Genomic DNA, 50,974 nt, shown 5'->3' with positions numbered 1-50,974 from the left:
TTTTTTTTTACTTTTGTTTTTATGATAAACTCAAACCCAATAGGACTTTTTGACTCCGGAATAGGCGGAACATCCATCTGGAAGGAAATCCACCAATTAATGCCCAACGAAAACACTATCTATCTTGCCGATAGTAAAAATGCGCCTTATGGCCAAAAAACAAAAGATGAGATTATTGCTTTGAGCATTAAAAATACCGAATACCTTTTAAACCAGAATGCCAAGATTATTGTAGTAGCATGCAATACGGCCACTACAAATGCAATTAAGGAATTAAGGGCCAAATACGACGTTCCATTTATTGGAATAGAACCGGCCATAAAACCGGCTGCCAATAATTCCCGAACACAAACCATAGGAATTCTAGCTACCAAAGGAACGCTTAACAGCGAGCTTTTCAATAAAACCGCCGAACAGTTCCAGGACACCAATATCATCGAACAGGTAGGCTATAATTTAGTCAAACTAATTGAAGATGGCGAGATGCATTCTGACGAAATGACTTCGCTATTAAAAACCTATCTAACGCCAATGATTGAAGCCAACATCGATTACCTGGTTTTAGGTTGCAGCCACTATCCTTACCTTATTCCTCAAATCAAGGAAATCCTGCCACACCATATCAAAATTATTGATTCGGGTGAAGCGGTAGCCCGCCAAACCTATAAAGTGCTTGAGGAAAAAATCGGGCTTAATACGGCTGCCGGAGAACACAGCACATTGTTTTACACCAACTCCGATCCAAAAGTTTTGAAAAGTATTTTGGAAAACAAATATCCTGTTATTCAGAAAGACTTTTAAACCTGAAAAGACTACTCGTCCTTCAGCCAACCTGAATACATCACGTAATTATTGGAAATACGCTCAATTTCACCAGCGAAGTCAGACTTATTAATGTCTTTTACTTTCTTAGCAGGCACTCCTGCATAGATGGTTCCGGATTCAACCACTGTATTTTGTGTTACTACTGCTCCGGCTGCAATAATAGAATTGCTTTCAATAATGCAATTATCCATTACAATGGCGCCCATTCCAATCAAAACGTTGTCATGCACTTTGCATCCATGCACGATGGCGTTATGTCCAATTGACACATTATTTCCTATTTCCGTCGGATGCTTTTGATAGGTACAGTGTATGACTGCCCCGTCCTGGATATTTACTTTATTTCCAATTTTAATATAATGCACATCGCCTCTCACCACGGCATTAAACCAAACACTGCAGGAAGCTCCAAAAGTAACATCTCCAATAATTGTTGCATTTTCAGCCACATAACAGTCCTCAGGAATGGAAGGGCTTTTACCATTTACAGTTTTTATCAGCATAGCATATAAAAAAGAGTCCCGATAAAGCATCGCAATTATCGGGACAGAATTAATATCAACTTTAAAATAATTAATTAACAGCAGGACAGTTACAATCCCATTTCTCTCTCTTACAGAATAAATTCAGACCTAAAGTGATTTGGTGAAAACCTCCGTTATCAAACTTCACATCTCCTGTCAAATGAGAATAGGTATAAGCAACCATAAAGTTTTTATAATTTAAGCCCACGATTGGGGTAATGTATTGTAGTTTTTGATCTGAAACACTGTTACCATCAAGATATTGTGCTCCGTCAAAGCTTCTTCTATAGGATAAACCTCCCCAAAGCTTTCCAAAATCTAAATCTTTGTATACTTTTAAGTTTACGTCGATTGATTTCTCTTTCGTTTCATCAACATATTGGAACAGGAAAGATGGTTCCCATTGAAGTCTGTCCGGATCTCCAAAAACATATCCGGCACTGAATAAATATTTCCTTAAGTTATCCGATTCGTAATCTGTATAGATTTCTCTTCTGATATTTGCAACCGCATTTTTAACGGTGAAGTGCGCATAAAAATCCAAATAGTTATAGGAAGCTCCGAAATCAACATTGAAATAAGAATCTTTTTGGTAAACCCCTCCCACAACAATAGGATCGAATCCTTCAAATTCTGATTCATCCAATTTACTCTGCACTAATCCGGCACTCATACCAAAAGATAACTGGTTCAAATCATAATCACCTCTTGAAAACATGATATGGTGAGCATAAGTAATCTTTCCTCCTACCTGTGAGTGGTAACCGTTTCTGTCATTAAAAAGTATGATACCCACACCTGATTGTTCTCCTATTCTTCCGTTAAAGCTCAAAGTCTGCAAAGCCGGAGCATCATCCTGTCCAAACCATTGCTGGCGAGCTGTTAAACGTAATTTAGCACAATTTGCAGCACCCGCCATAGAAGGGTGAATCAAGTAATAGTTATCGGATAAATAATCTGAATAAACGGCAATTCCTTCTTGTGAAAACGATATTTGTGACAATAACAATAATAATGCTAAATACCTCTTTTTAAAATTCATGGGGTCTATCTTTATTAATGAAAAACGCTCTTAATTATTATTCAAAAAAAACTGCTAATCCTAGATTACCTTATTAAACAGGCGTGCTGATTTGATTGAGTAATTTTTCGTAGCGGTCAAATATATAAATTTTTGTGTTAGGTTCGTATACTAATTCGTTAATATTATAATCACTTTTTATAAAAACTTTAAGAAAAAAATCAAGAAGCTCTTAAAAAATCTATTGGCCTCAATAATGTCTGGGTGTTAAACAAAAACGAAAGAACTGTTAATTTATTCTATAAAAAATCAAATATAACATTTCGCCGAAAATTTCTTTGTTAAATTTGCCCAAAATAAGATTCCAATGATAAATGTTACTATAAAAGAGACCCAAAATCCGACAATTCTAAAGTTTGAATTGCCTGATTTTATTACACAAAATGAAAATTTTGAATTCAAAAATATAGATGAGGCAAAAGACTCTCCCCTTGCCCAACAATTATTTTACCTTCCTTTTGTAAAGGCTGTATATATTTCCGGAAATTTCATCGCCATTCAACGCTATAATATTGTAGAATGGGATGATGTAAAAGAAGCCGTAGCCGAGCAAATCGAAAATTTTGTCAACAAAGGCGGACAAATCTTAAACATTGTTGAGAAAAAAGTAACCAAACAGCCCCTGACTGTTTATGCGGAAAGCACACCTAACCCTGCAGTGCAAAAATTTGTTGGCAGCCGAATGATGACCAAAACCGCAATGGAATTCAAAAACATTGACGAGGCTGCTGCTTCTCCTTTAGCGTTAGAACTGTTCAAGTTCCCTTATGTTAAAGAAGTTTTTATAGACGAAAATTATATTTCGGTAACGAAATATGCCGTAAAAGAGTGGCAGGATATTACTTATGAACTAAGAAGCTTCATCAAAGAATTTATTGAAAACGGAGGTATTGTCATTGATGAAAGCATTGCCGCTCTAAATCCAAAAGTTGAAAAACAGAAGATTGAAAATTTCGATAATCTGGATACTACTTCACAGCAAATCATAAATATTCTTGAAGAATATGTAAAACCGGCTGTAGCTGCTGATGGAGGTAATATTCTTTTCGATTCTTACGATGAAAATGACAAACGTGTAAAAGTGGTATTGCAAGGTGCCTGCAGCGGATGTCCGTCCTCAACCTTCACGCTTAAAAGCGGCATTGAAAACATGCTGAAGGACATGTTAAACGATCAGGATATAAAAGTAGAGGCGTTAAACGGCTAGAAAACGACAATTTTTTGCTATCTTTATTGGATAAACAACTTAAAACTAGCAAATTATGTCAGTATTAAAAGTAATTGAGATTCTTTCAAGCTCAGATACGAGCTGGGAAGACGCCACCAGGAAGGCCGTTTCAAAAGCATCAAAAACTTTAAAAAACATAAAATCGGTTTATGTCCAGGACCAAAGTGCTACCGTGGAAAACGGATCGGTTAAAGAATTTAGGGTAACTTTAAAACTTACCTTCGAGTTAGAATAAACACTCAAATCATTTTACATTTAAGCGTTTCGAAATCGGAACGCTTTTTTTATAATTTAGAATCTTACCCATGAATGAACTGCAATTTGAAACCAGCCCTTACCTGCTGCAACATGCCAACAATCCCGTACATTGGAAAGCCTGGAACCCAAAATCTTTAGAACTGGCTAAAGAAACCAACAAACTAATAATTGTTAGCGTGGGCTATTCCGCCTGCCATTGGTGCCATGTCATGGAACACGAAACTTTTGAAGATACGGCGGCAGCGGCGGTAATGAACAGAAGCTTCATCAATATCAAAGTCGACAGAGAAGAAAGACCGGATATTGATGCGGTTTATATGAAAGCCGTCCAGATTATGACCGGTCGCGGAGGCTGGCCTATGAACGTAGTGTGTCTGCCTGATGGCAGACCTGTATGGGGAGGAACCTATTTCAGAAAAGAAGAATGGATGGACACACTCGAACAACTGCAGCAGCTTTATTTGTCTGCCCCTGAAAAAATGCTGGACTATGCAGAAAAATTACATCAGGGAATCAATCCCATCAGCCTGGTGCAGCAACCCGACAATAATGCCAACTTTGACGCTGATAATCTTAAAGCACTTGTTGAAAAATGGAAAAAAAGCTTTGATTTGGAATTTGGCGGATACAGCAGAGCTCCAAAATTCATGATGCCTAGCAATTATTCTTTCCTGTTGCGTTATGCCTATCAAAATAAGGACTCCGAATTATCTGAATTTGTGAACCTGACACTTACAAGAATGGCTTACGGAGGATTATTCGACACAGTGGGCGGTGGTTTTTCACGCTATTCTGTCGATATGAAATGGCATGTACCGCACTTTGAAAAAATGCTTTATGATAACGGACAGCTGGTTTCTTTATATTCAGAAGCTTACAGACTTACCCACAATCCTTTATATAAGAAAACCATCGAAAAAACATTATCCTTTATTTCAAAAGAGCTTACTGCTCCAAACGGAGGCTTTTATTCGGCATTGGATGCAGATAGTCTTACCGCACAAGGACACTTGGAAGAAGGTGCTTACTATGTCTGGAATAAAGAAGAACTGAGAACTATAGTAGGAGAAGATTTTGAACTGTTTGCTATTGTTTTCAATATAAATGATTTTGGCTATTGGGAAAACGGCAACTATGTTTTGATTCAATCCGAGTCATTGGAAACAATTGCTCAACGCTTCAATTTAGAGGTTATTGAATTACAAAACAAAAAAGAAAACTGGGAAAAATTGCTCTACGCTTCAAGGGAAAAAAGGAAAAAACCCCGATTGGACGACAAATGCCTTACTTCATGGAACGCATTAATGCTAAAAGGATTCGTTGATGCCTATAAAGCGATAGGAAACAAAAGCTATTTAGACATTGCCCTGAAAAATGCTGATTTTATCATTGAGAATCTTTGGACGTCCGAAGGAAATCTGCTTCACAACCATAAAAATGGCAAAAACACGATTAATGGCTATCTTGAAGATTATTGCTTCGTAATTGAAGCATTTATCAGCCTTTATGAAACTACTCTTGATGGAAAATGGCTCCAAAATTCCAGGCAGCTGACAGATTATTGCTTTGACCATTTTTATGAACCGGCCAGTGGCTTTTTCACCTTTACTTCTGATATAGATACTGCACTGATTACAAAACATTTCGAACTGGAAGACAATGTGATTGTAGCTTCCAATTCTGCCATGGCCAATAATCTTTATAAACTGGGCATTTACTTTGAAAATTCATACTATGAAGCAGTAGCTCAAAAAATGCTGAACCATATTCTTCCAAACATAGACTATCCATCTGCTTTCTCAAATTGGCTGCATGCTTTCTTAAACTTTTCAGACAGCAATAAGGAACTAGCTGTCTGTGGAGAAAACGCCTTGGAAAATATTCTTTTACTACAAAAAGAATACCTCCCCAATGTTGTGTTAGCAGGAACTCACAAACCGTCAGAACTTCCTTTCTTAAAAGCTCGATTTGAAAAAGGAAAAGATTTATTCTACTTATGTCAAAATAAAACCTGTGAACAGCCGTTAGAAGACATAATTTCCATACTAAATGCCATAAAAAGTTAATACGTATCATAAAATTGTATAGCAAAAACTATTAATTGTTTAAAATTTAACAAAAATTTATTTTTTAAATTATTAGATTTGACTCTTTAAAAAAAATTGTGTCTGAGGATGTTGATTGACGCCCAAAAAATAGAAACTTTTACAGATCGCATTATTACAATTTTGGTGGATTATTCCCCTAAACTGGTATCCGCTTTCTTACTACTTTTTGCAGGTTTGTGGGGAATACGGCTTTTAAACCGTCTAGCCACAAAAATAATGATCAGTCGAAATCTTGAACCGACGCTCACTACGTTCTTAGCAAATATCTTGATTTGGGTATTGAGAGTATTGCTATTTGTGGCATTTATCTCACAGCTTGGAGTCGAAACATCGTCATTTGTTGCTATTCTGGGAGCCGCCGGTCTTGCCATTGGATTATCCCTACAAGGATCGCTTTCTAATTTCGCAGGAGGCGTGCTTATCATATTATTCAAGCCTTTTAGGGTTGGGGATACGATTGAGGCGCAGGGAGAAACAGCGAAAGTTTTGGAAATTCAGATTTTTACGACCAAGCTGTTGACGGCATCCAATCAGATAGTCTATATACCAAACGGGATACTTTCAAATAATAAAATCAAGAATTTTTCCCAAAACAATAACAGAAGGGCTGATTTAATTGTCAAGATAAACTATGAAGCCGATATAAAACAGGTAAAAGACACGATAATGGATATTATGAAAAAACATCCGCAAGTGTTAAAGAATCCGGCTCCTGCTATAATTGTCAGTGATTTAACAGACAATGGCATAAATTTGGTAGTAAGACCATGGGCCAAGAATGAAAATTTTGGGAATATGAGTTCTGATGTATTGGAGCAAATATTGACCGAGTTAGAAAAGACAGAAAAAAATCCGCTTATTAAAGCAACTACATAATAAAAACTAAAAACTATAATTAATAATTTAAAAACATGAAAAAAATACTTTTTTTAAGCATTTCTCTCACAGCATTATTTTCAAATTTTGCTGAAGCGCAAATTAATGCGCAACAAACAGTTAATGACATTGTTACTAACGAAAGAAGATTCGCAGATAAAAATGCAGCTGACAAAACTGCCGGATCAAAGTACTTCAACGAAAGTTTCTTACCTGCTAAAATCGCTGGTTCAAATGAAATCATTCTGGTTAGGCATAATGCTTATACAGATGACATAGAAGTAAGCATAAATAACGAAGTTAAAATTTTGCCTTCTGAGTTAAACATGACAATCAACATGACAAACAGTGCTACTTCTTATGAATATGTAGAATACACAAACGAAAAAGGAGAAAAAAAACAAGGCTATTTGAAATTGATAAGCAATAATCCGAAAGTAAAGATTTACAAATCTGAAGTAGTATACCTTAAGCCTGAAGTGCATCCTGCTTCCGGATACGACACATATCAGCCAGCTACTTACAAAAAAGCAAAAGATGAGTATTTCTTCAAAATAGGTGACTCAGAAATAAAAACTTTGCCTTTAAAGAAGAAAGCAATCGTTTCTATAGTACCGGAAAAAGAAAAAGAAATTGCATCTTTCATCAAGGAAAATAAAATTTCATTTTCTGAAGATGCTGACCTTAATCAGTTAGGAAAATTCATTAACTCACTTATGTAATATAAAATCTTTCAGATAGAAAGGTTCAAAGTAAGCGACATCTACGATGTCGCTTTTTTTATGCTTATCAAAAGAAAGGCCGCTCATTTCTTTGGCAGAAGGATAGATAATCTCCGGATGATACAAAAATCTGCTGTTGTTTAATATTTCTGCACATTTCATTGCGCCATCACCCAAAAGATGAATGGTTCCTTCAAAATCTGCAAAAACATCTTCAGTAATGATTTCTGCTTTGGTTTCGCGTATTTTAGTATGTTGGCTGTCAAAAATGGCATCATAAACCTCCATTCTTCTGGCATCAATCATAGGGATAATCAATCCGTCAGAAACCGTAAGCTGTCTGGCTACTATTTCTAAAGTATCAATTGCTATTAGTGGGATATTCAGGGCGTAACACAGCCCTTTTGCCGCAGAAACACCTATTCTTAGCCCTGTATAGGAACCCGGTCCCTGACTTACAGCTATGGCAGCCAAATCTGAAAAATCAATCATTAATGCCTCAAGAGATTCCGCAATAAAAACATGAAGTTTCTCTGCATGTGAAAAACCCTGTTCTGACATTTCTTTGCAAAAAAGCGTTTTCCCTTCTTTGGCAATACTTACCGAACAGTTTTTTGTAGCTGTTTCAATATTGAGTATATAGGACATTATTTTTTAGGCTTATCTTTTTTAGCTTTATCATCTTTCTTCACATATACCAAATCTCCGGAATTCAAATCTTTGGTTACTGTAGCATAAGGACCTACAATAACAATATCCCCTTTTTTCAAACCTAATGAAATCTCAATATTAGTATCATCCTGAATTCCCGTTTTTATAACCCTAAGCTTGGCCTTATCGCCTTCTTTTACAAAAACGCATTCAAACTTCTTGTCTGATTTTGGAGCCTTTTGGTTATTGTTCTGGTCATCTTTTGATTTTACGACTACCGGCTTTGCAGTAGCGGAAGTATCTGATTTTACTACGACAGAACTAATAGGAACCGATAAGACATTCTCTTTTCTTTTTGTGATAATATCTACCGTTGCTGTCATTCCTGGTCTGAAAGGAGAAAAATTAGCCGGTTTGCCTTCCAGCAAATCTGCATATGATTCTTTCAAGATTCTTACTTTTACTTTAAAATTGGTTACCTGATCAGCAGTCAGAGCCGTACTGGCAGAATTTGAAATACTGGTCACAATTCCCCTGAATTCTTTTTTAAGATAGGCATCAACTTCTACTTTCGCAGAATCACCAACATTAATCTTAACAATATCATTTTCGTTTACATCTACTTCCACTTCCATATTGTTAAGGTTTGCCACCCTTAAAAGTTCTGTACCGGTCATTTGTTGTGTTCCCAATACTCTTTCTCCCAATTCTACACCTAATGAAGAAATTGTACCGTCGGCTGGCGAATAAATTGTTGTTCTTCCTAAATTATCTCTGGCTTCATTTACCGTTGCCGAAGCACTCTGAACATTGTAATAGGCCGATTGTTTTGTAGCCTGGGCCACTTCATAAGAAGAAACGGCCTTGTCCCAATCCGATTTTGAGATTATTCCTTTTTCAAAAAGCGTCTTATTTCTTTCGTAATTTGCCTTTGCTTCTTTGAACTGCGCATCGGCCTGGCTTAATCCGGCTTTAGTTCCGGAAAGGCTCGCTACAGAACGGTTAAGTCCCGAAGTGTACAAATCCGGATTGATTCGAACCAACAAGTCGCCTTTTTTCACCACCTGACCTTCTTTTACAGGCAGGTCAATAATTTCTCCTGATACTTCAGAAGATATCTTTACTTCAATTTCGGGCTGGATTTTTCCTGTTGCAGAAACTGTTTCAATAATCGTCATGGCATCTACCTGGGCAACCTCTATCTCTTTCCCTTTTTCTTTATTTCCCAGAATGCCTGCTTTTGAAAGCATTAACAAAACAATTATCAGAAGAATAGCTCCTCCTAACATATAATAAACAGTCTTCTTTTTCATAATAACTTATTGTTTTTGGATAGGTATGCCGAAATAAAATTCTAAAACTTTCACTCTGAAGATATAATCGAATTTTGTCCTCAGGACTTCCGATTGCGCATTCACATACAGTGTCTGGGCCTGGTTCAACTCAAAAGCATTCATTAATCCGACTTCAAACTTTTCTTTTGCGTAATTAAACGCTTCTGTTCTTGCTTCTAATGCCACCAATGCCGATTCATATGATTTCAAGGCACCTTTGGCATCTGTAAAAGCAGTATAAACATTTCGTTCCAAATCCAGTTCCTGCTGGCTGTATAATGTTCTTGAGCGTTCCAAAGCCACCTTTGAACGTTCTACATTGTTTCTTGCAGATAATCCGTTTAATATTGGGATATTCAATTGGAAACCGAAAGAATGTCCTTTATTATCGCTAAACTGGTCAAAAATAGGCGCCGGTTTTCCTAAAATGGGAGAAAGATTTTGTGTAACCACATTCTGGTTCGTACCTTCAACAACTCCTATCACCCTTGTAGGGTTTTGTGCATTAAGATTATAATCAACAATCCTGTCTGAATAGGAAGCCCTGGTACTAAAGCTATAAAAACCTTGCAGACTTGGCTGATAGGCACCTCTTGCAATCTGTACGTCTTTTTCTGCTATATCCAGATTTGCTTTGGCGATTTTAAGTTCGGCTCTTTCTTCCTTTGCCTTTTCAAAGATGGCAGAAGGCGATTGCAGCATTACTTCACTTTCTCTTACTTCATAGTCGTTGTCCTGAATATCAAAATTCTGGAAATCTTCAATCTGCAGCAACTGCGCCAGACTCAATTTAGAGATAAGCAGTGTGTTTTCTGCCACGATTACCGCCTGTTGACTGCTGGCTACTGTAGCGTCTATATCCAGCAAATCACCTCTCGGAACAGAACCCGCATCAACTAATGCTTTGGTTCTTTCCTTTTGCTTTTCGTTGTTTTGTAGTTGTTCTTTCTGAACTTTCAGGTTTTCCTTATTGAAAAGAATCTGTAAAAAGGCATTGGCTACATTCAGGGAAACATCGTCTTTCATCTTAGACAGCTTGTATTGCGCCGCAATGATAGAAAGCCTCGCTTTCTTCATCCTGTTTATGTTTTGCAGGCCTCTGTAAATATCAATGTTAGCATTTAGTCCGGCAGAGGTAAACTGCACCGTCTGGTTTTCTAGCAAACCGGTTGTAATGTTCTGGTTCAGACCAATGTTCCAGGAATGGACAGCACTACCGTTAATGCTTGGCAAAAAATTCCCAAAGGCATCTTTTTTGTCAATTTCAGCAACCTGACTGTCTAAATCGGCTTGTTTGATAGAAATATTGTTATCTAATGCATATTGCACGCACTCCTGCAAAGTCCATTTTTTTGCCTGAGCATTTGATGCGAGCCCTGAGAACAAGGCAAAAATCAAAATAATTTTACTGACGAATGTTTTTTTCATAAATAATTACGTACAATATGGGCAAGTTATTGCAATACAAATTTAGCCTTTTTACTCACTTAATAAAATTATTAGACTTTTAAATGGGGAAACTGTTACAGATTTTTTTAGAAAAGATATTAAAAAATAAATTTACATTTACTTCGAAATTAAATCGTTAAAGACATGGGTAAATATTTTAGCCTATCAATCTCATTACTAACCTTACTACTGGTGAGCAGCTGTGCCACCACAAAGAAAATAGAGGCTTTAAAACCGGAGCCTGACAATGCTTTGCCTCTGGTTTATGAAAACTCGACATCATTTATCAACCTTCCGGTAAAAATAAAGCTGAAGGACATCGAAAGTCAAACGAATAAGTTGCTGAATGATGTTATCTATGAAGATAAAAACATTGAAGATGACGACATACAGATGAAAGTCTGGAAACTGGGCGACATAAAAATTTCCGAAGAGAAAGGAAAAATCAAGACCGTACTTCCTTTAAAAATCAACATCCATTACCGATACGGTATTGACAGGTTAGGAATAAAACTATACGATACGCGCGAAATCAACATGAATGGTGTTATTACACTGATAAGCGACGTTGGGCTTACCAACTGGAAGATGAACACCGATACTTCTATAAAGTCATTGGAATGGAACGAAAGCCCGACTATTGTAATTGCAGGTAAAAACGTAGCCATTACCTACCTGATAAATCCTGCCATTCGCCTTTTCAAATCCAAAATAGAGAATAATCTGGATGAAGCGATTAAAAAGTCAATGGATTTTAAGCCTAACGTGTTAGACGCTTTGGAAAAAATATGTACGCCGTTTCAAATGAGCGAAACCTATGATTCCTGGCTGCGCATTGTGCCGATAGAACTATATGCGACCAATTCCAAGCTCCAGAAAGACATGGTTTCTTTTGAGATGGGATTGAAGTGCAACATGGAAACCATCGTAGGACAACAACCAAAAAACAAACTCGACAGGGATAAAATCGTATTAAAACCGGTAACCAAAATGCCGGATTATATTTCCGCTAATATTGCTGCTATCTCAACCTATCAGGATGCTTCAAAATTGATGACAAAAAATTTCCAGGGACAGGAGTTTGGTTCCGGAAAAAGAAAAGTGACCGTAAAAAAGGTAGACATCTGGCAAAAAAACAACAAAATGATTATTGCCCTGGATTTATTAGGTTCGGTTACGGGAACCATTTATCTTTCCGGCTATCCGCAATATAATGATGCGACCAAAGAAATCTATTTTGACCAGCTGGATTATGTACTGGACACTAAAGACAAGCTTATCAGAACAGCGAACTGGCTGGCTTCCGGAATGGTATTGAGAAAGATGCAGGAAAGCTGCCGCTACTCTATCAAGCCTAATCTTGAGGAAGGCAAAAAGAATATGATGAATTATCTAAAGAATTATTCTCCTATGCCGGGTGTTTTTGTGAACGGGAATATTGAAGGAATCGAATTCAAAAAGATTCAGCTCACGAACAAGGCCATCATTGCATTTATTACCGTGAATGGAAAAGTGGATGTTAGTATAGACGGATTGAAATAAAAAAAGCCTGATTATTCAGGCTTTTTTTTTGTTTTCATTCTATAAATGGCAAATCCCAAAATACCAACCAGGATATAAGGAATCACCATCAAATATACTATTCCGTCATTGACCGCTTCGGCCTTGATTCCCCCTTCTTCCGTTTCCAAAACGGCACGACACATGGCACATTGCGCATTAGCATCTAAAGAAAGCAGAAACAGTGCTAAAAACGGAAACACCCATTTCATCGAAAGAGTTTTATTCAGGCAGTTTTTAATGCGCATAATAAGGAGAAATCATTAGATAGACTATAACACCTGTAACAGCCACATAGAGCCACATAGGATAGGTTATTCTTGCCAGTTTTCTGTGTTTATCGAATCGTTCTGCCAAAGCTCTTACATAGGTTATAAGAACAAAAGGAATAATGATTATCGACAAAAGAATATGTGTGAGCAATATAAAAAAGTAAATGTATCTGGATATTCCTTCGCCACCATAAGGAGTACTTTCAGCAGTCATATGGTAGGCTACATACATCCCTAAAAACGCTACCGAGCACGCGATAGCCGTTTTCATTAAATTTTCATGCAATTTTCTTTTTCCGTTCTTAACTGCCATAACAGCCGCAACCAAAAGCACAGCGGTAACTCCGTTGATAGCAGCATAAATTGGCGGCAGGAATGATAACGGTTTGACGTCATATCCGAAATCCTTTAGCTTTACACCAAAAAGGATAGCTACAACAAGAGGGATGGCTATTGACAAAACAATAATCCACTTTCTATATTTCAGTTCAACAGCATTCAGATTGTTATCCATAATTATTCTTCTAATAAAATTGCAATATCTTCTTTGATGGCATGAATGCCCGGTTTGTATTTCCCTTGCAGGTCATCCTGAAAACCTTCCTTGTCTTTATAGTTGAGTCCCGTATAGAATATGATAGGATTTCCTGATTTATCTTTTCTGCTTCGGATGTTTCCTTTTTTATCAACCAAGGCAAAGTAACCCGAATGTTCAAATCCGGCATCGCCCTCTTTTTTACTTTCGCCGGCATAAATATTGAATCCTTTATTGGCAATTTTATAAATATACTCCTGGTCGCCGGTCAGGAAATGCCAGTTAGGAGAAGTTACTCCCAATTGTTTTGCATGCTCCTTTAAAACTTCCGGCGTATCGTTTACAGGGTTTATAGTAAAGGAAGCAATTCCGAAATTTTTATTCTTTCCAAACTCATCTTCAATCATGCGCATGTTCTGGTTCATCACCGGACAGATAGTCGGACAGGTAGAGAAGAAAAATTCTACTACATAAACCTTTCCTTCATAATCTTTGTTGGATATGGTTTTCCCGTTTTGGTCTGTTAGGCTAAATTGCGGAGCGTTTCCAATCTTAACCAGATTTTTAGCTTCTTCCGATTTTTTTTCCTTTGCCGGAACGTTTAATCTGTCCTGTACAGAAACATCATTATTTTTTACCCTGTCAATAATTTTTGGAATGGCATAGATTCCAAAAACCAGAATAATAAACGAAATTCCGATGTATGATTTATTTTTCATCGTATTAAATTTTTCTTTTCATTTCCGTTTTAGGGTTGTTCTTTTTCAAGGCAGCCCTGTATTCGTACAGGATGATTTTCACATCATCACTCATTTCGTTATGTAAATCGGCCGCAGAAATAGTATTGTACCCTTCTTTATATTCTTCTTTACCTTCCAGGTTCTTTCCTTTTCTGCCTCTCAGGTTCCTTGCCTTATCAACGATATAGACATTTGCTGTTCCGGCATTTTCATCAAGCTGTCCTACCAGATTCAATTTCGAATAATATTCCCTGATTTCCTGCGGAGCAGCAAATACAAAAATCCATTTTGAAATATCTTTATCTTCAGCAATCGGTTTGAGTTTCCCCATCAGTTCCTTCACTTCGCCTTCGCTCCCTTTTGGGGCGATCATGACAAACTGAAAATCCTTGAAGTTTTTATTCTTATTGTAAATTTTTTGGTTCAGGTTAAAAAAATTCCCTTCGTTGTAAAGCACCTTACTTCCTGTAAAACCCAAAATAGTAATTTTATTATCAAGAGTGATGCTTTGACCGTCGGCAGTTTTCCATTTCAGGTCGGGAATTTTTTCAGTTATAGTCGGAAGTTTTGCGAAACTGTTAATACCGGAAGCAAAGAAAAGATAAGCTACGATTGGAAGTATAAACAGCACGAAAAGGACTATATTTTTTTTCATTGTAATGTAGAAGTTATTGCAGTGCAAAAATAAAAAAAGACGGTGTAATACCGTCTTTTTTTGTGATTTAATATGCTGTTAAAAATTCCATTTTATCTGAGAACTCTTGAACACATCAAAAACATAATTACCTTCAACTAGTAAGATGAACACTAAATAGATAATTAAGAATACTAAAGGTGCCACAATACTCCACCTAAGATTACTTTTCTCGCCTTCAAGGTGCATGAATGCCCAAACGATATAATATGCCTTATATATTGTCAATCCAATGAACATCCAGTTAAGCAGATTCATCTGAAGAAACAAAGTATCGTGCAAAATAGCCGGTTTGTATATACCAAATGCAACTTCTATAATAGTTACAACAGATAGTATTCCAAAAACCATCCAAATTCTTTTCGTATTAGAAACGTGCTCGTGTGCGTGTGCCATAATAATAATCTCTAAAAATTAAACTAAGTAGAAGAATGTAAATACAAATACCCAAACTAAATCGACAAAGTGCCAGTAAAGTCCAACCTTCTCAACCATTTCGTAGCTTCTTCTTTTTTCATAAGTTCCCAAAACCACATTAAGGAAAATCAACACGTTGATTAAAACCCCTGTAAATACGTGGAAACCGTGGAAACCAGTGATAAAGAAAAAGAAGTTAGCAAATAATTTTTGACCGTATTCGTTTCTAACCAGGTTAGCTCCTTCAACAACATAGTGAACATCAGCTAATCTTTTCAGAGACTCTTCTCTTGTTAAGATTGTTTTGTGTTTGTGAGTTGATTTGTTCAATTCAGGGTGAACTCCAACATTTTTCGCCATAGACGGGTGGTAAATCGCTTCAGTTCTAACCAATATGTTAGGGTTAGCCTTGAATCCTTCTACTACTTCGTTTACAGAATAAGTTGGCAATGTGCTTTCTTTTGAAAACCAGAATCCTTTATTTCTTGTCAACTGCTCTCTTTCTTCATGAAGCGGAATTGCCACATCAGAAAGCTTTACTCTTTTTCCTGTAGTTGCATCTACAAATTGCAGAATGCTTCCTCCTTTAGTTTCAACAGCTCCATATTCTCCTTTGATGAAGTTTTTCCATTCCCAAGCCTGAGAACCCAAGAAGATTCCACCACCAATAATGGTAAGGAACATATAGATTGCAACTTTTTGTTTTTTCATCTGGTGGCCGGCATCAACTGCCAATACCATCGTTACAGATGAGAAAATAAGAATAAAGGTCATTAATGCCACATAGTACATCGGAGCATCCACACCGTGCATAAATGGAAAGTGATTGAAAACTTCATCCGCCAAAGGCCAAGTTTCAATGAATTTATATCTTGAAAAACCGTATGCAGCAAGAAATCCAGAGAATGTTAAGGCATCAGACACGATGAAAAACCACATCATCATTTTGCCATAATTAATTCCCATAGGCTCGTTGCCGCCTCCCCAAATTTTACCTTCACTATTTGCAGTAGTAACAGTAGATCCCATAAAGTTATTTAGTTAAAAAGTTCCCAAATTTACGTTTTTTTCTTATTTAAAGAAATATAAAAATAAAAACAAATACAACCACAGAAAGTCCAGAAAGTGCCAAAACATCGCACCTAGCTCTATTCCAAGGGTTTGACCTGAATTGTATTTTTGTTTAAAATGATTATAAATTATGATTAAAAGCGATATCAGACCCCCAAAAAGGTGGGCAAAGTGAACCAATACGACTACATAGATAAAAGAAGTAGTTACTGTACTTGTTGGTCCTGTAGGATTAAGCCCCATAGCAATCATTTGGTTAAACCCTTCAAACTGCAGAAAAACGAAAAGCAATCCTAACGCTAAAGTCACAAGCAAAAGCGAAGTCGTCAGGCTTCTGTTATCTTTTTGAATTGCTTTTTTTGCAAAATGAAATGTCAGACTGCTGATTACGATTACAGCAGTACTGGCATAAAATGCGCTTGGCAGGTCAAAATCTTTTAACCAGTCCGGTCTTGAAGCACTCACAACATAAGCACTGGTTAATCCGGCAAACATCATTGTCATGCTAATCATTGCAAACCACAAAATCAGTTTGTATGATCTTGCTTTTCTTTCTTTATGCTCGTTAGCTGTCATTCCTTTTATCGTCATTTCCATTATCGTAAAAATTTATCTGCTATATATACAATCTGCAGCAGGGTAATGTAAGACACGCTCACCAACATTAGTGTTCGTGCCGCTTTTGCTTCACGGGATTTATACAATTTCACTGCATAAACCAACATCCAAATCCCTAACAGCAATACAACAACCGCTGCAATTGGACTTAGCTGCAATTTACTTCCAACAAGACCTATCAACGGGAAGAATGCCGGAAGCAATGAGGCCACAATCACCCAGACTGTATACAATATAATTTGGGTTGCTGTGGTTTTATCTTTTTTTCCTGTTGGGAGCATAAAGAATCCTGCTTTTTTGTAGTCATCAAACAAAAACCATCCAATAGCCCAAAAATGAGGGAATTGCCAGAAAAACTGAATAAGGAAAAGTGTTCCTGCTTCGATTCCGAAATCATCTGTGGCTGCAACCCATCCTAACATAAAAGGGATGGCTCCGGGAAAAGCTCCCACAAAAACAGATAATGGGGTTTTGGTTTTTAACGGCGTGTAGACGCTCGTATAAAGAAAAATAGAAATTGCGCCAAACATGGCGGTTTTAGGATTGATATTGTAAAGGATTACCAAACCGATTATTGTCAGGACACAAGCAATAATAAAAGCCGTGTTTACTGTCATTCTTCCGGACGGCACAGGACGATTTTTGGTCCTATCCATCAAAACATCCAGATCTTTTTCTATAATTTGATTGAAAGCATTTGACGCCCCCACCATGCAGTAGCCTCCAACGGCAAGCATAAACAAAGTGAGCCATTTGAATGGATGCGCATCATCAAAGCCCAGCAGGTAGCCGGCTATAGAAGAAAAAACTACGCTAACCGCCAATCTTGCCTTGGTGATTTCTCTGAAATCAATATACAGGGATTTTAAAGAGAAGTTATTTGCTGTAGTGCTCAATGCTGCTTTCATTTGGATTTTGAAATCTTGCGCAAAGATACTGGTTCGGAAAGAAAATCACAAAAAACAAATCACAAAAAACGCAGGTTTTGCGAAAACCGAATTAATAATCAAAATACCAGTTAAAAAGATCGGCTCTTAAACCTATTGAAAACCATGTCGTATCTTCTTTAAAAGCTGTTGGGGTATCTACATTCGGATTAAAGTTTCTGTAAATCAGTCCCGCAAAAAATTTCAGGTTTGTGGCCGGATTAACCAGGTAGCCTGCCTGTAAATCGGCAATAAGAATTGTGGTTTCATTTCCCTGACCCGTTTTAACACCGGTATCAAAAGGTCTTCCTTCCCCATAATTTTTATAGATATTGCCACCGTAATTAAAGCTATTTTCTTCCGTATCGAAATCAAGCCCTCTTTTTCCGTAGGTAAGTTTTGCATCTGCAAACCATCTTCCTTTAAAATATCTGGCTACGGCTATAAATTCTTTAAAGTTACCACCCCATTGGTGCCCCATACTCTGGTTGCTATGCGCATAATTGGTTAAAGGATTGCTATGAGCATAAACGTATGGACGCACATGATTGTACTCCAATTGCAACAACAGGTTATCAATATTAAAAGCATCAAAATATTTTGCCCCAAGCTGGTATCCGAATTTATTTTTCCAGCTTTGATCCCCGGCTTTCATATCGGCAATGGAAAATTCATCCAATAAGAATTGCCCATACAACTGGATCTGGTTGCTGAATTTATACTTTGAGGTAAGACCCAAAAGAGCATTACCACTTTTTGAAGATGATGAAAATTCTACGGCTCTGTAAAATATAATCGGATTAATGAAACTGGCATCAAAACCGCGATTGTTCTGGTTGGCCCATACTACTGATTCGAAAAAACCGAGATTCCATCTTTTTGTGACATTCCAGCTCAGGTAATGGTTTGCCATGAATTTTGTAGCATAGGTATTGTCTTCTGTAGCTTCCGACCTTACGTCTTTCAGCCACATATAGGTATTTGTGTATTTGATTTTCCAGAAATTAGTGTTGATTTTAAAAAAAGGATACGGACTTGTTCCATCGCCTTGCAATAAAGAGCGGTATCCATCACCTAAAAAATTCCTTCCATAGCCTAATTGCAGGTTAATGAATTTACTTGGCGTGTAAGATATATTAGCCTCTGCCATTGGAAAATCATAAGCATCTTCCTTAAATCGCTTCGCAATTCCTATCCCGGGAATAACTCCCGGATTACCGCCTGACGGCTTGATGGATTCGGCATATCTGTTGTAGTAATCTGCAAAACGCCCCTGACTTTCATATATGGATGCAGTAAAGCTTAGCTCTTTACCAATTTCTCCCTGAACCTGAACACCCCGGGTATTCTGATAAGTATAATCTGCCTTGCCCGGATCACTTTTCCCCATTCGCAAATCCAAAATCGGGTTCATCGTGAACCAATAGCCATCTCCCTGAATCGCCACAAGATTTTCGTTCCAGAGTTTTCGTCCCCACCACCCCTGTTTGTTTTTCTGAATCATTTTGTTGGCTTGTTCCAAATCATAATATCTGGACACTTCCGCATAAGTATAAGGTTTGGAGGCTGTATGATTATTGCTCCCCACCTGATTCAAAGCTCTGTCAAACTGAGCATAAAGGCTGTGCGAAAATGGAATATTCAGATGGCTTTTAAGCTGGGGATTATCAAACTTTTTGTAAACAATGCTATCAAATTCCGTCAGTTCCCTGCTTCTGTCTTTTATAACAGCATTTGTTTTTTCCCTTTTAGCTTCTGCCACAACAGCCGCCTGTTTTTCCAAAGGAATGTTAATGCTGATTGTGTATTTCGAATAGGTTGGATTACCATTATAAGTGGCTGGTTTTATCTTTGGCAAGAGACCAAAAACCCGTTTACTTTCTTCAGCCAGTGAAGCATCAACAGCATCCACATACTGTACTTTAAAAACTCCGGCCGTATCGACTTCAAAAAGTACGATTACCCTGCCTTTGTAATTTTTATCTGTTGTTTCCTGCGGCACTTTGAAATTGGCAAACACGAAATCCTGAAGCTCGTTATAAAAACAGGCTTCCAGATTTTCAGACTGTTGCCCTTCGCATTTAGGAAAAACAGGAAATTGCTCTCTTTCCCGGTTACTCTGCGCCCATGAATGTACAGACAAAAGCAAGATGGCAATTTTTAGGAGTTTTTTCATGTATTGACCTGCTGATTTTAGTAATCGTTATTTGCCGCTTCTCCGTTTGCAATCGCTTTAGCGGAAGAAGTTCCGATTCTTCTGACTCCTAAGCGAATCATTTCCTTTGCTTCCTCAAAAGTCCTGACACCGCCTGCCGCCTTTACCGGAAGTGGTGATGCATTTTCCAACATCATGATTATTGATGGAACTGTAGCGCCGTTTGGAAGCCCATCCTCCGTTTTATAGAATCCGGTAGACGATTTAACAAAAACCGATGCGTAATTGTCTTCAGCAAAATTAGAGATGACCACATTTTTCACAAGACAGGACAGGTGCATAATCTGCTGGCTATTCAGGGCCGCGACCTCTATGATCCATTTTACCACTTTATGATTGGACAATCCCAATTGGGTTCCTTTCAGTATTTCTTTTTTTACCAAATCCAGATCGCCTCTTTTAAACGCTTCATAATCGCAAACAAAATCCAGTTCATCAGCACCGTCTTTGATTGCTTTCTCAGCTTCTTCTAATTTATGCTCCAAAGAATAATTCCCTTCCGGAAATCCGATAACGGTTCCTACCAAAACTTTTGAGCCTGCTTTCAGAATCATTTGTTTTGCCATATGCACCATATCCGGACGAATCATAATCAGTTTAAAACCTTCGTCAATGGCTTCCTGAACAAAGCTTCTGACGATTTTTTCGTTTTCTGCCTCACTGATTCCTGCCTGTTGCGGCGTCTTTAAATAGGTCGAATCTAAATATTGCTTGATATCCATATGATAAAAATAAAAAAATCCCACCGAAGCGGGATATTTTCAGATTAATTTTTAAATCTTTTATTGTAAACTGCCATTAGTGCCAATCCCAGGAGTGCGCCAATCGTATTAGCAATAACATCTTTCAAGTCTGCCTGCCGGCTTTCCGTAAAAAGCGACTGGCATATTTCAATCAGGATTCCAAACAGAACCGAAAGAAAAAACACAAACAGAAAGAGTTTTTTTGTATTTCTGATTTTCGTCCTTAGGTACAAAAACCAAAGAATTGAAAAAACAGCATAAAAACACAAATGCACAATCTTATCGGCCTGGTCTACATTAACGACAGGAACTTCTGACATGCTTACCAAACAGGCAATCGTAATGGAAATCGTCCAAAAAACCGCCAGGGCAAGAAACAGTATTCTTTTTTTGTTAGGCTCCAATTAGGTTTTTATAAGCTTCGCTATCCAATAATCCTTCTACTTCAGAAGCATCAGCTATTTTTACTTTCACCATCCATCCTTCACCATACGGATCTGTATTTACTTTTTCCGGAGATGATTCGAGAGTATCATTGAATTCAATAATTTCACCTGAAAGCGGCAAGAATAAATCTGATACTGTTTTTACGGCTTCTACTGTACCAAACACTTCATCTTTATCAAGAGTCTGGTCTAAAGTTTCAACTTCTACATAAACGATATCTCCTAATTCTTTTTGTGCAAAATCTGTAATTCCTACAGTTGCAACATCGCCATCTATGCTAACCCATTCGTGGTCTTTCGTATACTTTAAATTTGCTGGTATATTCATTGTTTGTTGTTTTGGGCAAATGTATTATTAACTTATATATTTTTAAAATGTTTTCCGAATTAATTTCCAAAGTTATAGCGCAGCGTGAAACCGGTACGGATATTCGTCAATGGGAATGATGTGGAGATCACTGCTTTAGAGAAAGAATGATCGTAATAGAATATTGCTGTCAGGTTTTTGCTGAATGCATAATCTGCCGTCAACTTTACAGACCAGATGTTCTGACCACCTGCCAACTGATTGTTATCATAATCCAGATATCTCACAATTGTGTTTGCCTTTCTCAAAGAAAAATCTGCTTTAAGGTTGATATCGCTTCGGATAGTGTTTGTTGGGTTGTCTGCCAATCTGGATGTGATTACAACATCTTTGAATCGGTAGCCCAAACCTACGATATACTCCATTCCTCTTACTTCTGTAAGAAGGTTGTTGTCAAAACTCATCGATAGCGTTCTGTCTTTCTTAACCTCAGCCAATACCTTGAATGAATTTTTCATCTCAAAGTCTACTCTAACCAAAGGATTGAATTGCTCTACAAGGTTAACGTTTGAGATAATTGTCTTACTTAACAGGTTACCGCTTGCATCAACCGCATCACGGTTTTGGTCGTATTCAAAATTAGAACGGAATGAGTTGATCGTATAGGACGCTCTATATCCGTGCTGTAATGAGAAACGTTTGAATCGGTCTTTAAAGAACTTATAGCGCATCAAACCGTTATATTTTACATTCCAGTTTGGAATTGGCACATCTCTAAAAGGCCCTAATTTAACTCCTCCTGCATCTGCTCCCGTATAGGCGGCAAGGAACGATGGCAATAATACCGACTGGCTGTTTTTTCCGAATCCAACAGGGAAACCGTCAGAAGTTCTAGGGAATTCTGTAGTTCCGTAGTAGCTGGTCGCCAAACGATCTGCTACGGTCAATCTGTTACTTCTGAAATCATCAAAAGCTGCAGATGAATTTTCATCACTTTTGCCAAATGCCGTTTTAATCATTACCGTCGAAATCGAGAAGTTACCATAGTTGTATGGCGAACGCGAATGGTAAATTCCATCAGCCGCATCAAATTGTTCTGAGAAGTTTTCGGTATAAGAACGGTCTGCCGTCAAATCAATCTTAAAGTCAGGGAACAAATCCACATTAGCAGTCATATTCAAGACTTTTGAAGAAGTCTGTGTAAAGTTCTGGTTGAAATCCTGATAGTTTGTCAACCAACCTCTTTTTGCCGCTTCATAACGTATGTCTGCCTGGCTTCCCAAAACGAATCCTAAAGACGGTTTTGTAGTTCCAAGGAAACCTACACCCGGTATGAATCCCGGCAAGACCGTACCTTCATTTTGGGTATAATTAATCTGAACGTTTTTAACACTGGTCAGAACTCCTACCAACCCATCCAGGAATACATTACTTCCTGAAGTTTGCGGTTTGTTGGCATTCGTAATTTTTTCTCCCGGCTTTGGTGGCGCCTGAGTCGTTGGTCTTGTCGCTACTTTTGGTTTTTTGCCCAATCCTATATACTTATAAAGAACATCCATGTTCAATGATGTATTTAATCGGTGCGAACCATTGTTTTGAATTGTATTTCCAAGACTGAATGTACCATCTTCTGTAGTTACAGATGCCAATGCATCTGTTGCACGTTGCCAGCTGTAGTCTCCCGTATAGGAATAGGTTGACTTAATAAATCCTAATGCCGGAATCTTGTTCAATGGCAGGTCGTAGTTAACCACAAGCTGCTGCATGTGCTGGTTTGCTTCTCCAATGTTCCAGAAATCATCCCAAATCGTAAAGTCTTCCATTGGAACACCAAATTCATCCAGATAGTTTCTTACAATGTTATTGGTAGATGCCGTATAATTTATTTTTAATGCTCTTGTCAGATTATAGTTGAAACCGTACTGGTAGTTGAACATATAATTTCTTCTGTATAATGGTGACAATCCAATTCCCTGAATATCCACGTCACGATATTCCTGTCTGTTGTATTGCCTCATAATATTGGAACTGAAAGAAATCGAAGATGGCAGGTAGTTGAAGTTGAAATCACTCAACAGTTTCCAATACTGGCTTTTCTTCATAAACTTCGTGTTTTTGAATGGTTCTACCGCTTTAGGCTGGAACGCAAAAGTATAATCCACGGAAGCTTTTACCTGCTGGTCAAGCAAGCTTTCAATTTCATAATTATGGTGTTCTGTTTCATTAAACGAATAGGACAAAGTAAGGTTTTCCGGGTCATAGAAATGCGGTTTCTGTTCTGCACCTCTTTCTTTTTTGACTCCTATAAAGTTGATACTTTTTCTCTTCGTATAGTCTACTGCCCTGCTTTCAATATTATTTCTTGCAGCAGCATCGGCCGTATTGTCTAACAATTGGTCCAAACGGATATCCTGGTTGAACGGATCGTATTCAGGAGTAATTTTTTCTTCGCCAATAGCATAATTGAACGGAAGGTTAACTCCCCATTTTTTAGGCAATAATTTTCCTAAGTTGACATTGGTTACGATGTCATATTGCTTGATATCTTCACGGCTTCTTTCATTTGGCCCCTGCTCTAAAGAACCAAAGCCCTGCGTACTCATTCTTCCGGTTGCGGAAACCGTTGCAAAATCGGCCAGGTTACTATCCAAGCTGGCAATGGCTGCCATTCCGCCTTTATTATCCATATCGGCAAGACGAAGTTCGTTGAACCAAACCTCACCACGAATATCATCTGTATGGCGGTTTTTCAAACCTACCATCAGGGTTCTTACCAAACCAAAGTTCGGATTACCTTTGATACCCAATCTTAACGGATTGATTCTTCCTGCCAATGACGGATCTAAAACGAAATCATCTACATATTTTACACCCAAAGCATCTTCCACCAGCAATGCATTGTTAGGATCCATAGCTAAAATCTTCAGCTTGGTCAGCAATGACAGTGCAAGGTCTATCTGGTTTGCTTCCGGCCACACCTGCTCTGCTGTCACGGCTGCTGTTTGTTGAGTTACTTTTAATGGAATCTCAACCTGATAGAAGTTTTGCGTAAAGTCATTACCAAATCGGATGAATGCAACCATTTGGTCGTCTGCCAAAGGCTGTATGTCTGTAGGTACCGGCAATGCTTCTGCGTGCAGGAACATTTTCAGTTTCTTGAACTGACGCATATCCACGCTTACGTTCTTAAATACTGCTCTTGAATCACCAGGCTCCAGACCTCCAAGTCCCGGAAGTGACGGATTCGCTTTTGTAACTCTCAAAGAAAGTGACTGCTCGTTTTGGTTTATAATCGTATTACTGTTGTACAATTGCTCTCTAACAACTCCCGGAGGTGTTACATACTTAATTGGTGAACGGTCTCCGTTTTCCTGAACGTTAACTGCCAATACATCCAAAGCCGTATCATCTGCATTGTTAATATCGTCATCCTGTTCGTTCGGATCAAGACTTTTCACATATCTTCTCCATTCGCCACGCACTAATTCCAATGCTCCGAAACGAAGTGTAATCTGATCGTTGAAACCCGTTACGAACATTCTCATAAAACGAATCGATCTGAAATCGGAAATACTTCCAACTGTATTCTGCGGTTGTGAAACCGGAATCTTGAATTGAATCCAACGAGCTCCGGTAGTCTCCTGTCCGGGTATGCTTGCTATTGTTTCTCTGATATCCGTAATATACGGGTTTGACCCAACTACCATGTTTGGTCTTATGTCAATGCCATATTCATAATAAGCATTGATTTCGTTCATTGTATTATCTCTGTTGATATCTTCTGTATCCGGCAAAGTTGTTGCTCCTCTGTTAGAATCACCTACATCAACTGGAGAGTTTCCTTGCAAACCGTTATAATTTTTATAACGTTGGATAACATCTCCGGATGCGCTAAGGAAATACTGGTAGTTATCTGCAGCAGGGTCAGGTTGTGAAGCAAAGCCAGGGAACTGTGCGGCTTCTTCTGCATCATTCAGACCATCAAGACCCACATCCTGAAACTGCCTGTTACCTCCATTGGTATCAAATGCATAAATCAAAGATTGCGAGATTGGAATTTTACCCCAGATAGTTGTAAATGTAGGCTGTGTTGAACCTGCGCCCGGAAGTCCGTTTTCGTATTGTTTTCTTCCGTCTTTCAGGACATCTTCCGAAATTTCCCCAAGGTTGAAATATAGTTTTCCTGTATTTGCTGCATTGGCAGAACCTCTCTGGTCATTATAATACGGGTCCAACATCCAGAACTGAATATATTCTACGTTTGACTGTTCAAAGTTGGTGGAGTTGATAGCTCTCATGATACCACCAAAGTTGTCAACCGCCTGTTCCGGCGTAAAGCTGTTTGTAGCCTGTGCCAACGGGTTAAAGTTATACGGACCTCTTTCACGAGGGAAATAGGTCAAATCTAAAGTATTGATAACTGTTTGCTGTCCTACGGCAATATCTGTAACAGGGAATAATTCTCTGCTATAGATTCTTCTTGTACTGTAAAGCTTCAGGTCGTCTTCAGAAACACCGCCCGGCCTTTGCACATAGAAAGTAGGATCAATAGAATACCAGGCTAGTTTTGCTCGCTTGTAACCATAATTCAATGTAGTCAAAGAACCTCCAAAGTCATTATAATCACTTACCGTTGGTTTTTCCGGTACGCTGGAAAGGCTCCAGGCAAACGGAGAACGCATATCGATAGTGGTCTGTGAGCCTTCAAAGTCGTCTACATAAACCGTAGATTCACCCTGGAATCTATCTGCTTTTGGGGTATCCGGCTTTAAGTAAGCCACTTCTCCCCTGAAAGAGATATTAGAAGGAACGTCAGTATCAATATTAGGAAGTTTGTTTACCAACCTTGTTAAGAAAGGAACTTCTGTTGAGAAGTTGGTATTCAAACCTATGATAGTATTATTTACCGATTCCTGTCCGTAATTTGATTTTTGGGTAAATGGCCTTTCGCTCATTTTTAACAATGTAGCTCCAACGATAAACTTATCATTAAATTTATGTTCAACGTTAACCCCAAAAAATCTTCGCGTTTGTTGTCCGAAAACCGAGTTGTTTTCCAACGAGATTTCGATTGGTGTTCCGGAAGCCTGTAAGGAAGCATCCATAATATTAACTCTTCCTAACTGGTAATTGACGGTATAATCAACACCTTCTACCAAAACTCGTCCGCCGGCAGTTACCGTAACCGAACCTTGAGGAACGTTAAATGCACCAATTGCAATTCCGTCTCCGCTTGTTGACTTGAATTTTCCTTTTAACTGGAACTTGTTTTTATCACTGTCCTGAAGTGCCGCCGCTTGTGTGCTGCGATACATCGTTCTGTAAACGTATTTGTTCTGGTTTCCGTTATAGTTACCTGCAGCCGGAGCATCATAGTCCTGAGTCGGGCTTGTTCTTAATTTGTTGAAAAGGTGTTCTCCGAAAGGTTCTACGGTTGTAAAGATGATTCTTCCGTTTTGTTTATCTACCGTTAATCCCGGTATAAAATCGAAGAAACCGTCACCGTTAGGCTGCGGGTCATTGGTATAATTCAGCCTGTCCATATTGAAAACACGCAATAAAGGTGTTTGTTCCACATCTGGCGGTAATGGGTTGGAAGCCGAAGGTGCAGCCGGTGTGATATAGTTTAATGGCGACGGATCCGTGTACATGATGTTCAGCTTGAAATCTTCCTGCTCCAATTGATAGGCTCCAGGCAAAGCATAAACGTTTTTCATCATCAGGTTCCAAACCGGCTTATTGACGTTGGTCAGGTTACTTTTCAGCATTTTCAGGATTAAGCTTTGGGTAGTTGGAATACCGTTGCTTACTTGTGTTGCATCGACTCCATCAGTTCCAAATTCCCCCACCTGATACACCTGGTCACCTATGGTATATTGATAGGCAACTGCTAATACCTCGTCATTGGTAAGACGCTGTGTCAAGGAAATATATCCCAACTGCGGATGGTAGGAATAGTCGCTTGGCCATGATAATTTTCTGGCATTTTCCAATTTAGAGTAGTCCGTTCCTTCACTTACCGTAATGCCTGTAAACCCGGAGCTTGCCGTTGCAATTTCACGAATTGACGGATTCAGTACACCGGTTGTTCCTATTTTGGCAGGATCATATCGGTTGTTTGAGTTTTTTGAAGGTGTATTGGCCGGAGCCGTAAAGAAGCCTCCGGGAATAGGGTTCGCCGATACTACTTCATTATCATCCTGACCCGTGAGTTGTGCTTCTCCCAAATCCTGAATTGCAATAATATTTCTTAGGTTATTGTCTGTTGTGCTGACCCTGTTCTGGCGATTGGTTACCCAAACCTCTATTCTGGTAATCTGAACACGGCTATCAATCAACGGATAGTTTCGAAGCGACCTGTCGTATTGGTTTCTGAAGTACTGTGAAAGGAAGAAATGCCTGTCTGCATCATAATCCAATGCAAACAATTCAAATTCCTGCACCGTTCCTCCGCCCTGGGCCGTAACTGTTTTGGTTTGGGATTTCTGCTCTGAGAAGATTCCCGTAATGGTTGTTTTTCCAAACTGGAATTGCGCCTTAACCCCAAAAAGGCTTTGCGCACCACGAATCAGCGTACTGTTTAACGGTAAGCTTACGTTTCCGACTTCAATCTTCTGAATGATATCATCTTCCGTAGGCGTATATTCCAACTTTATCAGGTTTTGGAAAGCAAAGGTAGACTCGGTGTCATAGTTAGCATTGACATTCAGCCTCGTTCCAACTTTCCCCATAAGGCTCATACTGATTCTCTGGTCAAAATCAAAAGTGGTTGTACTTCTGTTTCTTGGCGATAACGCAGGGTTGTCTTGTTTTGTATGTCGGATTCCCAAATCCATTTCGACAGAACCTGTTGGTTTGATGTCGATGGTATTACTACCAAAAATGGTTTCAAAGAAACTGGAATTGACATAATATCGCGGCAAAAGGTCTTTTTTCTTGGCATCACTACCATCTTTTTTACCTTCTATCGCATCTGATTTTTCCTTAAAATACTTTCGCATTGATTCCCTAAGCACCAATTCCTCATATTCTTGCGGTGTAAGAACTACGGGATAATTTATATTAAAACCATTTACGGTATTCGTATAAATATAACGATCTGTTATGGGGTCATAGGTATATGCCTCTATAATACTAGGGGGATTTTTCAATTCTACTCTTCCAACGGAATACCCTGTTTTGGTAGTATCCTGAACTTCCTCGTCTTCTTGTGCTTGTATCGTTACACTAAAAAAAATCGAAATCAGCCAAAAGCTAATTTTCAAGTTACAGGCAATGCCTTTAGTATAGTTAGTTTTCAAGTATTATAAGGTTTTTAAGGCTAGTTTAATAATGTTTTCAATGCTTGCATTTGGATTTTCCTTAACAATTCTTTCTACAGTTTTTTCCGCCAATTTTCTGTTAAATCCAAGAACTTCCAAAGCAGATAACGCTTCGTCTTTGTTTGTATTGTCCTGCGAAATAGAAACTTCGTCTAAATCATACACTTTTAACACTTTATCTTTTAAATCCAATATAGCCCTTTGCGCTGTTTTACTGCCAATTCCTTTAATGGATTGGATGGTTGCCACATCGCCCGAAGCTATTGACTGGATGATTTGCTTTGGTTCCAGCGAAGACAGCATAGTCCGTGCAATACCTGCTCCGATACCGGAAACAGACAAAAGCAATTTAAAGATTTCTCTTTCAGATTTTTCGGCAAATCCAAACAGTACATGTGCATCTTCCTTAATCTGGAGATAAGTAAAAAGTTTAATGTTTTCCGAGTCAGGAATCAAAGAATAAGTATGAAGTGAAATATTAATATGATACCCTACTCCGTTGCAGTCAATCACAACTTCTGTAGGGTTTTTTTCCACTAATTTTCCTTGTAAATGCGCTATCATGAATTGTTAAATAAATCCCAAATGTAACGAAAAACTTTTATTGAGCCTCATCTAATTGTTCATCAACAAAAAAATACGTTAAAAATTGACTTTTATGGATTTTTGCTTTTTTTCTTTTTCTTGTGCATCAACAACTGCAACAGCGGCCATATTTACCATTTCTTCTACACTTGCGCCCAATTGGAAGATGTGAACAGGCTTGTCCATTCCCATCATGATTGGTCCGATTGAAACCGACTTATCCAATTCTTTCAGCATCTTATAATTGATGTTAGCCGATTCCAGATTAGGGAAGATAAGCGTATTTACTTTTTTGCCTGCCAGTTTAGAGAATGGGAATTTTTGCTGCAACATTTCAGAATTCAAAGCAAAATCGGCCTGGATTTCTCCATCAACAACCAAATCCGGATAGTATTTGTGAAGATAGGCAACGGCTTCGGCAACTTTTCTTGCTCCTTCATCATTAGAGGAACCAAAGTTTGAGAAAGACACCATGGCAATGACCGGTTCCATTCCAAACATACGTACAGTTTTGGCTGTCATCAATGCGATTTTTGCCAGCTCATCAGCAGTCGGATTTGGATTTATTGCGGTATCCGATAGAAAAATCGGGCCTCTCTTTGTCATCATCATATTGGTTGTCGCAATCTTAGAAACACCCGGTGCTTTGTCAATAAGCTGCATCATTGGTTTTACAACAGACGGATAACTTCTGGAATAGCCCGAAACCAAAGCATCTGCTTCACCTTCATTCACCATCATCGCAGCGAAATAATTTCTTTCGCGCATCCATTTCTGAGCATCCAGCAAACTGGTTCCTTTTCTTCTTCTGGCTTCCCAGAATGAATTGGCATAACGCAATCTTCTTTCATCTTCTTCAGGCGTTTTCGGGTCGATGATAAGAACATCTGCATCAAAGCCTAATTCTTCTTTCAGTTCCTGGATGATTTCGCGATTTCCAAGAAGAATCGGGATTCCGATTTTTTCTTCCAGAACAATCTGCGCTGCTTTTAATACGTCTAAATGGTCTGCTTCTGCAAAAACCACACGTTTCGGGTCAGTTTTGGCGCGGTTGGCCAACAAACGAACCATTTTATTATCGGAACCAAGACGTTCCATCAATTCTTCTCTGTATTTATCCCAATCCTGAATTGGATTTGCCGCAACTCCGGAATCCATCGCTGCCTTGGCAACTGCAGGAGCCACTACGGAAATCAATCTCGGGTCAAATGGTTTCGGGATGATATAATCTCTTCCAAATACCAGTTTGGTTTCTCCATACGCAATATTTACCTGCTCCGGAACGGTTTCTTTTGCCAATAAAGCCAGTGCTTTTACGGCAGCCATCTTCATTTCTTCATTGATTTTTGACGCCCTGACATCAATTGCTCCTCTAAAAATATACGGGAAGCCCAATACGTTGTTTACCTGGTTAGGAAAATCTGAACGGCCGGTAGCCATAATAATGTCCTTACGGGTTGCAATGGCAAGGTGATAGTCAATTTCCGGGATTGGATTCGCCATCGCAAAAACTATCGGGTTTTCTGCCATTTGCATCAGCATTTCTGCCGACATTACATTTCCGGAAGAAAGCCCAAGGAAAATATCGGCACCAACCAATGCTTCTTCCAGCGTTATGCTTTTTTCTCCATTGGCATATTTCCTCTGCATGTCAGATATATCTGTTCTGTTTTTAGAAAGGGAACCTTTTCTATCAAACATGATAACATTTTCAGGATTGATTCCAAGCAATACGTATAGATTAGCGCAAGCCAAAGCCGCAGAACCGGCACCGGAAACCACCACTTTTACGTCTTCGATTTTCTTTCCGGCCAATTCCAAAGCATTAAGCAAGGCGGCTGATGAAATAATTGCAGTTCCGTGCTGGTCATCATGCATTACAGGAATATTCAACTCTTCAACCAACCTTCTTTCTATCTCGAATGATTCCGGAGCTTTGATATCCTCCAGGTTGATTCCCCCAAAAGTTGGAGCTATATTTTTTACCGTCTCAATAAACTTTTCGACGTCTTTAGTATCTACTTCAATATCAAAGACATCAATATCGGCAAAGATTTTAAACAATAAAGCTTTCCCTTCCATTACCGGTTTTGATGCTTCCGGACCAATATCTCCCAATCCTAAAACGGCAGTTCCGTTTGAGATTACGGCTACCAGGTTTCCTTTTGCTGTATATTTATAAACATTATTTACATCCTTCGCAATTTCAAGACAAGGCTCGGCTACACCCGGCGAATAGGCTAACGACAGATCTCTCTGTGTTGCATAGGCCTTGGTTGGAACGACTTCGATTTTCCCAGGCGATGGTTTCGCATGATATAACAGCGCTTCTCTTCTTTTACTGTACTTGTTCATTTTTGTATATTTTATTCGGACTTACAAAGGTAAAAGTCTGAATGGAACTGAGAAACTTTTAATGCTATTCTTTTATAAAGTTTATTGTTGCTGTTCGTTACTAAAAATTTCATGGAAATTTAAGGTAACAAAAATCCTCCTCTTTGTATCTACCGAAGAACATTCAAAAGGAGGAAGCTGAAAATCCTTTCCAAGAGTAGGCAAACAAACCAATTTAACTTATGAAAAATTTTAAAAATTTTAAAACAGGACATTTTTTTACGGCTGCATTATTTGCAGGTTTTGTCTTTTTTGCATCATGTAGCAATGATGAAGCCGTTCAACCCGACGAAACAACAAAGGCAGCAAGAAGTTTCCAGGAAGCCCAACCCGCTAAGGACGTTTCACTCAAGTCTGTCTGTCCAGACGATGTCACAAATAACGGGTGTATTTTCGTTTCAGGAATGGGAAACAGCAGCCAGAATCAATTTACAATGGTAGGCATGCTAAACAATTGCAAAACCGAAGAGCCTCCTTTGAACTGCGGCTTAGGAGCCACTGAATTGCGAACAATCGATGTAGATTTCAGCCCTTATAATTGTGATGATGCAGCCACATTAAATGCCTACCTAAATGGAATCAACCAACAAGCAATAAACGCGAGACCTACCTCTGATTTTATCATCACCGGATACCAAAGGGTGAGAGGATATATGGTCACAGCTTACGGACCCTATCGTATGGAACTAAGCATTACCTATCGCAAAAAAGTATGTTCTGGCACTCCATCAGGCCCAATACATAACTAAACAAACAGGCAGGCCGTTTGAATTCAAACGGCCTGCTTTTTCTTATTATGAAAAGTTCTGTACCAATCCGAGATAAAAATATCTTATGTAGGAATTATGAGTAATATTTTTTAACATTGTGTAAAGTATTCAGAGAGAAAAAAGCACATCCGTATACAATCTCTGTCATTTCACAAATTCCCTACTACTATGAGAAAACTGCTTTTATTGTTATGCATCGTTACTGCCAGTCTCCAATCTTGCCAAAAAGAAAAGGGAGAGACTTCTAAAAAAGAGGATGAAAAACTGAAAACAATATTAGAAAACTACTATCAGGAAAGGCTGAAACTTTTCCCTCTGGAAGCGACCAGTGCAGGCGACAATCGCTATAACAACCTGCTTCCGAATGACCTTAGTGATGACTATATCGCTAAAATAAAAGCGTTTTTTACAAAATATAAAGAGGAACTCGCAAAATTTGACGATTCTACTTTGTCTGAAAATGACAAGCTAAGTAAAGCAATACTGGCTTGGGAATGCGATGCAAATCTGGAAGCTCTCACATTCAGAAAAGACCTGATGCCTATCAACCAGTTTGAAGGAATGCCTTTGATGATAGGTCAATATGCCAGCGGTTCAAGCGCACAGCCATTCAAAACTGTAGAAGACTATAACAACTGGCTGGAAAGACTAAATGGTTTTAACGATTGGGTTATTACTGCTGAAGCCAAGATGAAAGAAGGCGTTTCAAAAGGATATGTGCTGCCAAAAGCACTGACCTTAAAAGTAATTCCGCAATTAAAAGATTTGGCCAAAGAAGACAAGACCCATATATTTTATGCTCCGCTAAATGCTTTTCCAAAAACATTTACAGAGGATGAAAAGAAAACGATTACAGACAACTATACAAAACTGATTGCTGAAAAATTAGTACCGTCTCTTAAAAACTTATACAATTATGTGAGTACAGACTATCTGGCAAAAAGCAGGACTACAAGTGGCATTAATGCTATTCCGCAAGGTGACGCTTATTACAAGCATCTTATTAAACGTTATACGACTACTGATCTTACGGCAGATGAAATCCATAAGTTAGGTCTGAATGAAGTGGCGCGTATTTCTGCCGAAATGGAAAAAGTCAAAAACCAGGTGGGATTCAAAGGAAACCTGAAGGATTTCTTTAATTATGTTCGTGACAAAAAAGAGCTGATGCCATTTACTGAACCACAACAGGTCATCGACAACTTCAATGCGATTCATGAAAAGATGAAGCCAAATCTGGATAAGCTTTTTGATTTAAAACCTAAAACGCCTTTTGTTGTGAAAAGAACCGAAGCTTTTAGGGAAAAATCAGCCAGTGCGGAATACAATCCGGGTTCGGTTGACGGAACGAGACCGGGTATTTTCTACGTGCCAATTCCAGACGTTAAGAAATACAACTTCTATGCTGATGAAGATTTGTTCCTACATGAAGCAATACCGGGACATCATTATCAAATTTCATTGCAGCAGGAAAACACCAGCCTTCCGGAATTTAGAAAAACGATATGGTTTAATGCTTATGGTGAAGGCTGGGCACTGTATACCGAATCCTTAGGAAAAGAATTAGGACTTTATCAAGACCCGTATCAATATTTTGGAATGTTGAGTGCTGAAATGCACCGCGCCATCCGTCTTGTAGTAGATACCGGATTGCATACCAAAGGCTGGACCCGCGAACAGGCTATTCAATATTCTATGGAAAATGAAGCCGAACCGGCTGAAAGTATTGTTGCCGAAATCGAACGTTATATGGCTATTCCGGGACAGGCTTTGTCTTATAAAATAGGGCAATTGAAAATACGCGAGCTTCGTACTAAAGCTGAAAAGGAATTGGGAGCCAAATTCTCAATAAAGGAATTCCACAATCAGGTTCTGGAATCAGGTTGTTTGCCTTTAAAAATACTGGAAGACAAGATTAATAATTGGATTCAAAGCAAGAAATAACAATAATAAAAGCCTCATTAGTGAGGCTTTTTTATTTAAAGTTTTGTCTATTGGAAAGTTTAGACCATATAAAGGAATCTGTTTTGAAAGGCTTGTTTTTTTTATTTTTAGACGCGGATTATCACGGATTAATTACGCGGATTTGGGAAGTCTATACCACATAATGAATGTGACTCTAATGATTTCCTTCATAAACTTTGCGGCTCAGCGTCTTTGCGAGCGGCTTTTTTCAATCTGGAGTCGCAAATAAAAAATCTGATTTTAAAAGGTTTCCATTCAATTCTTTTTTTATTTTAAGCGCGGATTATCACGGATTAATTACGCGGATTTGGGAAGTCTATACCACATAATGAATGCAACTCTAATAAATTCCTCCATAAACTTTGCGGCTCAGCGTCTTTGCGAGCAGCTTTTTTCAATCTGGAGTCGCAAATAAAAAATCTGATTTTTGACAGGCTTTCCTTCAATTGTTTTTTATTTTAGACGCGGATTATCACGGATTAATTACGCGGATTTGGGAAGTCTATACCATATAATGAATACAACTCTAATAAATTCCTCCATAAACTTTGCGGCTCAGCGCCTTTGCGAGCAGCCTATTTTTATGCAGAGTCGCAAAATAAAAATATAACCCCGAAATACTTTTTCTAATTTTTCATCTATTTTAAAAAATCAATATTCCGTTTCAAGCCATCATATTTGGCACGTTTAACAGCAGAGTTTTTAAAAACGGCCCGAAATGTTTCTTCTGTGATTTCTTCCCAGTCTTTTTTGGTCATGGAAAGCAATTCCGGATTCGGGTTGAATAGGGGTTCGTTATGAGGTTTGGAGAATCGGTTCCACGGACACACATCCTGACATACGTCACACCCAAAGGCCCAATCATCAAATTTGCCTTTCATTTCCTGAGGAATGTTGTCTTTTAATTCTATAGTGAAATAGGATATGCATTTACTTCCGTCAACTACATAGGGAGCAATAATCGCACCTGTAGGACAGGCATCGATGCATTTTGTACAGGAGCCACAATGGTCTGTTACAGCGGTATCATATTCCAGTTCCAAATCTACAATCAGTTCCGCAATAAAGAAAAAAGAGCCTACCTGTTTGCTCAAAAGGTTACTGTTTTTGCCAATCCAGCCTAAGCCGCTTTTGGCCGCCCAGGCTTTATCCAAAACCGGAGCCGAGTCTACAAACGCCCGTCCCGAAACTTCGCCGATATTTTCCTGAATCGAAAAAAGGAATTCCTTTAGTTTTTCCTTTATGACAAAATGATAGTCCTGTCCGTAGGCATATTTTGAAATCTTATAGCTGTCTTCTACCTGGGTTTGTTCCGGATAATAATTCAACAATAACGAAATGACGCTTTTTGAATCGTCAACCAAAAGCGTGGGGTCTAATCTTTTGTCAAAATGGTTTTCCATATAGCCCATTTGTCCGTGGGCATTATTCTTTAGCCATGCTTCCAATCTTGGAGCTTCTTCTTCCAAAAATCCTGCTTTAGATATGCCACAAGAAATAAATCCGAGGCGCTGGGCTTCGGATTTTATAAATTGCGTGTATTTGGATTTTTGATTTATGATTTGGGATTTATGATTTTAGACTTGTGACTTTATACTTTAGACTTGTGACTTTACACTTTTTAGACTTAAGATTTGTTTAGGCGTGATTTCATTGATTTGACTGTGCTGACAAAGATTGCTGTTAGTTCGTTTCCTTCTTTCCAGATTTGGTTTAGTTGTGTGTAATCAATCCATTTTTTCTCTTGAAGAATTTCTATCCAAAATAACGTTTCATCAGCTTCTTCAATGACAATTGACATTTTGGAAATAAATTCCCTGTCACTTCTTGCCCTACAAACAGCCCTGTAATTTGCTCCTACCGAAGTACCACTTCTAACTATCTGATTGGCAATTGCCCTTCCTGAAATTGTATTTGGCAGTTTTTCTACCACATCAATTACCATTAACGAGAACTTTTTTGTTCTTGCTTTTAATTCTTCCGAGGTCATGCATAATTATTTTAAATGGCTTATATCTTATTCTCTTCAACCCCACAACACAAATCAAAAATCTTAAATCCTAAATTTCAGAAGTCAGAAATCTTAAATTTAAAAAAGTCCTCCCTGGATATTTGTCCTGATTTTCCCTAAATGTTTATAGGCTTTTTCAGTAACTTCTCTTCCTCTAGGTGTTCTAATAATAAAACCTTCCTGAATCAAGAACGGCTCGTAGACTTCTTCAATCGTTTCGCCGCTTTCTGAAACTGCTGTTGCCAAGGTCGATAATCCTACCGGCCCTCCTTTAAACTTATCAATAATTGTTGTCAGGATTTTGTTGTCCATTTCGTCCAATCCATGGGCATCAACATGCAGGGCTTTCAATGAAAACTTTGCAATTTCTATGTCAATCTTCCCATTTCCTTTGATTTGGGCAAAATCACGTACTCTTCGTAATAATGCGTTGGCAATTCTGGGAGTTCCACGGCTTCTTCCGGCAATTTCGATCGCTGCTTCCATTGTAATTGGCATTTTTAAGATTGCCGAGCTACGTTCAACTATTGAAGTCAGAAGTTCTGTTGTATAATATTGCAAGCGACTCTGGATTCCGAAACGGGCGCGCATAGGTGCTGTCAGTAATCCGGATCGCGTGGTAGCCCCAACAAGCGTAAACGGATTGAGATTTAATTGGACAGTTCTGGCGTTTGGACCTGATTCTATCATGATGTCAATTTTGAAATCTTCCATTGCAGAATATAAATATTCTTCCACAATAGGACTCAAACGGTGGATTTCATCAATAAAAAGCACATCGCGTTCTTCAAGATTGGTGAGCAGTCCTGCCAAATCTCCGGGTTTATCCAAAACAGGACCAGACGTAATCTTGATACCGGCACCCAATTCGTTTGCCAAAATATTGGCAAGCGTCGTCTTTCCCAGACCCGGAGGTCCGTGAAACAACGTATGGTCTAATGCTTCATTCCTAAGATTAGCTGCCTGGACAAATACTTTCAGATTCTCCAATACCTGATCTTGCCCTGTGAAATCATCAAAGGACAAAGGCCTTAATCTTTTTTCAAAATCAAGTTCTTCTGAATTGTAATTGTTGCTTGTTGGATCTAGATTTGCATTCATCTGGCAAAGATAGAGAAAATGTTGATTTCCTGTCCGGGCTAATTACCCTACATTATAGCCTTTGGCCAAAATAGATTGCCATTCCGGATGCCTTTTCAGATAGGCCGCAACAAACGGGCAAAGTGGCGCTAAAGTATATCCGTTATCCTTAACGAAATTCAGGGCTTTCTCAACCATGCTTCCTCCTACGCCTTTACCTTCCAAAGCTTTTGGCACTTCGGTATGTGTAAGATACATGATGTTGTCTTTGTTGATGATGTATTCAATAAAGGCTATATGATTTTCAACTTCCATTTCGAATCTTCTCTTGTCCTGATTTTGAACCAATGGAATGTCAGCATATTTATCGCTCATAGCAAAAAAAATTTAAAGTTAGGGAATGAGGAAAGGTACAGAAAAAATGGACACCAGTCAAAATAAGGTTTTTTTAATATCTTTAACACAAATTAACAAACAACCTTAAAAAATTATATGAAAGACCAACAAGAAGACAATCATTTAAAGCGGGAATTAGGATTATTGGATGGAACGATGCTCGTTGTGGGTTCCATGATTGGTTCCGGAATTTTTATTGTGAGTGCCGATATTGCCAGACAGGTCGGTTCTGCCGGATGGCTGACGCTAATCTGGGTCATTTCCGGATTGATAACCGTTATTGCCGCAGTGAGTTATGGAGAGCTCAGTTCGATGTTCCCGAAAGCAGGCGGACAATATGTTTATCTTAAGGAAGCTTACAATAAACTGATTGCTTTTTTATATGGTTGGAGCTTTTTTGCCGTTATACAAACCGGCACGATTGCAGCGGTTGGTGTTGCCTTTTCAAAATTCGCGGCTTATTTGTATGAGCCTTTGAGCGATGAAAATATTTTATTTACAATTGGTTCTTTTAAATTAAATGCGGCACAGATTGTTTCTATCATTACTATTATACTGCTGACTTATATCAACAGCCGTGGTGTTAAAAACAGCAAAACGCTTCAGACTGTTTTGACTATCATTAAAATACTTTCACTTTTGGGTCTTGTGGTTTTTGGATTGTTTATGGCTGCAAAAGCAGATATCTGGAATGCCAATTGGGCAGATGCCTGGAATACAAAATCCTATAATGCCGATACCAAATCATGGTTGCCTATTAGCGGTACGGCATTGATAACCGGAATTTCAGCCGCTATGGTGGGTTCGTTATTTTCCAGCGATGCCTGGAATGGCGTGACTTTTATTGCGGGAGAAATGAAAAATCCAAAACGCAATGTGGGTTTGAGTTTGTTTTTGGGGACTTTTATCGTGACCGTTCTTTATATCCTTGCTAACCTGATGTATCTGGCTGTTGTGCCATTTGAAGAAATTGCTCTTGCCAAATCCGACCGGGTGGCTGTAGTGGCATCCAACTATATTTTCGGTAATATTGGTACTTTGATTATTGCCATTATGATTATGATTTCCACTTTTGCATGCAACAATGGGCTGATTATGGCCGGAGCAAGAGTGTATTACACAATGGCAAAAGACGGATTGTTTTTCAAAAAAGCTGCCGCACTGAATACAGCCAGTGTTCCTGCCTGGGCTTTATGGGCGCAATGCATCTGGACTTCGGTTTTATGCCTTACCGGAAAATACGGAGCCTTGCTTGACTACGTGATGATTATCGTTATTATTTTCTACATACTGACAATTTACGGCATATTTATACTTCGAAAAAAAATGCCTGATGCTGAACGCCCTTATAAAGCTTTTGGCTATCCTGTACTACCAATACTTTATATCATTACTGCTTCTGCCTTGTGTATTTCGCTTTTGATTACAAGGCTTGAAACGTGTGGCTGGGGTGTTGCCATTATGCTGGCAGGAATTCCTGTTTATTATTTTACAAAGCCCAAATCTGAGGAGAGTCAATCCTAATAAACAAGTTTTTTAATATTTTCTGTAATGGTCTTTCTGTCTGTTTCCAATTTTGCCAATTTGAAAGCAGTATTAAAATGTGCCAACGCTGTTTGGTTGTCAAAATCAGTATACAGATGTCCTAACAGTGAAAAGTAAAAATGGTTATCTTTTAAATTTAGCTTTTCTGCTTCCTGAATTGCCTTTTCTTTACCATGAACTTTAGCTAATGCAAAAGTACGGTTGAGTGCTGCAATTGGTGAATACTCTAATATGAGCAGGCTGTTGTAAAGTTGAAGAATATTGTCCCACTTTTCGTCGGTGTCTTCTTTCTGCGTATGCCAATAGGCAATTCCGGCTTCAAGATGGTACCTCGTTATTGTGTCTCCTGTTGACGCCTGGTTTAAGAAATAGGTTCCCTGGATAATTAATTCCTGGTTCCATTTTGTTTCGTCCTGGTCGTCATATAAGACGATTTCGCCCTTTTCATTGGTTCTGGCATCAAATCGTGACGAATGGAAGCTCATTAGGGAAAATAGCGCATTTACGGATGGCTTATTGGTCGCTTTGTTCTCCATTAGCAGATGCACCAGCCGCATGGCTTCGGCACAAAGATCTTTTCGCAAGATGGTATTTTGTGAAGAAGAATAATATCCTTCCGAAAACAACAGGTATAAGGTTGTGAGAACCGGTTCCAGCCTGTTATTGATTTCTACTATCGTAGGCTGTTGTATTTTTATGTTTTCTGCTTTCAGCTTTTCCTTGGCACGGTTGATTCTTTTGTAAATGACTTCTTTGTTCGTCAAAAAAGCATCAGCAATTTCCTGAATTCCAAAACCACAAAGCAGATTCAAAGCCAAAGCCACCTGCGATTCTGTCGAAATACACGGGTCACAGACCGTGAAAATCATGGCTAACTGGCTATCTGCAATATTTTTGGCAGATAAGTCTATTACTATTTCTTCCGATTTCTGGGCAGCATATTTAAACTCGGGAGATAATTTCTGCTCAAAAAAGACATCGCGTTTAAGATGGTTTTTGGTTTTATTTTTGGCGACAGTATACAGCCATGCCGTTGGATTATCCGGTATGCCTTTTAAACTCCATGTTTCTGTAGCAGCAAGAAATGTATCGCTAACAATATCTTCTGCAATTTCTATGTGTTTAATGCCAAACAGGTAACAGAGTACCGAAACCAGTTTCCGATACTCTGTCCTGAATAAATTGTGCAACAGTTGGCTGTCTTCCATCTTTTAAACTACTCAGTTGGAACAGCCATTCTCACTTCAACACTGGCACCCCATTTTAAAATAGGACATCCTTTGGCAATTTCAACGGCTTCCTCATAATTCTCTGCCCTGATTAAGAACAAACCTCCTACCGATTCTTTTATCTCGGCATAAGGTCCGTTTGTCACGACATTATCCTCTTTTACAACCCTACCGTCTGAATCCCATCTTTTGGGTGGCGCAACTAATTTGTTTTGGGCCGCTATACCGCCAATCCAATCCTGGAATGGTTTGATTGCTGCCTGCATTTGTTCCGGTGATGGTGTTGCATCCTTACTGATCATATCTCTGCGGATTATTAATACGAACTCGTTCATGTTATACTGTTTTTTGAAATTATTAAATGTAGTGAAAGTTTCCAATTTAAAAATCAGCCAAACTGGCCAACTTTGTAGGTTCCGATTGCATGAGGAAAAGCAATGTTGATTCGGTTCCAAGTATTGATGGTCGTAATTGCCAAAGTCAGATCAATTAATTCCTGTTCTGAAAATTGTAATGCTGTTTCTGCATAGACCGCATCTGTCACTTCACATTTAGTCAGTGCCTCTGCCCATGCAAATGCAGCTCTTTCTCTTTGGGTGTAGTAAGGTGCTTCTCTCCAGGCACTCAAACCATACAAACGCTGTTCTGTTTCGCCTTTGGCACGGGCATCTTTTGAATGCATATCCAGGCAATAGGCGCAACCGTTAATTTGAGATACACGAAAATAAACCAATTCTAAAAGTGCCAATTCTACTGGTGATTTTTTCAGGTAGGCACCAATCCCGAAAAGTGTTTTCATGGCTTCCTGTCCTTTTACATGAATGTTGATTCTTTGTTCCATTTTATTTGAAGTTTTAATTGTTATATACTGTAATGACAATCGGGATTTTGAAATTGGACAAAAAACCTATTTTTTTTTCAAAAAAAAATCCGTTTCAATTTCTTGAAACGGATTTTTTTATTTTTTTTATAATTTATGAATGGTGAAGTTCTTCTTCGCCTTCTTTCATTGGCACTGTTTGCGGAACGAAATCATCATCAAAGCCAGGCTTGCTGTAATCGTATGGCCATCTGTGAACTTCTGGAAGTTCTCCAGGCCAGTTTCCGTGGATGTGTTCTACCGGAGCTGTCCATTCCAAAGTATTGGATCTCCATGGGTTTTGAACTGCTTTCTTTCCGTAGAAGATACTTACGAAGAAGTTCCAAAGGAATACCAACTGGAAAGCTCCTCCAACTAAAGCAAATACAGTAATCAATACGTTTACATTTTGCAAGTCATCAAATAACGGGAAAGCTGTGTTTGTATAGTAACGTCTTGGAAGACCTGCCATACCAATAAAGTGCATTGGGAAGAATACTCCGTAAGCACAGATAGCAGTTACCCAGAAGTGAATATAACCTAGGTTTTTGTTTAGCATTCTACCGAACATTCTTGGGAACCAGTGGTAGATTCCGGCAAACATTCCGTAAAGTGCAGAGATACCCATTACCAAGTGGAAGTGTGCTACCACGAAATACGTATCGTGAACGTTGATATCCAAAGTACTATCTCCAAGGATGATACCTGTCAAACCACCAGTAATGAACGTAGAAACCAATCCGATTGAGAAAAGCATCGCAGGGTTCATCTGCAGATTACCTTTCCACAAGGTCGTGATGTAGTTAAATGCTTTTACAGCAGAAGGAATTGCAATCAACAATGTCGTGAAGGTAAACACCGATCCAAGGAACGGGTTCATACCCGAGATGAACATGTGGTGACCCCAAACGATAGTTGAAAGGAATGCAATCGCTAATATAGAAGCAATCATCGCTCTGTAACCAAAGATTGGCTTACGAGAGTTTGTTGCAATAATTTCAGATGTAATACCAAGAGCCGGTAATAATACGATATATACTTCTGGGTGTCCTAAGAACCAGAATAAGTGCTCGAACAATACCGGAGAACCTCCCTGGTAGTGCAGTACTTCTCCAGCGATATAGATATCAGAAAGGAAGAATGAAGTACCAAAGCTTCTATCGAAAATCAATAATAATGCAGCTGATAAAAGAACCGGGAAAGATACGATACCAATGATAGCAGTAATAAAGAAAGCCCAGATTGTAAGTGGCAATCTTGTCATTGACATCCCTTTAGTTCTTAAGTTGATCACAGTTACTACATAGTTCAACGATCCCATCAAAGAAGAAGCGATGAAAATAGCCATAGATACCAACCATAATGTCATACCTGTACCTGAACCTGGAATTGCCTGAGGCAATGCAGAAAGAGGAGGATAAATTGTCCAACCTGCAGATGCTGGTCCTGATTCAACGAAAAGTGAAATCACCATAATCAAACTTGAAAGGAAGAACAACCAGTATGAAATCATGTTCATAAATCCGGAAGCCATATCACGCGCACCAATCTGCAATGGAATCAAGAGGTTACTAAACGTACCGCTCAATCCGGCAGTCAAAACGAAGAATACCATGATTGTTCCGTGAATTGTAACCAAAGCAAGGTAAGCATCGTTTCGCATTACTCCTCCCGGAGCGAATTTCTCTCCAAGGAAAAATTTGAACACGCCAAAAGATTCTTCTGGCCAGGCCAATTGCATTCTGAAAAGCATTGACATTCCCACACCAATAATACCCATGATGATACCAGTAATCAAATACTGCTTGGCAATCATCTTGTGATCGATACTAAAGATATACTTCGTAATGAAGGTATCTTTATGGTGGTGTTCGTGTTCGTGATCGTGTCCGTGATCGATATCGTGACCTACTGCTGACATATATTATAATTTAAATTTTATTTAAAAGATATACTAATTATTAATTGGCTGCTACAACTTTAGTTGTATCTGCTACTGGAGCTTTTGTCGTATCTGCCGGTGCTGCTGCACCTTCTTCTGCTTTAGGCTCTTTTTCAGCTTTAACTGCAGAAACCAATGTTGGCTTGTCGCTTAACCATTTTTTGAAATCAGCTTCACTTTCTACAACAATCTTCATTTGCATGTTGTAGTGAGAAGGTCCGCAAATTTTGTTACATAGCAATAGGAAATCAAAATTGTAAGGATCTAATCCCTGCTCCCCTTTTTTCACTAATTCAACGCTCTTCTTAGCTCTTAGCTCGTTGATGTGTGCTACTTTTTCAACAATATCCGGATGCTGACGCATTTCAGCCGTAGTCTTAGTAGGAACAAATGCAAACTGAGTAACCATACCAGGAACACAGTTCATCTGAGCTCTAAAGTGTGGCATGTAAGCAGAGTGCAATACGTCCTGAGAACGCATCTTGAACAATACTTTTTTACCTTTTGGCAAGTGTAACTCTGTTACTACTTTGTCATCCTGAGCATTAGGGTCAGACACATCAACACCTAAAGTGTTAACTCCCTCAATATATCTTACGTTTGCTTTTCCAAGCACGTTGTCTTCACCTGCATATCTGGCTTCCCATGAGAATTGTTTTGCATATAGTTCAACTACGATAACATCTTCATCTTCGTCAACAAACATAATGTTTGTCCATGCATACAATCCGTATAAGATTAAACCAGCCAATACGATTACCGGAATAATAGTCCATATGAACTCTAGTTTATCATTATCTGCAAAGTATAATGCCTTTTTTCCCTGCTTACCTCTGTATTTGAATGCGAAGTAGTGCAAAAGAGCCTGAGTAATGAATTGAACAGTGAAAATCAAAATCATCGAAATCCACATCAGGTTATCTACATCCTGCCCGTGTTCAGAAGCAGAGTTGCTCATTAATGGGAAGTGACCAAATTTAATTATGCAATAAATTGTCGTAACATATATGAAACCCAGAAAGGCAAACATCATATATCCATTAATATTATTGTCTCTGTCATTGGCAACTTGTGAGTTATCACTTAGACCGCCAATTTGAGTCAAATCGAAAATTTTAGTTAATTGCCAAATCGCAACAGCTAATAAAACTAAAACTATAATTACCAACAAACTTGTCATCTGTTTTTTTCTTTAAATATTAATAATGAAAATGTTTACTTTCCTCAATAAATGGATTTCTCTTAGCCAATAGAGGAGATTTAGATAGCGCTGTAAAGACTACGAAGATAAATAACCCAAGGAAGAAGAATATCGCTCCAATTTCACCTGCACCAATGAACCAACGGTCACCTACAGTAGCCGGCATAATCATATTATAAAAATCAATGTAGTGACCTGCCAGGATAACAACTCCAGCCATAACAACAATCCAGGTCAAACGTTTGAAGTCTGTATTAATCAAAATCAATACCGGGAAAAGGAAGTTCATGGCAACCATTCCAAAGAAAGGCAGGTTGTATTGCTCAATTCTTGTAATGAAGTAAGTTACTTCTTCAGGAATATTCGCATACCAGATCAACATAAATTGTGAGAACCATAAGTAAGTCCAGAATACACTGATACCAAACATGAATTTAGCTAAATCGTGGATATGGCTTGTGTTTACATATTCCAAGTATCCTCTTGATTTCAGGTACAATGTAACCATAGCGATTACTGTAATACCGCTTACGAAGAAACTTGCGAAAACGTACCATCCGAACAATGTACTGAACCAGTGAGGGTCAACAGACATAATCCAGTCCCAGGACATGATAGATTCTGTTACGATAAAGAATACCAGGAATCCTGCTGATATTTTGAAGTTCTTTTTGTAGAAAGCGTTGTCGCTTGCCTGATCCTGAGCCAAACAGTTCTTTCTTGAGAAATATCTGTATAGGTTCCATCCGATGATGAAAACTGCTGCTCTGATTAACCAGAAATATTCGTTCAGGTAGCCTGATTTGTTTGCAATCAGTTTGTCATATTTAGGATTTGCAGGATCTAATAAATCTGCATCCATCCATACAAACAAATGGTGTACGTGGAAAGCTCCAAGTGCCAAAAGAACAAATACAATAATAGAACCCCAAGGCAAATAAGCCGTGATTCCCTGCATTACTCTAAATAAAACCGGAGACCATCCTGCCTGAGCTACTTGTTGGATTGCGTAGAATGCTAATGCACCTAATGAAATCAACATGAAAAACAATGCTGCTACATAAACTGCTGCCCAAGGCTTGTTTTTTAATTGGTGGAAAACGTGCTCTACGTGTTTTGCGTGTTCTGCTGCATGAGCATCATCATGACCGCCTTCTGCTTTGTCATGATCGTGAGCCGCAACAGCAGCATGATCATCATGGTGTTCTTCTGTTGCTGCAACTGCGTGAGCTGTATCTTTAGTAACTGAAATTGTATCTACATGAACTGAATCTGCCATTGAAGCTTCAGGTTTAGCTTCTGCGGCTGCTACTGTCTCATGAGCTTCTGTAGCAGTTCCATGAGCTTCGTGCTTGTCATGGCCAGCCACTGCTTCATGATGTCCACCATGTCCGCCGTGCTCTTCTGCTTCTTTCTTAAGGATTTCCTCTACTTCAGCTGTATTTTTTGGTGCAGTTAAAAAACTATATCCTACCCCAAGGATACCTACAACCATAAGGATAATAGAAAAGGTTTTTAATTTGCTTGAAAATGTGTACATATCTATTAAGATCAGTTTGTTCTACAATTATAATTCACTTTTTAGTTTCATCACATAAGCTGCAACCATCCAACGCTCTTCAACAGATAATTGATTCGCATGAGAACCCATTGCATTCAATCCGTAAGTCTCTACGTGAAAAACACTTCCTTCAGTGATAACTCTATCAGCATAGCTAGGAACACCTAAGAATTTCTCTCTTTTAACCAGGTTACCTTTTCCGTCTCCTTTTTCTCCGTGGCAGATTGCACAATAGATTCCGAATAGCTTCGCTCCTTTGTCAGAATTTCTTGCAATTGAATCTAATGGAGATTTCAAATTAGCTTTTGCCAATTCATAACCGGCTGTTGAATTTTCATATTCATAAGGCTGGAAACCTCTTGGAATTGAACCTTTTGCAGGCAATTGCCCTTCTTTTCCATCTTTAAAAGCACCAGACTCAGAATAGGTTTCATAACCTACTGATTCATACATATTAGGAAAGTATTGATAATTTGGCTTTCTCTTGTTGTGACAAGAAACTGCTGTTATCGCGATTCCTACTAAAAGTGTTATTTTATATAAACTTTTCATATCTACTCTTAATGCTTTTCTATTACTTTAACTTCTACTGCTCCAGTATTTTGAAAGAATGCAACTAATTCATTCTCGTCTCCATGAACTGCAACTTCCATCAAAAAGTGATCGTCTGTAGTTCTTACATCCGGGTTTTCTGCTTTTTTGAATGGCCACAATCTACTTCTCATGTAGAATGTGATTACCATTAAGTGGGCAGCAAAGAAAACAGTCATCTCGAACATAACCGGAACGAAAGCCGGCATGTTTTCGATATAGCTGAAACTTGGCTTTCCACCGATATCCTGAGGCCAGTCAGAAATCATGATGTAGTTCATCATTGTTGTTGCCACAGAAAGACCTACTAATCCGTATAAGAAAGCACAGATTGCTAATCGGGTTGGAGATATTCCCATTGCTTTGTCCAATCCGTGAACTGGAAAAGGCGTGAAAACTTCTTCAATATGGTGATGAGCTGCACGTGTTTTCTTAACGGCATCCATAAGCACGTCATCATCATTATAAATAGCGTATATAACTTTATTACTCATGGTGTGAATGTTTATTTTCTTCTCTTTGTTTTTTATAGTTTTCTCCAGAAGATTTCAAGATTGTCTTAACCTCTGCTTGAGCAATCACAGGGAAAGATCTAGCATATAACAAGAATAATACAAAGAAGAAACCGATTGTTCCGACAAATATTCCAATATCAACGAATGTTGGTGAGAACATTGTCCAGGAAGATGGAAGGTAATCTCTGTGCAATGAAGTTACGATAATTACGAAACGCTCAAACCACATACCGATGTTTACCACAATCGAGATAACGAAAGAGAACATGATACTTGTTCTTAATTTTTTGAACCACATGAACTGAGGAGAGAATACGTTACATGTCATCATCGCCCAGTAAGCCCAAGCGTAAGGACCTGTAGCTCTGTTCAGGAATGCATATTGTTCGTATTCAACACCTGAATACCATGCAACGAACAACTCAGTGATATAAGCCACACCTACGATAGAACCTGTAATCATGATTACAATGTTCATCAATTCGATATGTTGTAGTGTGATATAAGCTTCAAGGTTAGAAACTTTTCTCATGATGATAAGCAGGGTGTTTACCATTGCGAATCCTGAGAATACCGCTCCGGCAACGAAGTACGGAGGGAAGATTGTAGTATGCCATCCTGGAATTACGGATGTTGCGAAGTCAAAAGATACGATTGTGTGTACAGAAAGTACAAGTGGCGTTGCCAAACCTGCAAGAACCAAAGAAACTTCTTCGAAACGTTGCCAGTCTTTTGCTCTACCGCTCCAACCGAAGCTCAAGATTGAATAAATTCTTTTTGTGAAAGGAGTGATTGCTCTGTCTCTAAGCATTGCGAAATCCGGAAGTAAACCTGTCCACCAGAAAACCAATGATACAGAAAGATACGTAGAAATCGCGAATACGTCCCAAAGCAACGGTGAGTTAAAGTTAACCCAAAGTGACCCGAACTGGTTTGGAATTGGCAATACCCAGTATCCTAACCATGGACGACCCATGTGGATGATTGGGAAAAGACCCGCCTGAACAACCGAGAAGATGGTCATTGCTTCTGCAGAACGGTTAATCGCCATTCTCCATTTTTGACGGAATAATAAAAGTACTGCGGAAATCAGCGTTCCAGCGTGACCGATACCAACCCACCAAACGAAGTTAGTGATATCCCAAGCCCATCCAATTGTTTTATTTAATCCCCATGAACCGATACCAGTAGAGATAGTATATATGATACAGCCTAATCCCCAAAGGAATGCGACTAGGGAGATTGAAAATACAATCCACCATTGTTTGTTGGCTTTCCCTTCAACAGGTGCAGCTACATCTACTGTTACATCGTGATAAGATTTATCACCTATAACTAAAGGTTTTCTAATGGGTGCTTCGTAATGAGACGACATAATCCTTTATCTTGTTTCTTAATTAATTATTTATGACTAGGTATTTCTAACTTTTACGTGATAGAATACATTAGGTTTTGTTCCAACATGTTCTAGCAAATGATACATTCTTGGGTCTTGCTCTAATTTAGCAACAGGACTTTCTTTCTCATTTACATCTCCAAACACCATCGAACCTGAAGTACATGCTGCAGAACAAGCACAAGCATCATTGAATTCACCTTCTTTAACCGGTCTTCCTTCTCTCTTCGCTTTCAAGATGACAGCTTGAGTTGACTGGATACAGAATGAACATTTTTCCATAACCCCTCTTGAACGAACAACTACATCCGGGTTCAACACCATACGACCTAAATCGTCATTCATGTGGAAATCAAATTCAGAGTTTTTGTTGTACAAGAACCAGTTGAAACGACGTACTTTGTACGGACAGTTGTTAGCACAGTAACGGGTTCCAACACATCTGTTGTAAGCCATGTGGTTTTGTCCCTGACGACCGTGTGATGTTGCAGCAACCGGACAAACAGTCTCACAAGGAGCATGGTTACAGTGCTGACACATTACCGGCTGGAATGCTACCTGAGGGTTATCTGAAGGGTGTTCCATTTCTCCAAATCCTCCAAGAGAACCTTTATCTCCGAACAATCCTTCGAATCCTTCTTTTTTCTCGTTGTCTTTTGCGAAAGTCTCTTCAGAAGAATAGTATCTGTCAATACGCAACCAGTGCATATCACGGCTTCTTCTAACTTCAGCTTTTCCTACAACAGGAACGTTATTTTCAGCATGACAAGCAATGACGCAAGCACCACAACCTGTACATGAATTTAAGTCAATAGATAATTTAAAGTGGTGTCCGATTGTTCTGTCAAACGAATCCCATAAGTCAACTGTATTTGCCTTAACAGGATTGTGGTCTAACGAAACCATTGGAGCCGGGTTCCATACGCTGGCATCCACTTTAGGGTCATTGAATACGCTAAGAGTCGTTTCTTTAAGAATATCTCCTCTTCCCATCAATGTTCTTTGCAACTGAACGCATGCAAATTCGTGATCACCGCTAACTTTAGCAACTTTCGCGCCTTGATTTGCATTTGAGCCTGCATATAATGTGTAGGCATTAACACCTACCTGCATTTCTTCTTTTAATGATTCTTTACGGCCATAACCTAAAGCAACACCAATTGTTCCTACTGCCTGACCTGGCTGGATGATAACAGGAACTTTTTCCAGTTTCGCTCCACCAACTTCAATAGAAACATAACTTCCGTTCAAACCTCCGTTTGCCACGTTGTAGTTTTCTACTCCTAATTTTTCAGCATCAGCTCTTGAAACTGTTACGTAGTTATCCCATGAAACACGTGTAATCGGATCCGGGAATTCCTGCAACCATGGGTTGTTAGCCTGCTGGCCGTCTCCCATTCCTGTTTTAGTATAAAGAACCAATTCAAATTCACCTAATTTTTTAGCCTGAGCCAAATCAGAAGCTGCTTTAGCGTAATCTGCATTACCACCAGAAACGGCAGTTACAGGCGTAGCATAAACACCATCGTGAACCAGTTTGTTCCAGGTTGTTCCTGAAGCAATTGAAGAACCGACAACTTTTAGGTAATCGTAATAAGAAGTTGAATTATCAGACCAAAGCAAAATAGCTTCCTGGAATTGTCTTGAATCGAATAATGGACGAATCGTTGGCTGCATGATGCTGTAATTTCCTTTAGAAATTGTAACATCTCCCCAAGATTCCAGGTAGTGAGGAGCCGGAGCGGCAATTGTAGAAAGAACAGCAGTTTCGTCTTCTTTCAAAGAGAAGGCTACTGATAATTTTACTTTCTTCAAGCCTTCAGCAAAATCTTTTGAAGCTGCAAGTGTGTAAACCGGGTTTACACCATTCATAATCAATGTATGAACATTACCTGCTTTCATATCAGCTACTAATTGAGCAACTGCTTTAGCATCACCTTTTCTGGTCAATCTTGCACCGGAAGGATTGAATGCTTCCGATTTTAATGCATTGTTGATAGCAAACACAAGCA

44 protein-coding genes (1 of these 44 cut by a window edge) are annotated in these 50,974 nt (G+C 38.8%); 10 read left to right on the top strand and 34 right to left on the bottom strand.

Annotated elements, in window-relative coordinates; genetic code table 11:
* Positions 1-21 precede the first annotated feature (21 nt).
* A complete protein-coding gene (gene murI / locus ASG38_RS06000; protein WP_056068142.1) occupies positions 22-801 on the top strand; it encodes a glutamate racemase in 780 nt (259 codons plus the stop codon).
* Between the two features lie 11 nt (positions 802-812).
* Here the strand turns inward: murI and ASG38_RS05995 are convergent, their stop codons facing one another.
* Positions 813-1,328: a gamma carbonic anhydrase family protein gene (locus ASG38_RS05995; protein WP_056068137.1), complete on the bottom strand. Its 516-nt coding sequence runs from the start codon at positions 1,326-1,328 to the stop codon at positions 813-815.
* A 70-nt stretch (positions 1,329-1,398) separates the two neighbouring features.
* Positions 1,399-2,391 carry a type IX secretion system membrane protein PorP/SprF gene (locus tag ASG38_RS05990; RefSeq protein ID WP_056068135.1) on the bottom strand — a complete coding sequence of 331 codons (993 nt, stop codon included), beginning with the start codon at positions 2,389-2,391 and terminating at the stop codon, positions 1,399-1,401.
* A 346-nt stretch (positions 2,392-2,737) separates the two neighbouring features.
* Here ASG38_RS05990 and ASG38_RS05985 point away from each other — a divergent pair, with 346 nt between their 5' ends.
* From ASG38_RS05985 to ASG38_RS05965, 5 genes are all read left to right on the top strand, one after another.
* Positions 2,738-3,637 (top strand): NifU family protein, encoded by a 900-nt coding sequence (locus tag ASG38_RS05985; protein WP_056068132.1) that lies wholly within the window; start codon positions 2,738-2,740, stop codon positions 3,635-3,637.
* 55 nt (positions 3,638-3,692) lie between these two features.
* Entirely contained in the window at positions 3,693-3,893 is a 201-nt protein-coding gene (locus ASG38_RS05980; protein ID WP_056068130.1) for a dodecin family protein, read from the top strand.
* 70 nt (positions 3,894-3,963) lie between these two features.
* Entirely contained in the window at positions 3,964-5,982 is a 2,019-nt protein-coding gene (locus tag ASG38_RS05975; protein ID WP_056068128.1) for a thioredoxin domain-containing protein, read from the top strand.
* 108 nt (positions 5,983-6,090) lie between these two features.
* Entirely contained in the window at positions 6,091-6,900 is an 810-nt protein-coding gene (locus ASG38_RS05970; RefSeq protein WP_056068125.1) for a mechanosensitive ion channel family protein, read from the top strand.
* Between the two features lie 35 nt (positions 6,901-6,935).
* A complete protein-coding gene (locus tag ASG38_RS05965; protein WP_056068122.1) occupies positions 6,936-7,622 on the top strand; it encodes a hypothetical protein in 687 nt (228 codons plus the stop codon).
* Here ASG38_RS05965 and tsaB read toward each other — a convergent pair.
* The 3 genes from tsaB to ASG38_RS05950 are packed head-to-tail and all read right to left on the bottom strand — an operon-like array spanning position 7,611 to position 11,035.
* Positions 7,611-8,270 (bottom strand): tRNA (adenosine(37)-N6)-threonylcarbamoyltransferase complex dimerization subunit type 1 TsaB, encoded by a 660-nt coding sequence (gene tsaB, locus ASG38_RS05960; RefSeq protein ID WP_056068119.1) that lies wholly within the window; start codon positions 8,268-8,270, stop codon positions 7,611-7,613. The two genes, ASG38_RS05965 and tsaB, sit on opposite strands and share 12 nt — an antisense overlap.
* Positions 8,270-9,586: an efflux RND transporter periplasmic adaptor subunit gene (locus tag ASG38_RS05955; RefSeq protein WP_056068116.1), complete on the bottom strand. Its 1,317-nt coding sequence runs from the start codon at positions 9,584-9,586 to the stop codon at positions 8,270-8,272. The genes tsaB and ASG38_RS05955 overlap by 1 nt, the downstream gene beginning before the upstream one ends.
* A gap of 6 nt (positions 9,587-9,592) precedes the next feature.
* Positions 9,593-11,035, bottom strand: coding sequence for a TolC family protein (locus ASG38_RS05950; protein ID WP_056068114.1), 1,443 nt, complete (start codon positions 11,033-11,035; stop codon positions 9,593-9,595).
* A 165-nt stretch (positions 11,036-11,200) separates the two neighbouring features.
* On the opposite strand from ASG38_RS05950, the gene ASG38_RS05945 reads away from it, so the two are divergent.
* The gene (locus ASG38_RS05945) at positions 11,201-12,598 is read left to right on the top strand and encodes a DUF4403 family protein (protein ID WP_056068111.1); all 1,398 of its coding nucleotides are present in this window, start codon (positions 11,201-11,203) and stop codon (positions 12,596-12,598) included.
* 11 nt (positions 12,599-12,609) lie between these two features.
* On the opposite strand, the gene ASG38_RS05940 is transcribed toward ASG38_RS05945, so the two are convergent.
* From ASG38_RS05940 to ASG38_RS05870, 15 genes are all read right to left on the bottom strand, one after another.
* Entirely contained in the window at positions 12,610-12,828 is a 219-nt protein-coding gene (locus ASG38_RS05940) for a hypothetical protein (RefSeq protein ID WP_056068466.1), read from the bottom strand.
* A gap of 25 nt (positions 12,829-12,853) precedes the next feature.
* Positions 12,854-13,402: a DUF420 domain-containing protein gene (locus ASG38_RS05935; RefSeq protein ID WP_056068108.1), complete on the bottom strand. Its 549-nt coding sequence runs from the start codon at positions 13,400-13,402 to the stop codon at positions 12,854-12,856.
* A gap of 2 nt (positions 13,403-13,404) precedes the next feature.
* On the bottom strand, positions 13,405-14,142 hold the full coding sequence (locus ASG38_RS05930) for an SCO family protein (protein WP_056068105.1): 738 nt from the start codon (positions 14,140-14,142) through the stop codon (positions 13,405-13,407).
* Between the two features lie 4 nt (positions 14,143-14,146).
* The gene (locus ASG38_RS05925; RefSeq protein WP_056068103.1) at positions 14,147-14,818 is read right to left on the bottom strand and encodes a hypothetical protein; all 672 of its coding nucleotides are present in this window, start codon (positions 14,816-14,818) and stop codon (positions 14,147-14,149) included.
* 78 nt (positions 14,819-14,896) lie between these two features.
* Positions 14,897-15,253: a cytochrome C oxidase subunit IV family protein gene (locus ASG38_RS05920; RefSeq protein ID WP_056068100.1), complete on the bottom strand. Its 357-nt coding sequence runs from the start codon at positions 15,251-15,253 to the stop codon at positions 14,897-14,899.
* 18 nt (positions 15,254-15,271) lie between these two features.
* Entirely contained in the window at positions 15,272-16,303 is a 1,032-nt protein-coding gene (locus tag ASG38_RS05915) for a cytochrome c oxidase subunit 3 (RefSeq protein ID WP_056068098.1), read from the bottom strand.
* Positions 16,304-16,345: 42 nt separating this feature from the next.
* Positions 16,346-16,942, bottom strand: coding sequence for a cytochrome c oxidase subunit 3 (locus ASG38_RS05910; protein WP_056068095.1), 597 nt, complete (start codon positions 16,940-16,942; stop codon positions 16,346-16,348).
* A complete protein-coding gene (cyoE, locus tag ASG38_RS05905) occupies positions 16,942-17,871 on the bottom strand; it encodes a heme o synthase (RefSeq protein ID WP_056068092.1) in 930 nt (309 codons plus the stop codon). The genes ASG38_RS05910 and cyoE overlap by 1 nt, the downstream gene beginning before the upstream one ends.
* Positions 17,872-17,962: 91 nt before the next feature.
* Positions 17,963-20,065: a hypothetical protein gene (locus ASG38_RS05900; protein WP_056068091.1), complete on the bottom strand. Its 2,103-nt coding sequence runs from the start codon at positions 20,063-20,065 to the stop codon at positions 17,963-17,965.
* Positions 20,066-20,082: 17 nt separating this feature from the next.
* Positions 20,083-20,826 carry a deoxyribose-phosphate aldolase gene (deoC, locus tag ASG38_RS05895; protein ID WP_056068088.1) on the bottom strand — a complete coding sequence of 248 codons (744 nt, stop codon included), beginning with the start codon at positions 20,824-20,826 and terminating at the stop codon, positions 20,083-20,085.
* Between the two features lie 44 nt (positions 20,827-20,870).
* The gene (locus ASG38_RS05890) at positions 20,871-21,251 is read right to left on the bottom strand and encodes a VanZ family protein (protein WP_056068087.1); all 381 of its coding nucleotides are present in this window, start codon (positions 21,249-21,251) and stop codon (positions 20,871-20,873) included.
* Entirely contained in the window at positions 21,241-21,621 is a 381-nt protein-coding gene (gcvH, locus tag ASG38_RS05885; protein WP_056068085.1) for a glycine cleavage system protein GcvH, read from the bottom strand. Before gcvH ends, ASG38_RS05890 begins: the two co-directional genes overlap by 11 nt.
* 59 nt (positions 21,622-21,680) lie before the next feature.
* A complete protein-coding gene (gene sprA, locus ASG38_RS05880; RefSeq protein WP_082482164.1) occupies positions 21,681-28,901 on the bottom strand; it encodes a cell surface protein SprA in 7,221 nt (2,406 codons plus the stop codon).
* Between the two features lie 3 nt (positions 28,902-28,904).
* Positions 28,905-29,486, bottom strand: a complete 582-nt coding sequence (ruvA, locus tag ASG38_RS05875) for a Holliday junction branch migration protein RuvA (protein WP_056068084.1) — start codon at positions 29,484-29,486, stop codon at positions 28,905-28,907.
* 78 nt (positions 29,487-29,564) lie between these two features.
* Complete coding sequence (locus ASG38_RS05870) at positions 29,565-31,862, bottom strand: NADP-dependent malic enzyme (protein WP_056068082.1); 2,298 nt, start codon at positions 31,860-31,862, stop codon at positions 29,565-29,567.
* A gap of 221 nt (positions 31,863-32,083) precedes the next feature.
* Between ASG38_RS05870 and ASG38_RS05865 the strand changes: the two genes are divergently transcribed.
* Together ASG38_RS05865 and ASG38_RS05860 are read left to right on the top strand one after the other, a co-directional pair.
* Positions 32,084-32,650, top strand: coding sequence for a hypothetical protein (locus ASG38_RS05865; protein ID WP_056068080.1), 567 nt, complete (start codon positions 32,084-32,086; stop codon positions 32,648-32,650).
* 189 nt (positions 32,651-32,839) lie between these two features.
* Positions 32,840-34,615 (top strand): DUF885 family protein, encoded by a 1,776-nt coding sequence (locus ASG38_RS05860; protein WP_056068078.1) that lies wholly within the window; start codon positions 32,840-32,842, stop codon positions 34,613-34,615.
* 659 nt (positions 34,616-35,274) lie between these two features.
* Here the strand turns inward: ASG38_RS05860 and queG are convergent.
* The 4 genes from queG to ASG38_RS05840 form a co-directional block, all read right to left on the bottom strand.
* Complete coding sequence (gene queG / locus ASG38_RS05855) at positions 35,275-36,198, bottom strand: tRNA epoxyqueuosine(34) reductase QueG (protein WP_056068076.1); 924 nt, start codon at positions 36,196-36,198, stop codon at positions 35,275-35,277.
* Positions 36,199-36,263: 65 nt separating this feature from the next.
* Positions 36,264-36,626, bottom strand: coding sequence for a four helix bundle protein (locus ASG38_RS05850; RefSeq protein WP_056068074.1), 363 nt, complete (start codon positions 36,624-36,626; stop codon positions 36,264-36,266).
* 99 nt (positions 36,627-36,725) lie between these two features.
* A complete protein-coding gene (gene ruvB, locus ASG38_RS05845) occupies positions 36,726-37,748 on the bottom strand; it encodes a Holliday junction branch migration DNA helicase RuvB (protein ID WP_056068071.1) in 1,023 nt (340 codons plus the stop codon).
* A 42-nt stretch (positions 37,749-37,790) separates the two neighbouring features.
* Positions 37,791-38,102, bottom strand: a complete 312-nt coding sequence (locus tag ASG38_RS05840; protein WP_056068070.1) for a GNAT family N-acetyltransferase — start codon at positions 38,100-38,102, stop codon at positions 37,791-37,793.
* 117 nt (positions 38,103-38,219) lie between these two features.
* Here ASG38_RS05840 and ASG38_RS05835 point away from each other — a divergent pair, with 117 nt between their 5' ends.
* Positions 38,220-39,647: an APC family permease gene (locus ASG38_RS05835; RefSeq protein ID WP_056068068.1), complete on the top strand. Its 1,428-nt coding sequence runs from the start codon at positions 38,220-38,222 to the stop codon at positions 39,645-39,647.
* Here ASG38_RS05835 and ASG38_RS05830 read toward each other — a convergent pair.
* The 10 genes from ASG38_RS05830 to ASG38_RS05785 form a co-directional block, all read right to left on the bottom strand.
* Positions 39,644-40,876: an RNA polymerase sigma factor gene (locus ASG38_RS05830; protein WP_056068065.1), complete on the bottom strand. Its 1,233-nt coding sequence runs from the start codon at positions 40,874-40,876 to the stop codon at positions 39,644-39,646. The two genes, ASG38_RS05835 and ASG38_RS05830, sit on opposite strands and share 4 nt — an antisense overlap.
* Before the next feature lie 8 nt (positions 40,877-40,884).
* Positions 40,885-41,232 carry a YciI family protein gene (locus ASG38_RS05825; RefSeq protein ID WP_056068462.1) on the bottom strand — a complete coding sequence of 116 codons (348 nt, stop codon included), beginning with the start codon at positions 41,230-41,232 and terminating at the stop codon, positions 40,885-40,887.
* Between the two features lie 53 nt (positions 41,233-41,285).
* The gene (locus tag ASG38_RS05820) at positions 41,286-41,738 is read right to left on the bottom strand and encodes a carboxymuconolactone decarboxylase family protein (RefSeq protein ID WP_056068460.1); all 453 of its coding nucleotides are present in this window, start codon (positions 41,736-41,738) and stop codon (positions 41,286-41,288) included.
* Between the two features lie 133 nt (positions 41,739-41,871).
* Positions 41,872-43,677: a cbb3-type cytochrome c oxidase subunit I gene (locus tag ASG38_RS05815; RefSeq protein ID WP_056068063.1), complete on the bottom strand. Its 1,806-nt coding sequence runs from the start codon at positions 43,675-43,677 to the stop codon at positions 41,872-41,874.
* Between the two features lie 40 nt (positions 43,678-43,717).
* The gene (locus ASG38_RS05810; protein ID WP_056068062.1) at positions 43,718-44,878 is read right to left on the bottom strand and encodes a cytochrome c oxidase subunit II; all 1,161 of its coding nucleotides are present in this window, start codon (positions 44,876-44,878) and stop codon (positions 43,718-43,720) included.
* Positions 44,879-44,897: 19 nt separating this feature from the next.
* The gene (locus ASG38_RS05805) at positions 44,898-46,439 is read right to left on the bottom strand and encodes a hypothetical protein (RefSeq protein ID WP_056068059.1); all 1,542 of its coding nucleotides are present in this window, start codon (positions 46,437-46,439) and stop codon (positions 44,898-44,900) included.
* Positions 46,440-46,466: 27 nt separating this feature from the next.
* Positions 46,467-47,012 carry a cytochrome c gene (locus tag ASG38_RS05800; RefSeq protein ID WP_056068057.1) on the bottom strand — a complete coding sequence of 182 codons (546 nt, stop codon included), beginning with the start codon at positions 47,010-47,012 and terminating at the stop codon, positions 46,467-46,469.
* An 8-nt stretch (positions 47,013-47,020) separates the two neighbouring features.
* Positions 47,021-47,545 carry a DUF3341 domain-containing protein gene (locus tag ASG38_RS05795; protein WP_056068054.1) on the bottom strand — a complete coding sequence of 175 codons (525 nt, stop codon included), beginning with the start codon at positions 47,543-47,545 and terminating at the stop codon, positions 47,021-47,023.
* Positions 47,538-48,941 carry an NrfD/PsrC family molybdoenzyme membrane anchor subunit gene (nrfD, locus tag ASG38_RS05790; RefSeq protein WP_056068052.1) on the bottom strand — a complete coding sequence of 468 codons (1,404 nt, stop codon included), beginning with the start codon at positions 48,939-48,941 and terminating at the stop codon, positions 47,538-47,540. The genes ASG38_RS05795 and nrfD overlap by 8 nt, the downstream gene beginning before the upstream one ends.
* A 36-nt stretch (positions 48,942-48,977) precedes the next feature.
* Positions 48,978-50,974 carry the 3' portion of a TAT-variant-translocated molybdopterin oxidoreductase gene (locus ASG38_RS05785; RefSeq protein ID WP_056068050.1) on the bottom strand. Its footprint extends 1,075 nt past the window's final position, so 1,997 of the gene's 3,072 nt are visible here — the last part of the coding sequence; its start codon lies beyond the right edge, outside the window — the gene reads right to left on this strand; it ends in the stop codon at positions 48,978-48,980.

Origin of the sequence: Flavobacterium sp. Leaf359, assembly GCF_001423985.1 — a bacterium.
GTDB lineage: Bacteria > Bacteroidota > Bacteroidia > Flavobacteriales > Flavobacteriaceae > Flavobacterium > Flavobacterium lindanitolerans.
Note: the sequence above shows the minus strand (reverse complement) of the source record. Positions and strands in the feature narration are given on the sequence as shown.

What these genes read in the sequence shown, in the direction of transcription:
- murI (WP_056068142.1), top strand. Translation starts at nt 22, where the DNA reads ATGATAAACTCAAACCCAATAGGACTTTTTGACTCCGGAATAGGCGGA.
- ASG38_RS05995 (WP_056068137.1), bottom strand. Translation starts at nt 1,328, where the DNA reads ATGCTGATAAAAACTGTAAATGGTAAAAGCCCTTCCATTCCTGAGGAC.
- ASG38_RS05990 (WP_056068135.1), bottom strand. Translation starts at nt 2,391, where the DNA reads ATGAATTTTAAAAAGAGGTATTTAGCATTATTATTGTTATTGTCACAA.
- ASG38_RS05985 (WP_056068132.1), top strand. Translation starts at nt 2,738, where the DNA reads ATGATAAATGTTACTATAAAAGAGACCCAAAATCCGACAATTCTAAAG.
- ASG38_RS05980 (WP_056068130.1), top strand. Translation starts at nt 3,693, where the DNA reads ATGTCAGTATTAAAAGTAATTGAGATTCTTTCAAGCTCAGATACGAGC.
- ASG38_RS05975 (WP_056068128.1), top strand. Translation starts at nt 3,964, where the DNA reads ATGAATGAACTGCAATTTGAAACCAGCCCTTACCTGCTGCAACATGCC.
- ASG38_RS05970 (WP_056068125.1), top strand. Translation starts at nt 6,091, where the DNA reads ATGTTGATTGACGCCCAAAAAATAGAAACTTTTACAGATCGCATTATT.
- ASG38_RS05965 (WP_056068122.1), top strand. Translation starts at nt 6,936, where the DNA reads ATGAAAAAAATACTTTTTTTAAGCATTTCTCTCACAGCATTATTTTCA.
- tsaB (WP_056068119.1), bottom strand. Translation starts at nt 8,270, where the DNA reads ATGTCCTATATACTCAATATTGAAACAGCTACAAAAAACTGTTCGGTA.
- ASG38_RS05955 (WP_056068116.1), bottom strand. Translation starts at nt 9,586, where the DNA reads ATGAAAAAGAAGACTGTTTATTATATGTTAGGAGGAGCTATTCTTCTG.
- ASG38_RS05950 (WP_056068114.1), bottom strand. Translation starts at nt 11,035, where the DNA reads ATGAAAAAAACATTCGTCAGTAAAATTATTTTGATTTTTGCCTTGTTC.
- ASG38_RS05945 (WP_056068111.1), top strand. Translation starts at nt 11,201, where the DNA reads ATGGGTAAATATTTTAGCCTATCAATCTCATTACTAACCTTACTACTG.
- ASG38_RS05940 (WP_056068466.1), bottom strand. Translation starts at nt 12,828, where the DNA reads ATGAAATGGGTGTTTCCGTTTTTAGCACTGTTTCTGCTTTCTTTAGAT.
- ASG38_RS05935 (WP_056068108.1), bottom strand. Translation starts at nt 13,402, where the DNA reads ATGGATAACAATCTGAATGCTGTTGAACTGAAATATAGAAAGTGGATT.
- ASG38_RS05930 (WP_056068105.1), bottom strand. Translation starts at nt 14,142, where the DNA reads ATGAAAAATAAATCATACATCGGAATTTCGTTTATTATTCTGGTTTTT.
- ASG38_RS05925 (WP_056068103.1), bottom strand. Translation starts at nt 14,818, where the DNA reads ATGAAAAAAAATATAGTCCTTTTCGTGCTGTTTATACTTCCAATCGTA.
- ASG38_RS05920 (WP_056068100.1), bottom strand. Translation starts at nt 15,253, where the DNA reads ATGGCACACGCACACGAGCACGTTTCTAATACGAAAAGAATTTGGATG.
- ASG38_RS05915 (WP_056068098.1), bottom strand. Translation starts at nt 16,303, where the DNA reads ATGGGATCTACTGTTACTACTGCAAATAGTGAAGGTAAAATTTGGGGA.
- ASG38_RS05910 (WP_056068095.1), bottom strand. Translation starts at nt 16,942, where the DNA reads ATGGAAATGACGATAAAAGGAATGACAGCTAACGAGCATAAAGAAAGA.
- cyoE (WP_056068092.1), bottom strand. Translation starts at nt 17,871, where the DNA reads ATGAAAGCAGCATTGAGCACTACAGCAAATAACTTCTCTTTAAAATCC.
- ASG38_RS05900 (WP_056068091.1), bottom strand. Translation starts at nt 20,065, where the DNA reads ATGAAAAAACTCCTAAAAATTGCCATCTTGCTTTTGTCTGTACATTCA.
- deoC (WP_056068088.1), bottom strand. Translation starts at nt 20,826, where the DNA reads ATGGATATCAAGCAATATTTAGATTCGACCTATTTAAAGACGCCGCAA.
- gcvH (WP_056068085.1), bottom strand. Translation starts at nt 21,621, where the DNA reads ATGAATATACCAGCAAATTTAAAGTATACGAAAGACCACGAATGGGTT.
- ruvA (WP_056068084.1), bottom strand. Translation starts at nt 29,486, where the DNA reads ATGATAGCGCATTTACAAGGAAAATTAGTGGAAAAAAACCCTACAGAA.
- ASG38_RS05870 (WP_056068082.1), bottom strand. Translation starts at nt 31,862, where the DNA reads ATGAACAAGTACAGTAAAAGAAGAGAAGCGCTGTTATATCATGCGAAA.
- ASG38_RS05865 (WP_056068080.1), top strand. Translation starts at nt 32,084, where the DNA reads ATGAAAAATTTTAAAAATTTTAAAACAGGACATTTTTTTACGGCTGCA.
- ASG38_RS05860 (WP_056068078.1), top strand. Translation starts at nt 32,840, where the DNA reads ATGAGAAAACTGCTTTTATTGTTATGCATCGTTACTGCCAGTCTCCAA.
- ASG38_RS05850 (WP_056068074.1), bottom strand. Translation starts at nt 36,626, where the DNA reads ATGACCTCGGAAGAATTAAAAGCAAGAACAAAAAAGTTCTCGTTAATG.
- ruvB (WP_056068071.1), bottom strand. Translation starts at nt 37,748, where the DNA reads ATGAATGCAAATCTAGATCCAACAAGCAACAATTACAATTCAGAAGAA.
- ASG38_RS05840 (WP_056068070.1), bottom strand. Translation starts at nt 38,102, where the DNA reads ATGAGCGATAAATATGCTGACATTCCATTGGTTCAAAATCAGGACAAG.
- ASG38_RS05835 (WP_056068068.1), top strand. Translation starts at nt 38,220, where the DNA reads ATGAAAGACCAACAAGAAGACAATCATTTAAAGCGGGAATTAGGATTA.
- ASG38_RS05830 (WP_056068065.1), bottom strand. Translation starts at nt 40,876, where the DNA reads ATGGAAGACAGCCAACTGTTGCACAATTTATTCAGGACAGAGTATCGG.
- ASG38_RS05825 (WP_056068462.1), bottom strand. Translation starts at nt 41,232, where the DNA reads ATGAACGAGTTCGTATTAATAATCCGCAGAGATATGATCAGTAAGGAT.
- ASG38_RS05820 (WP_056068460.1), bottom strand. Translation starts at nt 41,738, where the DNA reads ATGGAACAAAGAATCAACATTCATGTAAAAGGACAGGAAGCCATGAAA.
- ASG38_RS05815 (WP_056068063.1), bottom strand. Translation starts at nt 43,677, where the DNA reads ATGTCAGCAGTAGGTCACGATATCGATCACGGACACGATCACGAACAC.
- ASG38_RS05810 (WP_056068062.1), bottom strand. Translation starts at nt 44,878, where the DNA reads ATGACAAGTTTGTTGGTAATTATAGTTTTAGTTTTATTAGCTGTTGCG.
- ASG38_RS05805 (WP_056068059.1), bottom strand. Translation starts at nt 46,439, where the DNA reads ATGTACACATTTTCAAGCAAATTAAAAACCTTTTCTATTATCCTTATG.
- ASG38_RS05800 (WP_056068057.1), bottom strand. Translation starts at nt 47,012, where the DNA reads ATGAAAAGTTTATATAAAATAACACTTTTAGTAGGAATCGCGATAACA.
- ASG38_RS05795 (WP_056068054.1), bottom strand. Translation starts at nt 47,545, where the DNA reads ATGAGTAATAAAGTTATATACGCTATTTATAATGATGATGACGTGCTT.
- nrfD (WP_056068052.1), bottom strand. Translation starts at nt 48,941, where the DNA reads ATGTCGTCTCATTACGAAGCACCCATTAGAAAACCTTTAGTTATAGGT.